Origin of the sequence: Alcanivorax sp. 24, from assembly GCF_004360225.1 — a bacterium.
In the GTDB taxonomy this organism is placed as follows: Bacteria; Pseudomonadota; Gammaproteobacteria; order Pseudomonadales; family Alcanivoracaceae; genus Alloalcanivorax; species Alloalcanivorax xiamenensis.
In genome coordinates this window covers 1-57671 of the sequence record NZ_SNUA01000002.1, presented here as the reverse complement: position 1 = coordinate 57671, position 57671 = coordinate 1, and the positions used below count along the sequence as shown (strand labels likewise).

Sequence of the window (57671 nt, the reverse complement as noted above, 5' to 3'; positions counted from 1 at the left end):
ACGTCATTGACGGTGACACGCTTGGCATCATCGAAGGCGCCATCGGCGTCAGCGACATGCAGGTCCGGGAGATCCTCATCCCGCGCACGCAGATGGTCAGCATCCGTGCCAGCAGCGATCCCCGCGATTTCCTGCCCACCATCATCGAATGCGCCCACAGCCGCTTCCCGGTTATTGGCGACGATCCGGACGAGGTCGTCGGCATCCTGCTCGCCAAGGACCTGCTGGCGCTGATTATGGAACCGGCCCGCATGGAGCGCTTCCAGATCAAGGATCATCTGCGCTCCGCCATGGTGGTCCCCGAGTCCAAGCGACTGGATTCGTTACTGCGGGAATTCCGCATCACCAAGAATCACATGGCCATCGTGGTCAACGAGTACGGCGGCATCGCCGGCCTGGTCACCATCGAGGATGTGCTGGAACAGATCGTCGGCGAGATCGAGGATGAGCACGACATCGAGGAAGACGATTACCTGATCAAGGATCTGGAGAACGGCGAACACACCGTCAAGGCCCTGACGCCGATCGAGGATTTCAACGAACACTTCCAGTGCGAGCTCAGCGACGACGAGTTCGACACCATCGGTGGTCTGGTGATGCACGCCTTCGGCCGCCTGCCCGGCCGCGATGAATCCATCGAGTTGGGGCCGTTTCAGTTCACCGTGTTAAGCGCCGACGGCCGCACCATCCGCTTGCTGCGGGTTACCCACCGGCAAGAGGACCCGACACTGGATGCCTCACCGGAATAATCCTTCGGAGCCTTGGAGACATAGATTCGGAGGCCACTCTACAGAGCCGTTGTGGGGAGCTTGCTTGCAAGCGAATCGTCAATCACTGGAAGGCGTATTCGCGGCCAAGGCCGCTTCCCACGGCAGGGGCTATCTTTCCCGGCGTTTTTTATGACCGCCGTCCATGGCGGTCACCCCGGAGGGGCCGTCACCAATGCTTGTAGGGCAGGAATTTTCCGTTCATGGTCACCACCACACGGTCTCCCTTGGGGTCTTCCTGTTTGTCCACTTCCATGGTGAAGTCGATGGCGCTCATGATGCCGTCGCCGAATTTTTCCTGGATCACCTCTTTCAGCGTGGTGCCATAAACCCCCGCGATTTCGTAGAACCGGTAGATCAACGGGTCCGTCGGCACGGTCTGGTCCCAGATTTTTGTGGGAAACGCTTCCAATGCCCTGGCCACGCCCTGGTCCAGCCCCAGGTACTCGGTGATCGCCATGGCTTTTTCCGGCGGCGCGCCATTCATGCCAAGGCAGGCGGACGCCAGCCATACCGGCGACATCCCCAGGTCCTCGCCCATCTTTTCCCAGGTCAGTCCCCGCTTTGCCTTGGCGGTGACAATAAGGTCGGTCATTTGCTGTTTATCCACGGTATCTCTCCTGTCACGGCACACTCTCCTGCTAACAAGCCTCGGAAAAACGTCATGCCGGACTCGATCCGGCATCTCCCGCTACGGAGTGATGCACCCTCCAGAGGGGGATCCCGGGTCAAGCCCGGGATGACGAGGTGTTTTTCAAAGGTTCCCCAAGCGTTGCAAGCTCCATACCAACTCAGAGACAGGGCCCCATGGCGCAAGGCGATTAATTTGCGTATAACGTGGCCTCACTATGCTGGGGCCAACCGTTACGCCCTGTTTCCGAGTTCATTTGGGGATCGCCGACAACCATGCCCAACCTGCTGCTCGCCCTGATCGCGGGGCTACTGTTTCCCCTCGCCTTTGCCCCCTACGATCTGTGGCCACTGGTGCTGGTCAGCGCCGCTCTCGGTTATACCGCCCTGGTGCGGTCGCCAACTCCGGGGCGGGCCTTTGCCGCGGGTTGGCTGTATGGCGTCGGCATGTTCGGCTTTGGAATCAGTTGGCTGCACGTTTCAATGACCGATTACGGCTTCATGCCGTTATGGATGTCGATTCCATTCACCGCCGTGTTCGCCATGGGATTGGCCCTGTTTTATGGGCTGGCTTTCTGGTTCACCAAGCGGCGCGGCACCCGCGCCATGGTGTTCGCCGGCACCTGGCTGGTGCTGGACTGGGTGCGTGGCTGGCTGTTGACCGGGTTCCCCTGGCTCTATGCCGGTTACGCCGCCATCGATACGCCACTGGCCGGGTTGGCGCCGCTGGGCGGCGTCTGGGCCCTCACTCTGACGCTGGTGCTGGCCTCCGCCACCGTGGTGGATCTGGCCCGGCCACGGGTCAGCGCCAGAGCGGCCGTGGCGGTGGTACTGATTCTGGTGACGGCGGCCCTGCTGGCCGGCCGCCATGCCTTCACCCACCCTTCCGGTCCGTCGCAACAGGTGGCTCTGGTGCAGGGCAACATCCCGCAGGACCTGAAGTGGCTGGCCACCATGCGCGACGAGACCCAGAAGATCTACCACTCGCTTAGCGCCGATCTGCCGGAGGACACCCTGGTGATCTGGCCGGAGTCGGCGATGATCGAGTTCTATCAGGATATTCGCGGCTTCGTGGATGGCGAGGGCGAACGGATCGCCGCCAGGGGCGGTGCCCTGGTCAGTGGTTTGCCCTGGCGCGATGCCAGCACCTACCCACCGCGATACCACAACAGCGTGGCGGTGGTGGGCACCGGCCACGATGGTGTTTATCACAAGCAGAAGCTGGTTCCGTTCGGCGAATACGTGCCGCTGGAGGGCCTGATCCGCGGCTGGATTCCCTTCTTTGATCTGCCCATGTCCAGCTTCACGCCGGGCCACCCCGCCCAGCCCAACCTGTTCGCCCTGGGCCAGGAAATCGCGCCGGCGATCTGCTACGAGATGCTCTATCCGGCCCAGGTGGCGGAGCGCACCGGCAATGCTGATGTGCTGCTGACCATCAGCAACGATGCCTGGTTCGGCCACTCCGCCGGACCCTTGCAGCATTTCCAGATGACCCGCATGCGCACCCTGGAAACCGGGCGCTGGCTGCTGCGCGGTACCAATAACGGTGTCACGGCGGTGGTCGACGCGCATGGCCGGGTACGTGACCGATTACCGCAATTCGAACGCGGCGTACTGATCAGCGAATATCGGCCGCGCCAGGGCCGCACTCCCTTCATGGTGGCCGGTGTCTGGCCCACGCTGCTGGTGGCCCTGGCCATGGCAGTGCTAGCTGGCGGGACGGGCCGCCGCAAAGGCACGTCCTGATCAGTACCGCGCAAACGGCCGTCATCTGTACCGTGACGGCCATTCCCGCCAGGCACCATACTCGGATTTCCCTGCTGATTACTGCCCGGAGGTTCCATGCCAGACCGTCTTACTCACGCTGATTTGCAATCACACGCCGACCACTGGATCGCCGCCTGGAACCGGGGGGATGTGGAAGCGGTCGTGTCCGCCTTCAGCGACGACGCGGTGTTCATCAGCGCGGTGGCCGAGCCCTACGTCGGCACCAGCCGTATTCAGGGCAAGGCGGCACTGCGCGATTACTGGGTAGCGGCATTGGCCGACCGGCCAGGTTTGCACTTCGAGCTGGTGGCCGCCATCTGTGACGAACCGGGCCAGCAATTGGTGGTGCATTACATCGCCAGCGCCAGCGCCAATGGCAAGCGGACGTTCGCCTGTGAAATCATGCGTTTTGAGAACGGACGTCAGATCCACGGCGAGGCCCTTTATGGCGCCCCGGCATTATAACCGGCCTGAACCAATTATTCCAAAATAGAATAAGCATATAACTTATTTGACTTTCGCTTCCGTGCCCCCTATAACGGTGCCATCCCGCAACGTTTTGGATGGATAGGGTCATGGCCGGTCCGCAAGTGCAAAGTTTCTTCGACACCAACACCAACACCGTCAGCTATGTGGTGACCGACCCGGATACCCGGCACTGCGCAGTGGTGGATTCAGTGCTTGACTACGACCCGGCCGCCGGGCGCACCCGTTACGACAGCGCCCAGCGGCTGGTGGATTACGTGCGCGAGCACGACCTCACCGTGGAATGGCTGCTGGAGACTCACGTCCACGCCGATCATCTGTCGGCGGCACCCTGGATTCAGGAACAGGTGGGCGGCAAGCTCGCCATCGGTTCTCATATCCGGACGGTGCAAGACACCTTCGGCAAGATCTTCAACGCCGGTTCCGAATTCGCCCGTGACGGCGGCCAGTTCGATCACCTGTTCGAGGATGGCGAGCATTATCGGGTTGGTAATCTGGAAGCCGTGGCCCTGCACACACCGGGCCATACTCCGGCCTGCATGAGTCACCGGATCGGCGACGCGGTATTCGTCGGCGACACTCTGTTCATGCCCGACTACGGCACCGCCCGTTGTGACTTCCCCGGCGGTGACGCCCGCACCCTGTACCAGTCGGTGCGCAAACTTTTGGAATTACCCGGCTCGACCCGCATGTTTTTGTGTCACGATTACCTGCCCGAGGGACGCGAGCAGTACCACTGGGAAACCACCGTGGAGGAGCAGCGGCGCGCCAACATCCATGTTCACGACGGGGTCAGTGAGGATCAGTTCGTCGCCATGCGCGAGAGCCGCGATGCCGGACTGGGTATGCCGCGCCTGATCCTGCCGTCGGTACAGGTCAACATGCGCGCCGGCCATCTGCCACCGGCGGAGGACAACGGCGTCCACTATCTGAAGATTCCACTGAATTCGATTTAAGAGACACGAGAGCGGAGCGCAATGAACGACTACAAGACTCTGACGCCGGCCATCTCGGTGGCCGGTCAGCTGCAGCCCGGGGATATGCAGGCCCTGGCCGAAGCCGGCTTTCACACCGTCATCAACAACCGCCCGGACGGTGAAGGCGAGGACCAGCCCGCCAGCGAGGCTCTGGCCGAAGCCGCCGCCGAAGCCGGCCTGCGATATTACTATTTGCCAATCACCCCGGGCGAAATCAGCGACGATCAGATCCAGCGCTTCGGACAACTGCTGGCGGACAATCGCGCGCCGGTCATGGCTTTCTGCCGCACCGGCAACCGCTCCAGCACACTGTGGGCACTATCGCAGTCCTCACGGCTGGACCCACAAACGGTGCTCGCCACCACCACCGCCGCCGGCTATGACCTGGAAAAACAGCGCTCCCGCCTGGAGCAACGCTGGCAGCAGGGGCAAGGCGCTGACGCCCCCCGCCGTTCACCGGCCAACGACTGGGATGTGCTGATCATCGGCGGTGGCGCCGGTGGACTGGCCGCCGCCGCCAGCCTGCTGAAGCGGCGTCCGTCCCTGAATGTCGCGGTGGTGGAACCGCGCGACACTCATTATTACCAGCCCGCCTGGACTTTGGTCGGCGCCGGCGCCTTCCGCCGCCGCGATACCGCCCGGCCGATGACCCAGGTGATGCCACGAGGCAGCAAATGGATCCGGGCCCGGGTCGCCGGTTTCGATCCGGAGCGCAACCAGGTGCTCCTGGATGATGGCGACCGCCTCGGCTATCGCGCGCTGGTCGTCGCCCCCGGCCTGGAACTGGATCTGGACGCGGTGGAAGGCCTGCGCGACAGCCTCGGCCACAACGGCGTGACCAGTAACTACCTGTTCGAGCATGCGCCCTATACCTGGGAATGCGTGCAGAACCTGAAACATGGCCGCGCCCTGTTCACGCAACCGCCGATGCCCATCAAATGCGCCGGCGCGCCGCAAAAAGCCATGTACCTGTCCTGCCATCACTGGGAGCAACGCGGCGCGCTGCCAAATATCGACGTGCACTTCCACAATGCCGGCGAGGCGCTGTTCGGCGTCGCCGACTTCGTGCCGCCGTTGATGGAATACGTACAGCGCTACAGCGCCACTCTGAACTTCCGCAGCACCCTGAAAGCGGTGGACGCGGGCCATCGCAAAGCCTGGTTCGTGGACAAGGATCAGGACGGTAACGCACGGGAGCGGGAAGAGAGCTTTGACCTGTTGCACGTGACACCGCCACAAAAAGCGCCGGCGTTCGTCGCTGACAGCCCACTGGCCAACGGCAACGGCTGGGTCGATCTGGATCCGGCCACCCTGCAACATCCGCGCTTCGCCAATGTCTTCGCCCTTGGCGACGCGGCCGGCACCAGCAACGCCAAGACCGCCGCGGCGGTACGCAAACAGGCGCCGGTACTGGCCGGAAACCTGCTGTCGGTGCTCGACGGCCGGTCCCCCGGCGCCGCCTATGACGGCTACGGCGCCTGCCCGCTGACCGTGGAAAAAGGCAAGGTGATCCTGGCGGAATTCGGCTACCAGGGCGTACTGCAGCCCACTTTTCCGCTGGCCCCCACCCAGGCCCGCTCGCTGTATTGGTGGCTCAAGGCCAAGGCCATGCCGCGCATCTATTTCGACCTGATGCTGAAAGGCCACGAATGGCTCACCGGTCCAACCAAATGACCCTGCTCCATTACCGGGCTCACCAACGGTGAGTCCGGCCTCCCCTCGCCGCCGCCCGTCACTGCCGTCCTGGCTGCCGGCGTCACGCTGGCTGGCCGGCTATCAGCGCCGGGATCTGAGCGCCGATGGCCTGGCGGCGGTGATCGTCACCCTGATGCTGATCCCGCAGAGCCTGGCTTACGCGCTACTCGCCGGTGTTCCGGCGCAGATGGGGCTCTATGCCAGCATTCTGCCGCTGGTGGCCTACGCCCTGTTCGGCTCCAGTCGCACCCTGGCGGTGGGGCCGGTGGCGGTGATCTCATTGATGACCGCCGCGGCCGCCGGTCAGGTGGCCGGCGGTGACAGCGCCACTTTCCTGCTCGCCACCACGGTACTGGCGTTGCTCTCCGGGCTGATGCTGGTCGGCATGGGCCTGCTGCGTCTCGGCTGGGTGGCGAACCTGCTCAGTCATTCAGTGATCGGCGGTTTTATTTCCGCTTCCGGTCTGCTGATCGCCGCCAGCCAGCTCAAACATCTGCTGGGTATTCCCTTGCACGGTGACACACTGTGGGCCCTGGGGGAGGGCCTGGTGGCGCAAATCGGCCGGATTCAATGGACCACGGTGGTCCTCGGCCTGCTCACTCTGGCGTTCTTGTTCTGGGCCCGCTCCGGCCTGAAATCCCTGCTCGCCCGCACCCGTCTTTCCGCGTCGGCGGCGGACCTTGTCAGCAAGGCGGCGCCGGTGCTGGCGGTGATCCTCACCACCCTGGCGGTGGAAGGCCTGAATCTGCATCAGGCAGGCGTGGCCACGGTGGGCGCCATTCCCGGCGGTCTGCCGGATCTGAGTCTGCCTGCGTTCGATGCGGAACTGTGGCGGGCACTGCTGCTGCCGGCTTTGCTGATCAGCCTGATCGGCTTCGTCGAATCGGTGTCGGTGGCCCAGACCCTGGCCGCCAAGCGCCGTCAACGCATCGACAGCAACGCGGAACTGACCGGCCTGGGCATGGCCAACCTGGCTTCGGCGGTGAGCGGCGGTTTTCCGGTTACCGGCGGCTTCTCCCGTTCGGTGGTGAATTTCGATGCCGGTGCCCGCAGCCCCCTGGCTGGCATCCTCACCGCCGTGGGGATCGCCCTGACTGCCCTGTTCTTCACGCCCTGGTTCCAGGCTCTGCCGAAGGCCACCCTGGCCGCCACCATCATCGTCGCCGTGCTCAGCCTGGTGGACCTTGGCGCCCTGGCCCGCACCTGGCGCTATTCCCGCGCGGACGGCCTGGCCATGGCCGTGACCATGGCTGGTGTGCTGCTGATGGGCGTGGAAGTGGGCGTGATCGCCGGGGTGCTGTCGTCGCTGCTGTTGTTTCTGTGGCGCACCGGCCAGCCCCATGTGGCGGAATTGGGCCAGGTGCCCGGCACCGAGCATTTCCGCAATGTGCAGCGGCATCAGGTGCAAGTGTCCCCCTCCGTGCTGTCGCTGCGGGTGGACGAGTCTCTTTACTTCGCCAATGCCCGCCATCTGGAGGATCAGATCTACGACGGCGTGATGCAGCGTCCCCAGGTCCGCCACGTGGTACTGCTGTGCTCGGCGGTCAACCAGATCGACGCCAGCGCGCTGGACAGCCTGGAAAGCCTCAATCAACGGCTGGGGGACGCCGGTGTCACGCTGCATTTGTCCGAGGTCAAAGGCCCGGTGATGGATCGTTTGCGCCGCTCCCCCTTCCCGGAACACCTGCATGGCCGAATCTTTCTGACCCATTTCGACGCCTTGCGCACTCTGGACCCGGCGAGCCTCTCCCCGCCGTCCTAGCGATAAGTCTAATTCCCAGCGTCCGGGCCTGAGCGCATACTGGTTTGTTTTTCGTTATGCGCCCCAGGAGTGGTCAATGACCGACGCTGCCCGGCATCAGGCCGAGATCAAGAAAGACACCGATATCGCCGCCTGGATCGGCCTGTTTCTCGGCCCCCTGCTGTTGTTGGCCTGCCTGCTCACCGATCCGCCCGGCACCTTGAGTGAAGCAGGCTGGCGTACCGTGGGCCTGACCTTGTTAATGGCCACCTGGTGGTCCACCGAGGCAATCCCGATTCCGGTCACCTCCCTGCTGCCGATTCTGATGGCGCCCGCCCTGGGCATCAGCACCGTGGACAAGGCGTCCGCGCCCTACGCCAACCCGGCGATCTTTCTGTTTCTCGGCGGTTTCATGCTGGGGCTGGCCATGGAACGCTGGAATCTGCACAAGCGCATCGCCCTGATGACCCTGCGCGCCGTCGGCAGCCAACCCGCCTACCAGGTGGCCGGTTTCATGCTCGCCACCGCCTTTCTCAGCATGTGGGTCAGCAACACCGCCACCTCCATCATGATGCTGCCCATCGGCATGTCGGTGATCACCTTGCTCGGCGAGGACAATCCGCACAGCGAACGTCTCTCCATCGGCCTGTTGCTGGGCATCGCCTACGCCGCCAGCATCGGCGGCATCGCCACCCTGATCGGCACGCCACCCAACGCGCTGCTGATTGCCTTTCTGAAGGACAATTACGATATTCACATTGGCTTCGGCCAGTGGATGCTGGTGGGGGTGCCGGTGTCGGTGGTGATGCTGGTCGTGACCTGGCTGTGGCTGACCCGGGGCGGCCTGCGCAAAGCGGAAAAACTGGCCGACAGCGACGCTCTGATCAACAACGAGCTCAAGGCGATGGGACCGTTGTCCCGGGGTGAAAAAGGGGTCGCGGTGGTGTTTTTGTGCGCCGCCTTCGCCTGGGTATTCCAGCCTTTGATCGCCAAAGTCGTGCCGGGAATCAACGACACCAGTATTGCCATGGCGGCGGCCATCGCCTTGTTCCTGGTGCCGGTGAGCCTCAAGAACCGGGATTTCCTGATGAGCTGGGGCCATGCCGGCAAGCTGCCCTGGGGCGTGCTGCTGCTGTTCGGCGGCGGCCTGTCCCTGGCCGCTCAGATCCGCGCCACCGGGCTCGCCGACTGGATCGCCCAGGGCATGGGAGCGCTTGGTTTCCTGCCGCTGGTGCTGTTGATCGGCATGGTGGTCATGGTGATCATCTTTCTGACCGAGGTCACCTCCAACACCGCCACCGCCGCCGCTTTTCTGCCGCTGCTTGGCGCCCTGGCGGTGTCGCAGGGCATGTCACCGGAACTGCTGGCGATTCCCGCCGCCATCGCCGCCAGTTGCGCCTTCATGATGCCGGTGGCGACGCCACCCAACGCCATTGTTTTCGGCACCGGCCATCTGCGCATCGGCGACATGATCCGCGCTGGCTTCCTCCTCAACCTGGTGGGCATCGTGGTGGTGACCCTGCTCAGCTATGTGCTGGTGAGGACCATCTGGTAAACGCTTACCCGCTAAACCCGCCAAGCTTTTGATGACGTTCATTCAGAGGTCGCCACGAAGCCGCTGTGGGAAGCTGGCTTGCCAGCGAATACAGTGTGAGTACTATCTCAGACCCATTCTCTGGCAAGCCAGCTTCCCACAGCGGCTTTGCAGTGCAGACCTTGGCAACCTGCCGGGTGGCACTCCGCCTGACAGCGAATCAGCGTGTTGCTTACCCGCGCCGTTTTTACCGCGATCGTCACAACGGGTATTTGCAGTGATACCAGATCAGCGCCAGCCATTCGCGCCAGATCACCGGCATCTGCGACAGCGCCCCGGCGGAGGGCATCCAGGGGCGGCGCGGCAACAAGGTAGCCGGGTGAGGCGTCACTTCCAGACCCTGGGCCTGAAAACAAAGCGTGGCACGGCACAGGTGAGCCTGATCGGTGACCAACATCAGGCTCTCGATACCGCGAAGGCGCAGAATCCGGGCCACCATCACCGCGTTTTGCCAGGTATTGCGGCTCTCTTGTTCCAGCATCAGGGGCGCGTCCGGCCAGCGCCGGCGCACCACCTCGGCCATCAGCGCGGCCTCGGATTGCTCCGGCAGCAAAGGTTGGCCGCCGGGAGCGCCACCGCAAAGCAGCAACGGCAATTGCCGCTCACGGGCCAGTTCCAGCGCCACCCGTAACCGCTTCAGACCCAGTGTGTTGAGGCGGTACCCTTCACCGTCACGGCGCCGCCCCGCCCCCAGTACCACCACCGCCCGCGGCGGCGAGGAAGCGCGCCGCCGCGGTACCGGCGGGTAAAACCGGGCGACCACCGCCGGCAGGGTAGCGCCGGCCATCACCAGCGCCACCATGCCCAGAATCATTACCTCGTCCATTCGCTGTCTGCCCGCGCCCCGCTCATGTATCCTATGTTCCCTTCATGTATCCGCATGTGCCCGGCTCGCGCACCGCCCGCCGGTCATGCGACATGACTTATTCGACGACACACTGCCAGACACCCATTGACCTAACGCTAAGAGAACCGATGGACGCACAGTATCGCCCCGACCAGGTAGAACGGGAAGCCCAGGAATACTGGGAGAATCAGGAGACCTTCAAAGTCACCGAGCAACCGGGCAAGGAAAAATTCTATTGCCTGAGCATGTTCCCTTATCCCTCCGGTCGACTACACATGGGCCATGTGCGCAACTACACCATCGGCGATGTAATCAGCCGGTATCAGCGCATGCAGGGCAAGAACGTGATGCAGCCAATGGGCTGGGACGCTTTCGGCCTGCCCGCGGAAAACGCGGCGGTGAAGAACCAGAGCGCGCCGGCGCACTGGACCTACGAGAACATCGACTACATGAAGCGCCAGCTCAGACAGCTCGGTTTCGGCTATGACTGGAGCCGCGAGCTGGCCACCTGCCGCCCGGAGTACTACCGCTGGGAGCAGTGGTTCTTCACCCGGCTTTACGAGAAGGGTCTGGTCTACAAGAAAATGTCCACCGTCAACTGGGATCCGGTGGACCAGACCGTGCTCGCCAACGAACAGGTGATCGACGGACGCGGCTGGCGCTCCGGCGCTCTGGTGGAGCGCAAGGACATTCCCCAGTGGTTCGTGAAAATCACCGCCTACGCGGATCAATTGCTGGAAGACCTGGATCAGCTGGACGGCTGGCCGGAACAGGTCAAGACCATGCAGCGCAACTGGATCGGCCGGTCCGAAGGCGTTCAGCTTGACTTCGCGTTGCGGGACAGCGACGACGCCCTGAGCGTCTACACCACCCGCCCGGACACCCTTATGGGGGTCAGCTATGTGGCGGTGGCGGCACAGCATCCGGTGGCGCGACTGGCCGCCCGGGACAACGCGGACATCGCCGCTTTCATTGACGAATGCACCCATACCAAAGTGGCCGAGGCGGATCTCGCCACCATGGAGAAAAAAGGCGTATTCACCGGCCGCTATGCTCTCCACCCGATCAGCGGCGAGGAAGTACCGGTGTGGATCGCCAACTTCGTGCTGATGGACTACGGCTCCGGGGCGGTGATGGCGGTGCCCGCCCACGACCAGCGCGATTTTGAGTTCGCGCGGAAATACGATCTGCCGATCCGCCAGGTGATCGAACCCGCCGGCGACGCAACCATCGATCTGACCAAGGAGGCCTTTACCGTCAAGGGTAAGCTGGTCAACAGCGGCGAATTCGACGGCCTCACCTCCGAGGCGGCTTTCGACGCCATTGCCGCTTGGCTCAGTGAGCGCGGCCTGGGCGAAAAGAAGGTCAACTACCGTCTGCGCGACTGGGGTGTATCCCGCCAGCGCTACTGGGGCGCACCGATCCCGATGCTGACTCTGGAAGACGGCAGCCAGGTGCCGGTGCCCGAGGACCAATTGCCGGTGGTGCTGCCCGAGGACGTGGAGATGGACGGCGTCACCTCGCCGATCAAGGCGGACCCGGAGTGGGCGAAAACCGAGTACAACGGCCAGCCCGCCCTGCGCGAAACCGACACCTTCGACACCTTCATGGAATCGAGCTGGTACTTCGCCCGCTTCGCCAGTCCGGACAGTGACCAGGCCATGCTGGACCCCGCCGCCGCCAATTACTGGCTGCCGGTGGACCAGTACGTGGGCGGCATCGAACACGCCATCCTTCACCTGCTCTACTCACGCTTCTTCCACAAGCTGATGCGTGACGCCGGCCTGCTCGACAGCGACGAACCGTTCAAGCGGCTGCTGTGCCAGGGCATGGTGCTCAAGGACGGGGCCAAGATGTCCAAGTCCAAGGGCAATACCGTGGACCCACAGCAGATGATCGAGCAATACGGTGCCGATACCGTGCGGCTGTTCATGATGTTCGCGGCGCCACCGGAACAGTCGCTGGAATGGAACGACGCCGGCGTCGAAGGCGCGCACCGCTTTATCAAGCGCTTGTGGCGGATGGTGGCCGAGCATGTCGAAGACGGCGCCGCCCCGGCACTGGATGCGAACACACTGAGTGCCGACGCCAAGGCCGTGCACCGCAAGACCCATGAGACCATTCAGAAGGTCAGCGACGACTTCAGCCGCCGTTACACCTTCAATACCGCCATCGCCGCGGTGATGGAGTTGATCAACGACACCGGCCGTCTTGCCGCCGATGATCCACAGGCAGGCGCGGTCCGTCAGGAAGCGCTGGAAGCCGCGGTGCTGTTGCTGTCACCCATTATTCCCCACGCCTCTCACCAGTTGTGGCGGGCACTGGGCCATGATGACGCGGTGATCGACGCCGTCTGGCCCGAAGTGGACGAAAGCGCTCTGGTCAAGGACAGTGTGGAACTGGTGGTGCAGGTAAATGGCAAGGTGCGCGCCAAACTGGAAGCACCGGCGGACGCCGACAACGCTGCCCTGGAAACGCTGGCCATGGCCGAAGAGAACGTGCGCAAGTTCATCGACGGCAAGACCGTGCGCAAGGTCATCGTGGTGCCCGGCAAACTGGTTAACCTTGTCGTCAACTAATGGTTGCCAACTAAAGCGTTTCTGAATACACCCCGTCATCCCGGGCCTGACCCGGGATCTCCCTCCGGAGAGCGCATGGCTCCGTGGATGGAGATGCCGGACAAGTCCGGCATGACGTTGTTCAGAGGCGGCGCCCTAACCGGCAAGACCGCCAACGCGAGGTCAACAGCCCACGGAGATCGTCATGACGCTCGTCCCACATCGCACACTGTTGCTTGTTCTCGCCACACTTCTTCTGACGGCGTGCAGCGGCTGGCAGTTGCGCGGCCAGACCCACACCCCGCAATTCGAGAGTGTCACCCTGGCTGGTGGCACCGCTCAATTGCGCTACACCCTGGAACGGGAGCTGACGCCGCTGGGCGTACTGCTGCATGGCGAGTCGCCCTACGTGATCCGGGTCATCGACGAACGTTGGGACCGGCGCACGGCGGCGGTGGACGAGCGCGGGCGGATCGCCGAACTGGAATTGCATTATGAACTGGTGTGGCAGTTGATCGACCGCGACACCCAGGCGCCACTCAACCCGCCCCGCCACATCCGGGCACTGCGTAACCTGGCCTACTACCCGGACAACATCACCGCCTCGTCCGACGAGGAAGAAATGATCCGCCAGGATCTGTACGACGACATCGTCTACCGCCTGATCAACCAGTTGGCGGACGCTTCCCGCAAAGTACAACGGAACTGACCGCCATGCGGCTGCGCGCGGACCAACTGGGCAAACACCTCAACGGCGAAGAGCTGCTGCCGGTCTATCTGGTGGCCGGCGACGAGCCGTTGCAACAAGACGAAACCCTGGACGCCCTGCGGGCCGCGGCCCGCCAGCGCGGCTTCGAGGAGCGACAGCGTTTCAGCGCCGACACCGGCATCGACTGGAACGCCCTGCTCAACGAAGCGCAAAGCCTGAGCCTGTTTGGCGGCCGCCGAATCCTTGAGGTCGTGCTCAACGACAAGCGCCCGGACAAAGCCGGCAGCCAGATCCTGCGGGACCTGATGGCCAGCCCCTCCCCCGACACCCTGCTGCTGATCCGCTGTTCACGGTTGGACCGTCGCAAGGACTGGGGTAGCGCCTGGGTCAAGGCGCTGGACGGTTGCGGCGCGGTCATCGAGATCTGGCCGGTGGAAGGGCGCCAGCTTTACCCCTGGTTGCGGGACCGTCTGGCCAGCCGCGGTCTCAACGCGGACGAAGACGCCCTGGAACTGCTGATCCAGCGCAGTGAAGGCAACCTGCTGGCCGCCGCCCAGGAGGTGGACAAACTGGCCCTGCTGGCCGAGGACGGCCACGTGACCCCGGAAACCGTGCAACAGTCGGTGGGCGATTCCAGCCGTTACACGCCTTTCGATCTCACCGACGCCACCGCCCAGGGCGATCCCGCCCGCGCCCTGCGGGTCCTGCGAACACTGCGGGCCGAGGGCGTGGAGCCGCCGGTGATCCTGTGGGCCCTGAGCCGCCACCTGCGCGGCCTGGACGCCCTGCTCACCGGCGGCAACCCGCCACGCATGCCACCCGCCCGCATGCGCGCCATGGAAACCCAGGCTTCGCGCCTGCGGCCGCGCCAGTTGCATCAGGCCCAGGCCCTGGCGATCCGCGCCGACCGCACCGTCAAGGGCATGGCTCCCGGCGATCCCTGGAAACATCTCAGCAGCCTGGTGCTGCGCCTCACCGGCCAGCCCCTGCCGCCGATTCTGGAAAGGTAAGACCGATCGCTGGCACGCTTACACGCGGCACGCCGGCACGCCAAAACCTGAAAACGCCATGCCGGACTTGATCCGGCCTCTCTCTGCTCCCTCTACAACCACTGGGCTCCGTTGAAGGCGGCACCGGGTCAGGCCCGGATTGGCCCGCTCGGAACCCGCCGTTCTGCTAGGGTCGGTTCACATTATTGTCATCGTCGCCAGGAACGACCTATGCCGCAGCGTCTGGACACCTCCTCGATCAGCTTTACCGCTCTTTATACCGGCCAGGTGTGGGTGCGTAACGGGCTTTCCTCGGCGGATTTCCAGACCCGCGCCGGGGCCTTGCTATACCATGCGATGACCCCCTTCGAGGCGGTGGGCAAGCAACTGCTGGGCGGCAATATCCGCACCTTCCTGCTGCAACGCCATTACCTCATCGACGCCCGCCTGCGGTCACTGATAGAGCACTACCCGGACCTGCAGATTCTGGAAATCGCCTGCGGTCTGAGCCCGCGCGGCTATCGTTTTCGCCAGCAGTACCCCCACATGACCTATGTGGAAGCGGATCTGCCGGACATGGCCCGGCGCAAACGACGGCTGCTGGCGCGGCTCGGTGCGCTTGGCGACCGGCACCGGGTGGAACCGGTCAACATTCTGTTGGAACAAGGCGAAGACAGCGTGCCCGCCCTGCTGGCCCGCTTCGCCCCGGACAAGCCGGTGGCGGTGGTCACCGAAGGCCTGATCAACTATTTCTCGCTGGCCTCGATCAGCCCGTTCTGGCAACGGCTGGCGACATCGCTGGCCGGCTTTCCCGACGGCCGTTATCTCACCGACAATTATCCGCTTTACGCCAACCGCCGTATTCAGCGGACCCTGAAAACCCTGGGTGGCGTGCTCGGTGTCCTGTCCCGCAGCCAGGTCAGCTTCCACTTCGACTCCAATGAGCAGAGCCGGGCCCATTTTCGCGCCCTCGGTTTCCACCATCTCGACATTCACGACCCGGCGGATTACTACCAGCGGCTGCCCATTCCGCGTACCCGCCGCACACCGATGGTGCGGGTCCTGGAGGCCCGCACCGGAGCAGCGTGACGGCGCCGGTTTCGCCGCTGTCGTCCTGCACCTATACTATGGGGCTTCCGATCGACACGGCATGACAGAACACATGGATATCCAGCAGTACATGGCCAACGTGGGCGAGCAGGCCCGCGACGCCGCCCGCGCCATGGCCCGGGCCAGCGCCGGTGACAAGAACAATGCCCTGATGGCCATCGCCGGGGCGTTGCGCGAGCACCGTGACACCATTCTCGCCGCCAACCAGGGCGACCTGGCGCGGGGCCGCGACAACGGCTTGGACGCGGCCTTGCTGGATCGCCTGGAACTGACCCCGGCACGCTTCGAAGGCATGGTGGAAGGGCTCGAGCAGGTCATCGCGCTGGCCGATCCGGTGGGGGAAATCACCGATTTGAACTATCGTCCGTCCGGCATCCAGGTGGGCCGCATGCGCGTGCCCCTGGGCGTGATCGGCATCATTTACGAATCCCGTCCCAACGTCACCATCGACGCGGCGGCACTGTGCCTGAAATCCGGCAACGCGGCGATTCTGCGTGGCGGTTCCGAAGCCATTGAGTCCAATCAGGCCATCGCCGCCTGCCTGCGCCAGGGCCTGGCCGCCGCCGGCCTGCCGGAAACCGCGGTACAGGTACTGGAAACCACCGACCGCGCCGCGGTGGGCGAGTTGATCACCCATCCCGAATACGTGGACGTGATCGTTCCCCGTGGCGGCAAGGGCCTGATCGAGCGCATCAGCCGGGAAGCACGGGTGCCGGTGATCAAACATCTGGACGGTAACTGCCACACCTACATCGATGTGGACGCCGATGCCGACAAGGCGATCAAGGTCGCCTACAACGCCAAAACCCAGCGCTATGGCACCTGTAACACCATGGAAACGCTGCTGGTGCACCGGGACATCGCCGCCACCGTGCTGCCAGAGCTGGCGCGGATGTACCGGGAAGAGGGTGTGGAGCTGCGGGGCTGCGAACGCACCCGGGCGCTGCTGAAGGACATCGCCGCCGCCACGGAAAGCGACTGGGAAGAAGAGTATCTGGCACCGATTCTGGCGATTCGCCTCGTCGATGGTCTGGATCAGGCCATGGATCACATCCATCGCTACAGTTCCCAGCACAGCGAAGCAATCATCACCGAGAACTACACCCGGGCACGGCGTTTTCTCGCCGAAGTGGATTCCAGCTCGGTGATGGTCAACGCTTCCACCCGCTTCGCCGACGGCTTCGAATACGGCCTGGGCGCGGAGATCGGTATTTCCACCGATAAGCTCCATGCCCGGGGCCCGGTGGGCCTGGAAGGGCTGACCAGTCAAAAATGGGCGGTGCTGGGCGACGGGCATGTGCGTCAGTAACGGGAGCGGATTCTGAATCTCCAGCCTCATCGCCAGACGCCAGACGCCAGACGCCAGACGCTAAAGCCGGGAGGTCTCCATGGTTAGCGTCCAGTATCCGGCGTCCGGCGTCCGGCCTCTTATCCTGTTCGGCGGCACCTTCGACCCGGTTCATGGCGCCCATGTGCGCGCCGCCCTGGCCGTGTCCCAGGTGCTCGGTGACGCACCGGTGCGGTTGCTGCCCAACGCGGTGCCGCCACATCGGCCCCAGCCCTTGGCGAACGCCAGCCAGCGCCTGGCCATGGTGCGCCTGGCCTGCGCCGGACATCCGGCCCTGCAGGCGGATGACTGGGAGTTGCGGCAGGCCGGCCCGTCCTACACTCACCTGACGTTGCAGCACTTTCGCCGCCTCATTGGCCGGCGGCGGCCACTGGTGTTCATGATCGGCGCCGACAGCTTCGCCAGCCTGCATCAATGGCACGGCTGGCGCCGCTTCGCCGCCCTGTGCCATCTGGCGGTGGTCCCCCGCCCCGGCGCGCCGGCACCGCTGCCGGCGGTGGAAAAGGCCTTTCCACGCGGCCAGGCGCGCCTGCTGCAGACCCTTCCGGCGGGGCGCCGGCTGATGCTGACGCATCCGCATATGGACATTTCCGCCACCGCCATCCGCGAGGCGCTGGAGCATCGGGGACAATGCCGTGCCCTGACCCCGGTGGTGGAAGCGCATATCCGCCGCCATGGTTTGTATAATGTGCGGACATCCGCTGCCCCGGCGGCGCCCGGAATCATAGAACCCGATACCGACGCCATTACCAACATCGACGTCACTACCAATACCGACGCCACTACCAATACCGGCGCCAATACAATGGAAACAACGAGGCCCCATGAGTTCTGACACCTCTCTGCTGGATCTGGTACTCGACGCTCTCGAAGAGCTGAAAGCACGGAACGTCACCCACCTGGATGTTCGCGAGCTCACCAGTGTGGCGGACGATATGGTCATCGCCAGCGGCACCTCCAACCGCCACGTCAAAGCCCTGGCGGACAACGTGGTGGAACGGGCCAAACAGGCCGGTTATCGCCCGCTGGGTACCGAAGGCGAAAAAGGCGCCGAGTGGATCCTGGTGGATCTCGGTGACGTCATTGTCCATCTGATGCTGCCCGCCACTCGCGAGTTCTATGATCTGGAACGTCTATGGCGCAATCCGGATCACCATCCCGAGCGGACCGGCACGCCGGCCAACAAGGATCCGGGCTGAACCCGCCAGCCGTTTCGCAGTCCCATTTGCCTGAGCCGGCATCACTCAGGGCCGGTTCAGGAGGGCGCCGCAGGAGAGTCTATGCGCATCCATCTGTTTGCCGTCGGCACTCGCATGCCGGCCTGGGTCGAGCAGGGCTTCCAGGAGTACCAGAAGCGGCTGCCCCCGGACATGCGCCTGCTGCTGGAGGAGATCCCACTGCCCAAGCGGGCCAAGGGCGACGTCGCCGCTTTGGTGCGGACCGAGGGTGAGGCCATCCGCAAGCGGCTGGAGAAACTGCCCGGCGCCCGCGTGGTGGCTCTGGAGGTCACCGGCAAAGCGGTGGATACGCCCATGCTGTCACAACGCCTCGGCGAATTGCGGGATCTCGGGCAGGATCTGGCGCTGCTGGTGGGAGGCCCGGATGGGTTGTGTGCCAGATTGTCCGCCGACGCCGACGAGCGCTGGTCGCTGTCGGCGTTGACGCTGCCGCACCCTCTGGTGCGGGTATTACTTGCCGAACAGCTGTATCGTGGCTGGACGCTGCTTGCCGGCCACCCCTATCATCGCTGAGCAAAACCACCCGGTAATCTGGCTGCCATGCGCGATCCACACTCACATTTCGTTCCGATCACCGTGCCATGGCGACCGGTCACGGAACCGATCACAGGGTCCACATGCGCCAACCGCTGACCCTCAAGGACCACCATCACGAGCACCGTCTGTTCAGCCTGCGTCTGCTGGTGGCGGTGGCGCTGGTGCTGGTGTTGTCACTGGTACTGGTCGGGCGCATGGCCTGGCTGCAGATTGCCCAGCACAGCCGGTTCACCACTCTTAGTGACAACAACCGGGTGCTGACCCAGGCGATGTCGCCTCCGCGCGGCCTGATCACCGATCGCAACGGGGAAATTCTGGCGGTGAACCGGCCGGACTTCACCCTGGAACTGGCGGTGGAACAAAGCGCGGACCTCAACGACACACTGGATCGTATCCGCCGCCTGATCCCGCTTACCGACGACGACCTGGAGCGGTTCGAGCGGCGCCGCACCAGCGCCCGCCGCCCGTGGGAACCGATCCCACTGCGTGGCCGGCTCACCGAGGAGGAGATTGCCCGCATCGCGGTGCATCAACACGAATTGCCCGGCGCCCGGGTAACGGCCTCACCGGTGCGCTTTTACCCTCACAGCCATCTGTTTTCCCACGTGCTCGGTTACGTCAACCGCCTCAGTGCCGAGGATCTGGACAACATGACCCTGGCCGAACAGCGTAACTACAGCGGCACCCATTATTACGGCCGCACCGGCGTGGAGCGCTATTACGAGCATCGGCTGCACGGGCAGGTTGGCTATCGTCAGGTGGAAACCAACGCCCGCGGCCGGATCCTGCGGGTTCTGGAAGAGCAGCCACCGATACCCGGTGGCGATCTGCGTCTGTCCCTGGATCTGAAAGTGCAGCAGGCCGCCTATGACGCCCTCGGCGAGCGGCGCGGCGCGGTGGTCGCCATTGATCCCCGCGACGGCAGCGTGCTCGCCTTCGTCAGCCGCCCGGGCTTCGATCCCAATCTGTTCGTTACCGGCATCTCCCATAAGGACTATGCCCGATATCAGCAGGATCACGACCACCCCCTGTTCAACCGCGCCTTGCAGGGCCGTTATCCGCCGGGTTCCACGGTGAAACCCATGCTCGGTCTGGCGGGCCTGGATGCCGGCGTCACCACCTGGGAGAGGACCATCCACGACCCCGGCTATTTCAGCCTGGAGGGCAACCCGCACCGCTACCGGGACTGGAAGCGCTGGGGGCATGGCCAAGTGGATATGGAAAAAGCGGTGGTGCAATCCTGTGACACTTATTTCTACGATATGGGGTTCCGGCTCGGCATCGACCGCATGCACGATTTCATGATCGGTTTCTCCATCGGCGAAGCCACCGGCATCGACCTGCTCAACGAATCCGAGGGGAACATGCCCTCCCGCCAATGGAAGCGGGCCGCTCGTAACGCGCCCTGGTTCCATGGCGACACCATCAACACCAGTATTGGACAAGGCTTCATGCTCACCACACCGCTGCAACTGGTGGTGGCCACGGCGATACTCGCCAACGACGGCCACCAGGTGGTGCCCACCCTGGCCGCCGATGAAACCCATCCGCCGCGCCGTCCGGATATCGTGCTCAAGGACCCTCAAAACTGGGAGCGCATGAAGCACGCCATGGAAGCCGTGGTTCACAGCAACCGCGGCACCGGCCGTGTCATGGCCAAGGACGCCCGCTATCATATGGGCGCCAAAAGCGGCACCGCTCAGGTGTTTTCGGTTGGCCAGGAAGAAACCTATAACGAGGAAGAATTGGCGGAACGCATGCTCGACCATGCTCTGATCGTATCCTTCGCGCCGGTTGAAAACCCGGCCATCGCCGTGGCGGTGATGGTGGAGAATGGCCGTCATGGCGGTTCCGTGGCCGGCCCGGTGGCCCGTCAGGTGATGGACGCCTGGCTGCTGGACGAGGACGGTAATCCGAGCGTTCCGAAACCGCTGGCGCGGCCACCCATACAGAATGCGCTGCCCGCACCGGTCAATACCACCGCCGCCGCCCACTCGACCAGGACGGCCGCCCAATGAGTCAAGTCGATCCGGTCAGAACCACCGACAACGGCGGCCATGCCATCTTCCGCACCCCGGTGGCCACGCGCCTGCATCTGGACCCACCGCTGCTGGCGGCCCTTCTGTTGACCATGCTGGGCGGCCTGGCGGTCCTCTACAGCGCCAGCGGCGGCAGCCTGGACACAGTGGTCCGCCAGGCCATCCGCTTCGGCGGCGGTTTGCTGGTGATGCTGGTGCTGGCGCAACTACCACCGAGGACATTCCGTTTCTGGGCCCCTCTGGTGTACGGCGTCGGCCTGGCCCTGTTGGCACTGGTTATTCTTGTGGGCACCGAGGCCAAGGGCGCACAGCGCTGGCTGAGTCTGCCCGGCATCGGCCGCTTTCAGCCCGCGGAATTGATGAAACTCGCGGTACCGGCGATGGTCGCCTGGTTCTTCAGCGACCGTACTCTGCCACCGTCAAAACGCAATGTGCTCGGCTCACTGGTGCTCATCTTCCTGCCGACGGTGTTGATCGCCATGCAGCCGGATCTGGGCACCGCGCTGCTGATTGCCGCCGCCGGCCTGGTGGTCTTGTTCATGGCCGGTCTGTCCTGGCGCCTGATCGGGCTGGCGGTGCTGGTGTTGGTGGTGGCCGCGCCGCTGATGTATTTCTTCGTTCTGCACGATTACCAGCGCACCCGGGTGGATACGTTCCTGAATCCGGAGGCGGACCCGCGCGGCGCGGGCTGGAACATCATCCAGTCAAAAACCGCCATCGGCTCCGGCGGCATCGGCGGCAAGGGGTGGCAGGACGGCACCCAGTCGCGGCTGGATTTCCTGCCGGAGTCCCACACCGATTTCATTCTCGCCGTGCTTGGGGAAGAGTTTGGTCTGATCGGGTTCCTGCTGTTACTGGCGGTCTATCTGGTGATCATCGGACGCGGCTTCTTCATCAGTTGGCAGGCCCAGGAAACCTTCAGCCGATTGCTGGCGGCGGCTCTGACCATGACCTTTTTCATCTACGTATTCGTCAACGTGGGCATGGTATCCGGCCTGCTGCCCGTGGTCGGGGTACCGCTGCCGCTGGTCAGCTACGGCGGCACCTCGATCGTCACCCTGCTGGCCAGTTTCGGCATGTTGATGTCGATCCACACCCACCGGCGCTTCATCAACTTCTGAACTGGCGGCGGATTCCATGGTCAGCAATTGGGGTCGGCCGCCGGCGCGGCGCGCGCCGCGATCATGGTTTAACCTCGCCGACCCCGATATTATGGCCCCAGCCCCATCCCCCCTGTTTTTATGGAGAAACTCATGGGTGTAAGACTGTCCGCCCTGCTCACCCCCTTTGCTTTCCTCGCCGCTGTTTTCCCCGCGGCCATGGCCTTTGCCGAAGAGCAAGGATATGCCCGTCATCCCCAGGCGGAAGCCCTGATCCAGGAAGTGGTGAAAAAAGGCGTGGACGAAAAACGGGCCCGGGAACTGCTGTCCCAGGCCCGACGTCAGGACAAGATTCTCGAGTCCATCGCGCGTCCCGCGGAACACACCATGACCTGGGCCCGCTATCAGAAAATCTTTTTACAGCAGGAACGGGTCGATGCCGGCGTCGCCTTCGCCAGGGAGAATCAACAGGACCTGGCCCGGGCCGAAGCCGAGTATGGCGTGCCCCGTGAAATCATCCTCGCCATCATCGGCGTGGAAACCTACTACGGCCGTCATAAGGGTACCTACCGGGTGCTCGACGCCCTGACCACCCTGGGCTTCGACTATCCCCCGCGGGCATCTTTCTTCCGCGGTCAGTTGGTGGCCCTGATGGAGATGGAAAATCAGGCCCATATCAACGCCAGTGAGATCACCGGCTCCTACGCCGGCGCCATGGGCCTGGCGCAGTTCATCCCCACCAGTTACCAGGCCTACGCGGTGGACTATGATCAGGATGGCGTCACCGATCTGGTCAACAGCCCCGCCGACGCCATCGGCAGTGTTGCAAATTATTTCCATCGTCATCATTGGCAACCGGGCTTTCCGGTGGCCGCCCGTGCCAGAATCGAAGGGCAGGGCTATCAGGCGTTGGCGAAAAAAGGCTACAAGCCCTCTTTCAGTCTCTCCACGGCCCGGAAAAACGGCGTAGTGGCAGTGAGCTGCCAGGATGATACCCTCGGCAGCGAATACTGTTTTGATCTGGCGGACGACACCCAGGTGGCGCTGCTGGACCTGACCGGTGAAAAAGGACACGAATTCTGGATGGTGACGCGCAACTTTTACGTGATCACTCGATACAACCACAGCGAACTCTACGCCATGGCAGTGCTGCAGCTGTCCCGGCAGCTGGCCCATGCTCTGGAAGAGGACAGGTCTTGATGCGTGCCCTTCTGATCAGTGCGCTGGCCCTGGCTCTGGGCGCCTGTAGCCTGGCGCCCCCGGCGACCACGCCGGCCTCCGTCGGCGCCACCGGTGATGCCCCGGCCCGCGACCCCGCCGGCGCACCGGGCTCGGACCGTTACGCCCATGACACCGACAGCCCGCCTCCGGCCCGGGAGCGGCACAGCGTCGAGCGGATGCCGGAACCGGTACCCAAGGCCGAACCTCCCAGCCGTTACGGCAACCCGACCACTTACTCCGTATGGGGGCAGACCTATCATGTGCTGCCCTCCTCCGAGGGTTACCAGGAAGAAGGACTGGCATCCTGGTATGGCCGCAAATTTCACGGCTATCGAACCTCCAGCGGCGAACCCTACGATATGTACCGGTTCACCGCCGCCCATCGCACCTTGCCACTACCCACTTACGTACGTGTCACCAATCTGGACAATAACAAGCAACTGGTGGTGCGGGTGAACGACCGCGGTCCCTTCCATTCCGATCGCATCATTGATCTGTCCTGGGCCGCCGCGGTTCGCCTCGGCATCGAGCAAAACGGTACCGGCCATGTCCGGGTGGAAGCGCTGATGCCAGAGAAACGCCCTGGAGGCCGTCGTCAGGGCACCGTACCCACCGCGGTACGTGCGGCACTGGACAGCCCGCCTCCGGAGGCCGGTAAAACCCAGGCCGAATCCGGGGACCTTTATCTCCAGGCCGGCGCTTTCCGGGCTCTGGACGGCGCCCGTGATCTGGAACGCCAGTTGCGCCACCGGCTGAAGCTGCCAGTGACCGTGCGCAAACCGGACGACAGCGCCTACTACAAGGTGTGGTTGGGCCCCTTCGCCAGCCTGGACGACCAGGAGCAAGCGCGCCAGGCATGCCAGCAGGCCGGTTTCGGCAATCCGATGCCGGTTCGCTAAGGCCCGGAAATTTCAGGCCCTGTGAATTCTTTCCAAGGTCCGCGCCTCGCGGCTGCGTCGACGCTGGAAACAGGCCATCACCGCATCCGGTCCCGAGCCGGAGTCGACAAGAAGTACTAACAGGCAGGAAACCATGACCCAGAGAATTGCCCTTCGCGATATCTTCTTTTTATTCGCCGCCGCCTGTCTGGCGCTGCTGCCGCTGATCGGACAGGCTCAGAGCAGCGTGCCGCGCGCGCCCTCGGTGGAAGCCCGCAGCTATATTCTGATGGACGCCCGCAGCGGCCATATCATCGTCGAGCACAACGCTGATCAGACCATGCCACCGGCCAGTCTGACCAAGATGATGACCGCCTACATCGCCGAGCGGGAGATTCAATCCGGCAATATTTCACTCCAGGACCAGGCGCCGGTCAGCGTCAAGGCCTGGCGCATGGGCGGCTCGCGTACCTTCCTGAAGGAAGGTACGCGAGCCGCCATCGACGATCTGCTGCGCGGTATCATCATTCAGTCCGGCAACGACGCCAGTGTCGCCATGGCCGAGTACATCGCCGGTTCCGAGGATGCCTTCGCCGATCTGATGAACCAGCAGGCGCGGGCCCTGAACATGAACGACACCCACTTCATGAACGCCACCGGCTGGCCGGCGGAAAACCACCACAGTACCGCCCACGATATGGCACGGCTGGCCCGGGCCATCATTAACGACTATCCGGAACACTACGATATCTATGCCGAAAAGGAATTCACCTACAACGGCATCACCCAGACCAACCGCAACCTGCTGTTGTGGCGGGATTCCACCGTCGATGGCTTGAAAACCGGCCACACCGACGAAGCCGGTTACTGCCTGGTGGCGTCCGCCAAACGCGACGACATGCGCCTGATCAGCGTGGTCATGGGCACCGCCTCCGAACAGGCCCGCGCTCAGGAAACCCAGAAGCTGCTGACCTACGGATTCCGCTTCTTCGAATCCTACAAGGCCTACAGCGCCAACGATGTCCTCGCCAACCCGGATGTCTGGCTGGGAGCCGCCGATACCGTGCGCCTGGGTCCGGAGAAGGACGTGCAGCTGACCGTGCCGCGGGACAGCGCCGACCGTCTGCAAGCGGACATGACGATTGATCCGCAACTGCGCGCCCCGATCGAGAAAGGCCAGCAATACGGCAAGGTCACCATCCGTCTGGACGACGAAGTGATCAGCGAAACGCCGCTGGTGGCGCTGGAAAGCGTGGAAGAAGGCGGCTTCTTCTCGCGTCTGTGGGACCACATCATACTGTTCTTCAAAGGCCTGTTCTGATGAGCACGGTCTACCTCAACGGCGCCTTCATGGCCATGGAGCAGGCTCGCATCTCGCCGATGGATCGCGGTTTCCTGTTCGCCGATGGGGTATACGAGGTGATCCCCGCCTTCAACGGGGTTCTGTTCCGCTTCGAGGAACATCTGCGCCGGCTGGAACGTTCCCTGTCGGCGCTCTATCTGATCAACCCGCATGACCGGGCCGGTTGGCGTCGCCGTTGCGAGGAACTGATCCAACGCAATGGCGGCGGCAATCTGTCGCTATACCTGCAAATCACCCGTGGCGCCGCCGACCAGCGCGATCACGCCTTTCCCGATCCGCCGGTGCCGCCCACGGTGTTCATGAGCACCTCGCCGCTGGCGGTGCCAACCGTGAACACACCGGACCGGATCACCGGCGTCGCCGCCATTACCCTGGATGATATCCGCTGGGCCCGATGCGATATCAAGTCCATATCGTTGCTGCCGAACATCCTGCTGCGGCAGCAGGCGATCGCCGTCGGCGCCCGCGAGGCGATTCTGATCCATGACGGCTTCGTCACCGAAGGCGCCGCCAGCAACGTCTTCATCGTCAAGGACGGCGAGATCGCCACCCCGCCGGCAAGTCACGCCATTCTCGGCGGCATTACCCGTGACCTGGTCATCGAGCTATGCCGTGAGCAAGACCTGCCCCTGCGCGAACGGGAAATCAGCGAGGCCGAACTGGGCGACGCCGATGAGGTCTGGATCTCCAGCTCCACCCGCGACGTGGTACCGGTGGTGACTCTGGACGACCGCCCGGTGGGCGACGGCCACCCCGGCGAGACTTGGAAAATCCTCGCCCGCCACTATATAGCGTTCAAGCGCCGCCTCTGCGGCGTATGACGTCACCGTAGCGAGAATCGACATGGCCATCCGTGAAGAGCTTTGGGAATTTCCCCACACCATGCATTTGAAAGTGATGGGCGCCGTGGACGCCCCCCTGGAAGATGCGGTGGTGGACATCATCGAGCGTGTACTGGAGCTGGATTTCGACCGCCCGCGCAATCTCAGCGCCCGCCCCAGCAGCCGCGGCAATTTCATTGCCCTCACCGCCCGCATCACGGTTCAGGACAAAGGACAGGTGGAAGCCCTGTATCGGGAACTGAACGCCTGCCCCCATGTGAAAATCACCCTGTAACACGAACCGGAGCGTGCCGATGAACCTGCTCGTCCGCTATCTGCCGCAGGCGGATTACGACACCTGCTGGCGGGCCATGCGGGATTTCACCGAACAACGGGATGACAGCACACCCGACGAACTGTGGGTGCTGGAGCATCCGCCGGTATATACCCTGGGCCAGGCCGGCAAACCCGAACACGTACTCAACCCCGGCGATATCCCGGTGGTGCGCAGCGACCGCGGCGGCCAGGTCACTTACCATGGTCCCGGCCAGACCGTGGTCTATCTGATGCTGGACGTGCGGCGCCTGGGAATGGGCAGCCGCGGGCTGGTTAACGCCATTGAACAAGCGGTGGTGGACTATCTGGCGACCCAGGGCATCGACGCCGTCAACCGCGAGGACGCCCCCGGGGTCTATGTGAACGGCGCCAAGATCGCCTCATTGGGCCTGCGCATTCGCCGCAAGGGCAGCTATCATGGCCTGGCGCTGAATCGGGACGCGGACGCCACGCCCTGGCAGCGCATCAACCCATGCGGCTACGCCGGCCAGCCCATGACCAGCCTGGCCGCCGAAGGCCTGACACTGACCCGGCAGCAGGTGGAAGAGGATCTGGTTACGATTCTCGCCCACCGCCTGGGGCTTGAGCCCCGGACAGCACCGCCACCGGACTGGTACACTTTACCCCAGCGGAAACCCGAGGCCTGACGGCTTCAGCGGTAACGCAGGCCTACCCGGCCCTGATGACATTGAGCAGGCGCCCAAAAGGCGCCTACACGCCAAGGCGAGAGAACAGATGAGCGAAGCACAGGCGAAACGTCCGGCAAAACAGAAAGTCCGTATCGGCGACAAGCTGCGTGGCGCCGACAAGGTCCGCACCATTCCCATGGTTAACGAGGAAGCGCCGGCACGCGAGCGCAAGCCGGACTGGATCCGGGTGCGAGTGCCCGCCAACGGCGAGATCCAGCGTATCAAGAGCATGCTGCGCCGGCAGAAACTGCACACCGTGTGTGAAGAGGCCTCTTGTCCCAACCTGCCGGAATGTTTTGGCGGCGGCACCGCCACTTTCATGATCATGGGCGATATCTGCACCCGCCGCTGTTCGTTCTGTGACGTGGGCTTCGGCCGTCCCAACGCGCTGGACCCGGAAGAGCCTCTCCACCTGGCCGAGTCAGTGGCTGATCTGGCTCTGAAGTACGTGGTTATCACCTCGGTGGACCGCGATGATCTGGCGGACGGCGGCGCTGGCCACTTCGCCGACTGTATCCGCGAGATCCGCGCCACCAGCCCGGACACCAAGATCGAGATTCTGACGCCGGATTTCCGCCCGTGCCTGGAGGATGCGCTCGATATCCTTGATGCGACGCCACCGGATGTGTTCAACCACAACATCGAAACCGTGCCGCACCTGTACAAGAAAGCCCGCCCCGGGGCCCGTTACGAGCATTCACTGAAGCTGCTGCGGGAATTTGGCGCCCGACGCCCGGATGTGCCCACCAAATCCGGCATCATGGTCGGCCTGGGTGAAACCAACGATCAGGTACTGGAAACCCTGCGTGATCTGCGCGACCACGACGTCGACATGATCACCATTGGCCAGTACCTGCAGCCGAGTCGCTTCCATGCTCCGGTGGAGCGCTACGTGCACCCGGACGATTTCAAGATGTTCGCCGAGGAAGGCCGCAAGATGGGCTTCACCTCCATCGCCTCCGGCCCGATGGTGCGCAGTTCCTACCACGCCGACCTGCAGCACAAGGGCGTCAACGTCGGTGATCCCGACGATCTGGCCCACGGCTAGGGATAGCCAGACGCTAACATTAAAACCTCGCCACCAAAGACATTGCAGCTACACAACCGGTCTTGACGTCAACTCAAATCGGTCTTTTGTTGGTATTCGCTGCCAAGGCAGTTCCCACAGCATGAATCACGGAGTCGCTGTGGGAAGCTGACTTCGCAGCGAATCCGCGCGCCAGCGTGCTGCGTATAAGCAGACTGTTTCACAACCGTGGGGCCCCAATGGTTCAGGAGCCACAATAACGGTACTGCCTAAAAGGTCAAAAACGGCAGCAGCGTGATCAGCAACAACGCGATCACCGCCAGCAGCATGGCCAGTGCCCGTACCGGCTGTTCCCGCAATCGGCGCCACAGGGTTGGCGCGGTGCCCAGACGACGGGCCTCCTCATAGGCGGCCCGCTGCCGCTGGCCCCGATCCTGCTGGTATTCAGCCATCAGCGCCTGTGCCCGCTGCCGATCCTCGGGGCGGGTCAACCAGATTCCACCAGCGGAAACGCCCCAAAGACTGGGCCTGGTTTCATAGAAAGGGATGTCATGCCGCTCCAGCAAAGCGCGGACTTCATCCGCTTCGTCGTCCGGTACCCGGCGCAGATTCAACAACAAAGTGGTCATGATACTCCAGAGACTGCTCGGGACCTTTACGCCACCGCGCCGGGCCCCAAACAGGTTCCAAGGTTTTACAAAGTGCGGCCCGGCTCGCCACTGACCGTGACCGGCAATTCGTTTAGTCTAATATTGCCTCAAATGGTGTGCGGCTCTGCTACCGGACCTACCCGGCATTGGCTCCGCATCCGCCATTCTCAGGCCAAGTTTATACCAATCCACATTTCGCGGTGGCGGCGTTCGCCCCTGCCGTCGCGCCAAGGAAGCCCCGATCCGCCGCCATGACGCCGGATCCGTATGCCGTACTCGAGGGAGCCCGCATTGATCATGACTTGCCGTCCGTTCTGGTTGTCGCTGTGTCTGATGTTCGTCGTCATGTCCCCGGCAAATGCCGAATCCTGGGCCGACAACATCTACGAGAGCCTGCAGGAACGGAAGTTACCGGAAGAATCCCTGTCACTGGCGGCAATTCCACTGGACGGTCCCGGCGAACCCCGTTTCGTCAACGCCGACGAGCAGATGAATCCGGGCTCCACCATGAAGCTGGTCACCACTTATGCCGCGCTGGAACTGCTCGGGCCCAACTTCCAGTGGCACACCCGACTGTATACCGACGGCGAACAAAAAGGCGATACGCTGAAAGGCAACCTGTACTATGTCGGCGTCGGCGACCCCAAACTGACTCTGGAGCGCATGTGGCTGCTGCTGCGCGATCTGCGCGCCATGGGCATCAAGCATATCCGGGGCGACCTGATACTCGACGGCAGCTACTTTCATCTGCCCAACGGCGTCCCCCATTTCAACGACGATGGCGACAACCCCTACGCGCCCTATCTGGTGGAACCCAACTCTCTGCTCACCAACCTGAACGTGTTCCGCATTCGTATGATGAGCCGGGACGGCAAGGTGCATGTCAGCACTGAACCGCCCGTCAGCAAGATCGTGATCGACAACCAGGTCACCGCGCCGGAGCGGGGCCGTTGTCCGGTACACAATTCCAAGGCGCTGCAATACGAGCCGGACTTTTCCGACCGTCGCAAGATCACCGTCACCATCACCGGCGCCTTGCCGGAGAATTGTCGTGCCGACCGTTACCTGTCCCTGATGTCCCAAGAGAACTACACCGCCAATCTGATTCGCGGCCTGTGGCGGGAAATGGGCGGCTCGATCTCCGGCCGCGACCGCACTGGCCGGCTGGCGCGGGGCACCAAGCTGCTGGTGACCACATCCTCGCCGGATCTGGTCACCATGGTCCGCGACATCAACAAGTGGAGCAGCAACATCATGGCCCGCCAGTTGTTCCTGACCATCGGCGCGGAAAACCGGCTGGCCGGCGACAAGGACGATCTTGCCGCGGCCGACCGGGCAATCCTCGAATGGATGCGGCTGAAAGGTATCGACGTCAGCCAGGTAGTGCTGGAGAACGGCTCGGGATTGTCCCGCGTGGAGCGCATCACCGCCCACCAGCAGGCACTGATGCTGCAACAGGCCTGGCGCAGCCCGTTCGCCGCCGAGTTGATCGCCTCGCTACCGCTGGTGGCGATGGACGGCACCATGCGTAACCGGCTGCGTAATACCGCGCTGGTGGGCGAAGGACACATCAAGACCGGCACACTGAGCAACGTGCGTTCCATCGCCGGCTTCACCCGCGATCAGAACAACACCACCTGGGCGGTGGCGGCGATGATCAATGATCGCAGCGCCTGGAAATCCCGGGCGGTACTGGACGAAGTACTGAAGGCGGTACACACCCTGGTGGAACCGGGCACCGACGCCAGTCGGGTCACCACGGCTTCCGCCGACGGCGACCGCCGGTAACACGATTATCTCTGCTATGCTCCGGACTTTGACGTTGTCACGCCACGGTCCGGAGCATTTCAATGATCACTGTCCACCATTTGGAAAATTCCCGTTCACTACGGGTTCTCTGGCTTCTGGAAGAACTCGGACTCCCCTACGAAATCGTTCATTACAAGCGCGATCCCAAAACCATGCTGGCGCCGGAAAGCCTGCGCGAAATTCATCCCCTGGGCAAAGCGCCGATACTGCAGGACGGTGACCGGGTGGTGGCCGAATCCGGCGCCATTCTTGAATACCTGCTGGACCACCATGGTCAGGGCCGCTTCCGCCCCGAACCCGGCGCTTCCGGCCGCGAAGCCTACCAATACTGGCTGCACTACGCCGAGGGGTCACTGATGCCGCTGCTGGTGATGAAGCTGGTGTTTTCCCGGGTGCCGGAATCACCGATGCCGTTCTTTATCCGCCCGGTGGCCAGAAAAATCAGTCAAGGGCTGAACCAGGGCTTCCTGGACCCTCGCCTCGGCGAGCACCTGGGCTTTGTCGAGCGCCATCTTGGCCAACAGACCTGGTTCGCCGGTGACGACTTCAGTGCCGCCGACATCCAGATGAGCTTCCCGTTGCAAGCGGCGCTGGCCCGGGCCCCCGGAAATCTGCCCAACATCCGGGCATTCATTGAACGGCTGGAAAGCCGCCCCGCCTACCGACAGGCGGAGGAACGCGGCGGGGCCCTGAAACCGCTGGGCTGATCCCGCCAGACCGAATGTGCTCCAGTGCCCATTCCCCACACTTTGCTATGGCCATTCAGGCATAAGACGTTATGCTTAGCCTGGAGCACACCCCAATATCCTACTCAGGCCGGATCCTGGCCGGGGGTGCTCCGGCCATAGCCATCAAGTGGGGATCCATGATTCTGCTGTATTTTTTCATTGCCCTGGCGGTGGCCATCGCGGTCATCGAAGTGGCCCAGAGAATTCATGCCCGCCGCCGCGATTAAGCGGCGTCGCCCTCCGTGCTTTTCCTCCCTGGTTAAAGACTGTTAAAAACGTGAACACGTTCACACCGACCGACTCCAATGGATTAGCATCTGACATTGCTTGGTCTATATGGAGATAGAAGCATGAAAAAGATTTTGCTTACCTTCGGTCTGGCCTCCGGTCTGGCACTGGCGGGCTGTTCTTCCACTCCCTCCAATCCCCAGGCGGACAAGGCCTTGTACAGCGGCATGTTGCCCTGCGCGGACTGCTCCGGGATCCGTACTTCCCTGACGCTGTACAGCGATGAGAAAGACCGCCCGACTCAATACGAGTTGCGCGAAGAGTACATGGACAGCTCCCGTGTTGGTCACACCGAAGTCGAGCGTGGTCAGTGGGCCTACGGCAATAAGGAGATGGACGGTACCGCTTATCGCACCGTGGTGCTGAATCCCGAGTCCGAGGACGTCGAAAGCCAGCTGCGCTATCTGGAAACCGCGCTGAACGCCCTGGAGATGCTGGACATCAACGGCGATCGCATCGAATCCGAACTCAACTACACCCTGATCAAACGGTAACTTCAGGCACAGGCGCCCAACGGGCGCCTCCCGCCTCCTCCCGCATCCGTCGCGCTCATTGAATCAGCCTATTCATCGTCACATTCCTGTAAATAGGAATGACTTGCATTCACTGCGCGAAATGCTAGACTCGCCCGCACACTGAGATATCGTCCCGTCGCGGCGCCCCAGGTGCCGTCATCCGCTTTAGTACGCCCCGGCCGACGGCGATATCCGCCTTTTCCACGATGGAGTTCGGCGATGACTTCTTCTCTGCAGTTTCACCTCCCCGAGTGGTTCGTTTCCGGTGGTATCACCATGTGGGTGCTTGGTCTGATGTCCGTGATCGGCCTGGCCACGCTGATTTCCAAGATACTGCAGTTCGCTCGTGTGCGCCCCAAGGCAAGCCGTCAGGCGGACGCGCTGCTGGCGAGCCTGGAGCGCGGAGAGGTTCCGGCCCAGCAAAAGCCGGGCCGCACGCCCATCGATCAGGTGGTGCTGACCTCCTGGAATCAGCGTGATATGGACGAGCAGAGCTGGGAAGAAGACAGCCTGCGTCGTGCCCGTGAGTCCCTTGACGAACTGCGCGGCGGACTGCGGATTCTCGAAGTAATCAGCGCCTTGGCGCCGCTGCTGGGGCTGCTCGGTACCGTCTTCGGCATGATCAGCGCCTTCCAGGCTCTGGAACAGGCCGGCTCCCAGGTGGATCCTGCGATTCTCTCCGGCGGTATCTGGGAAGCGCTGCTGACCACCGCCGCCGGTCTGACCGTGGCGATCCCGGCTCTGGCCGCCTTCCACTGGGCGGACCGCAACATTGAGGTGTGCCGGGAAAAACTGCAGGACCGGCTGTCCCAGTTGAAAGTGCAGCGCCGCCGCCTTGACCAGGACAGCGCGCCGACCCAGGACAGCGTTCCCAGCAGCGAGGCCCGCATCGCCCATGTATCTTGAGCCCGAACGTCACCGTTCGCCGGCTATCAGTCTCACACCACTCATCGATGTGGTTTTTATTCTGCTGGTGTTCTTCATGCTGGCCACCCGCTTCGGGGCCTGGAAGGACTTGCCGGTGAGCGTGGTGCCCAGCGAAGCCGTGGAACGGCAGGACGACAAAACCTGGCTGGAGTTGCACGTCAACGCGGAAGGCAAAGTGGACTGGAACGGCGAGGCCTTGTCCCTCGAACAACTGAAGGAACGCCTGGCCGGTCATGATGAAGCCGTCCTGATCACCGGCGACCCGGATGCGCCTTTGCAGGCCGCCCTTGCCGCCGTTGACGTGGCCCGGGCCGCCGGCCTCAAGGAAGTGCAGCTGGAGCTGCTGCCATGAACCTGGAAGACAACAGCCCGCGCCGGCCGCCGCTGGAACCGGTCCTGCCGCTGATCAACGTGGTGTTTCTGCTGCTGATCTTCTTCATGGTGGCTGGCCAGCTGGCACCGCGTCCCACCGTGGATGTGACCGCGCCGAACAGCGCCGAGGCCGCCACCGAGGAAGACCCCGGCCAGTTGATGTTGATCCTGGACAAACAGGGCGTGTTGTTCCATGACGGTGAGCCGGTGGCCGAGACGAGTCTCGCCACGCTGATCGCGGAACACCAGGCAAAACGGGAAAAGGAAGCGGCCGATAAAGCGGCCCAAAGCGACTCCGAAGAAAGCCCGGCGGCATCCGCCGCCGATGAGGATGGACAAGGGACCACGTTACCGCTGGTGCGGCTGCTCGCCGATGCCGGTGTGCCACTCAGCGTATTGCGTGAAAACCTGGGCAAACTGCGGGACCTGGGTGTGGAAGAAGTTCGTTTGGTAACCCAGAGCGAGAACACTCCGTGAGGCGAAGTATACGACTGATCATTAGTTGGGCCCTCGCGATCCTGGTTCACGGCAGCCTGCTGGTGACGGTGAATTCACTTACCCTGGCCGGCGGTCGCGTGGGCATTCAGGGCGGCCAGCAGGCCATGACATTGTCGCTGGCGCCCAACCCTGCGCCGCCGGCACCGGCACCGCAGGTGGCTCAGGCGGCCCCCAAACCGCAGCCGAAGCCCGAACCAAAACCTGAGCCCAAACCCGAACCCAAACCGAAGCCTAAACCAAAGCCCAAGCCGGAGCCCAAGCCGGAGCCTAAACCCGACCCCAAGCCGGAGCCCAAGCCCGAACCCAAACCCGAGCCGAAGCCCGCCCCCAAACCGGAGCCAAAACCCGAGCCGGAACCCGCCACTGAACCACGGGCCGAACCCGCCGGTTCCCCCGAAGCGGAACCGGACGCTGAGCCCACTGAACAGGTGGCGGGCGGCGCGCCCCAACCCAAGGGCCAGAAAGGCATCGCCGGGGAAATCGGCAAGGGCGTACACAGCAGCGGCGACAATGACAACGCGCTGAACCGTTATCTCGGCAAGGTGCGCGATACCATCGAGTACAACAAGGTCTACCCGGCCCGGGCACGCATGCGCCGACAGCAGGGTGAGGTGGAGGTCAGCTTCCGGGTCAACGCTCAGGGCCGCGCGGAAAATGTGGAGCTGGTTGGCAGTTCCAACAGCCGGATTCTCGATCAGCAGTCTCTGGAACTGGTGCGCCGGCTACGCTTCCCGCCGCCTCCGGCACAGTTGGGCAGTGATCCGGTGGCGGTGCGGATTCCGATCAACTATACGCTGTAAGGGCGGGGGACCACTGCTGTCCAACATTGTGGAACGGACCGTGTGCATGCACGCTCGATTCGCTGGCAAGCCAGCTTCCCACGGAGGGGCCACGAAGCCGCTGTGGGAAGCTGGCTTGACAGCGAATACTGCGCGACTTCAGGTCCCCAAGGCTCCACCGCCCTATTCCCCTTTCTCCCCCCAGCGCGCCACCAGTGTCTGCGACACCCCCAAGTGATCCAGCAGGCGCGCCACCACGAAATCCACCAGATCCTCCACCCGTTGCGGGCGATGGTAGAAGCCCGGCGCCGCCGGCAGGATGGTCACCCCCAGCCGCGCCAGCTTCAGCATGTTTTCCAAATGCAAAGCGGATAATGGCGCTTCCCGGGGCACCAGGATCAGGTGGCGGCGTTCCTTGATGGCCACGTCAGCGGCCCGTTCGATCAAATTATCGCTGGCGCCATTGGCAATGGCCGACAGCGTGCCGGTGGAACAGGGACACACCACCATGGCCGCCGGCGCGCCACTGCCGGAGGCCACTGGCGCGGTCCACTGCTCCAGGCCACAGACCACCAGACGGCCCTTGTCGGTACCGCTCCAGTCCCGCAACGCGGTCTCGGCGGCGCCGGTACCCGCGGGCAGCTTGAGATCGGTCTCGGTACCAATCACCACCCGCGCCGCCTTCGACAGCAAGACGTATACCTCGCAGTCCGCTTCCAGCAGACATTGCAGCAAGCGCAGCCCGTATGGGGCTCCGGAAGCACCGGTGAACGCCAGAGTGACCCGTTGTCGCATCGCGCTCTCTCCCATTCAGGCCCGTGCCGCGCCGAGGGCTTCCAGCAGCTTGCCGTGGATGCCGCCAAAACCACCGTTGCTCATCACCACCAGATGGCATGGGCCGCGTTCACCAGCGGCCACCGCCGCCACCAGCGCCTCAAGATCCTGCTCCACCCGCGCCGGCACCGGCGACCGCGCCACCACCTCATCCAGGGACCAATCCAGACCCGGCGGCTGATACCAGATCACCTGGTCGGCGGCGGCGGTGCTTTGCGCCAGGGTATCGCGATGGCGGCCCAGGCGCATGGTATTGGAACGCGGTTCGATGATCGCCACGATACGCTGCCTACCAACCTTGCGGCGGAGCCCGTCCAGGGTGGTGGCGATGGCCGTGGGATGATGAGCGAAATCGTCGTAAACGTGCACACCCGCTATCTCGCCACGCAGTTCCATGCGGCGCTTCACGCCCTGGAACGCGCTCAACGCTTCCGCTCCCTGGGCCAGGGTCACGCCCACATGCCGTGCCGCCAGCAGCGCCGCCATGCCGTTGTTGACGCTGTGGCGGCCAGTTTGCGACCAGTTCACCCGGCCCACCGTCTCACCCTTTTCCAGCACCTCGAAGGCGGAGCCGTCCTCCGCCAATAGACGATAGCCGGGATCGGCGCCCTCGCCGAAGCGCTCCAGTTCGCTCCAGCACCCTTTTTCCAGAGTCTCCTCCAGAGCGGGCTCTCCTTGCGGCAGAATAATCCTGCCCTGAGACGGAATGGTGCGGATCAGATGGTGGAACTGGGTCTGGATCGCGCCCAGATCAGCGAAGATATCGGCGTGGTCGAACTCCAGATTATTGAGAATGGCGGTGCGCGGCCGGTAATGAACGAACTTGCTGCGCTTGTCGAAAAACGCGGTGTCGTACTCGTCCGCCTCGACCACGAAGAACGGGCTCTCGCCCAGACGGGCGGAAACACCAAAGTTGGCCGGCACGCCGCCAATCAGGTAACCGGGATTCAGTCCCGCGTGTTCCAGAATCCAGGCCAGCATGCTGCTGGTGGTGGTCTTGCCGTGGGTGCCGGCCACCGCCAGTACCCAGCGGCCGGGCAACACCACTTCCGCCAGCATCTGCGCCCCGGAGGTGTACGGCAAACCACGATCCAGCACCGCCTCCACCGCAGGATTGCCACGGCTCAAGGCATTGCCGATCACCACCAGATCCGGGGCCGGCTCCAGTTGCGAAGGGTCATAGCCCTCGGTGAGGTCGATACCGGCGGCGGCTAACTGGTCGCTCATCGGTGGGTAGACGTTCTGATCGGCGCCGGTGACCCGGTGTCCCTGGGCCCGGGCCAGCTGCGCCAGCGACCCCATGAAAGTACCGCAAATACCCAGAATGTGAATGTGCATCGAGTTCCTCTCGCCGACTCCCCGACCATCGCGGGGCAAACCCCCGCACCATAGCGATAACCGGCGGTCAGGTGAAGAGCCGGGGTCCTGCTCAACGGGCGATGGCCGGTCACCGGCGGCTGCTACCAGGCATAGCTCACGCTCGCGATGACATTACGGCGATCACCATACCAGCAGTAGTAAGCGCTGGAGCAGGTGGCGATGTATTCCTTGTCGGCCAGATTCTTGGCCGCCACCTGGAATTTCCAGTCCTGCCACTGATAGCTCACCGTGGCATCCCAAAGCGTGAACGATGGCACACGATGCTCACGGGTATTATCGTTATCGCCATAGGTCTCTCCCACGTAACGCACGCCAGTGCCCACGGCGAGGCCTTTCATCGGCCCTTCCAGGAAACTGTACTTGGCCCAGGCCGAAGCCAACGTCCTGGCCACCTGCTCCGGGCGATTGCCCTCCTGGGCCTTATTGGCGTTCTCCTTGATTTCCGGATCCATGAAGGTGGCGTTGGCGATCACGCTGAGACTCGGCGTGATATTGGCAACCGCTTCCAGTTCCACCCCTTTGTTCTCGACCTCGCCAATTTGCTGCAAGGTCTGCGCGGCGCCCGTGGCCATATTTTCCTTGGTGGCCTGGAACAACGCCATGTTGAAATAACCATCAAAACCGCGCGGCTGATACTTGAGGCCCAATTCGACATTGTCACCGGATTCCGGTTTGGCCTCGTTAGTGCCCTCCCTGGCGATTTCAATCCGCACTGGCAGGAAATACCGGGAATAGTTAGCGTAGGCGGTTACTCCATGATCGAACAGGTACGCCAGGCCGGTACTGGTGGTCCACTCCTCATTCCGTGTACTCTGCCGCGCGGAAAGCGTTTTATTTTTGTACTCCTGTTTGGCGTGGTCATAACGGACGCCGAACAGGAAGACGAAGCGATCATTGAACTTCATCTGATCCTGCAGATAAGCACCGGCCTGATAGAAATCGATGTCTCTTTCTTGCCGCTCGGCTTCGGTCAGGGGGTCACACAACCCGGTCACGGGATCACAGTTTGTCACTGGTGTCAGTGAGCCGGCGCCTCGGTAGCTGGGATTGTAGGGATTGAGAGTCGCCGGAACGTAGCCTCCCAGAGCCGATTCATAATAGCCCATGACCGGGTCACCATAGGTTTTCCCATTGATGGACAAACTCTGGTAATCCAGTCCCACCAACAGCGTGTGGTCGATATCGTTGAAGCTCCATTTGTGGATCAAGCGGTTATCCACATTGAAACCATCGGCCTTCCCCTCTTCATCGGAAAGCCCGCGCAGCACCTGGCTGTCTGAAGTTGGAAGATAACCCAACGAATACATCTGCCGCAGATCCATCTTCATATGTTGATAGCGGGTATATTGCTGGAATTTGGTACTGTCGCTGAAACGATGCTCCAATTGGTAGCCGATGGAGGATTGTTCACGTTCAAACTTTTCATAGTCAGGGTTGCCGATGGCCACATCATCGCCAATCTCACCGTTCGGATTCGGCCTGATCACTCCGCTGGTGGGCAAGAATTGGAGATAGGGATCGGAATCGTCTTTTTGATAGGACGCCAACAGCGTCAGGTCGGTATTGTCTCCCAGTGCGGCGGTGAAAGATGGCGCGATGAGCGTGCGCTCAGCATCCACGTCGTCGACCCGGGTTTCACTGTCACGCCTTAGCGCTACCAGGCGGTAGGCATGCCCGTCTCCAACCGGCCCGGTGACATCCACGGACAGTTGCTTACGGTCGTAGCTACCGTACTCCAAACCCACGTAGCCACTAGAGTAGGAACGCGGACGCTTGCTGACGGTATTGACGGCACCGCCAGGAGGGTTCTGTCCGTACAAGGCGGACGGCGCGCCACGCAGAATTTCCACCCGTTCCAGGCCAAAGGGATCAATCTGCCAGCTGTAGAAGCCATACGAATAGACCCGGGTGCCATCGCGGTACAAACCGTTGTTGGCCTGATCAAACCCGCGAATAACAAACCAGTCCTGCTTGTTATCTTCACCGAAATAGTTCGCCTGAATGCTGGGCGTGTATTGCAAAGCGTCGGCGATGCTGATCGAGGCACGGTCTTCCATTTGCTCACGCGTGACGATAGAGATGGCACGCGGAGTCTCGCTCACCGGGGTATTGATTTTAGTCGCGGTGAGACTGCGTTGCCCCACATAACCAAAGTCCTCTTGCCCCAAGGCGCCGTCAGCCCGCGCCCCAACCTCCACCGTATCCAGTTGTCGGGTGGAGGAGCCGTCCTGAGCCCAGGCATGGCCAGTGAGCATGGCGGCGGCCACCGCCCAAGTCATTGGGTGGCGGGTGCCCCAGCCCCATCGTTGTTGTGTGTTACCGGATCGGCTAGCCATAAAATCTCCTGGCGGATAACTGGCAAGATAATAGGAATGATTCGCATTATACAAAGATTACATATTCCCGCCAGATCCCATTCCAATCCGCCTGACTATGGATCAGCACACCGACAATACTTTAAGCCGGTTAATGGATTACCATGGAACGTGGCCGCCCCTCTCTTCCTCGCGGAAGCGGTGGCCGCTTTCTTTCACTACGAATACGTTTTTCGTTATTGTCTTGGGAGACATCATGCTGACAATTAAAAGTCCCGAAGAACTGCAAACTTGGGAAGGCAAGGAACTCGGCGTTTCCGAGTGGGAAACCATCAGCCAGGAGCGCATCAACCAGTTCGCCGAAGCCACCGGTGACCATCAGTGGATCCACGTGGACGTGGAACGGGCCAACAAGGAATCCCCCATGGGCGGCCCCATAGCTCACGGTTACCTGACGCTGTCCTTGATCCCCATGTTCAAGGATCAGATCTACGCCATCGAAGGCGTCAAGGCCGGCATCAATTACGGCCTCAACGGCTGCCGCTTCCTCGCCCCGGTCCCCGCCGGCGCCCGCGTCCGCGCCCGCTTCGTGATGAAATCCGTCACTCAGAAAGGCGAAGGCCGCTACCTGCTCTGCAACGAAGTCACCATCGAACTGGAAGGCAGCGACAAACCGGCCTGCGTGGCGGAAAGCCTGGGGATGGTGCTTTTTTGAGTTGACAGTTGATAGTGGACAGTTGACAGCGAAAGGCTAAAACCGAGCATTGCGGTTATGCAAAGATGGATTGCCCATTAGCAATCTCGCTGTTGTTACTGATTGTCCTTCCTGGAGGTTTATAAAACCTATGAGGCCGCGCCCAAAGACCGGGCGCGGCCTCTTTGCTTCTACTCTGTTTTTTTCGCTGTCAACTGTCCACTATCAACTGTCAACTGCTCTTCTCAGTGGCTGATCATCCACGGCCGTGCGGAAGGGAACATTTTCTTGCCGTCGGCGGTGTAGAACACTTTCGGCGAGGGTTTGGCGTGATGGCAGCAGCCCTGTTCCTTTTCGCTGTGGTCGTTGCCGCGTCGGGGTTCGTGGGCGGCGCGTTCGTTGCGTTCCATGGCCTGACGACGGGCCGGTGCCATGTCGAGCACTTCCGGCGGCACCATGATCACCCGGGGAGCCAGTTCATCGCATTGTGGACAGGCGCGGGCGATGCCGGATTCCGTCACCGCCACCAGGGCATGAAACAGTCCATGGTTCGCGCATTTGTAATCGTATAACGGCATCACTGCCCTCCCCTATTTATCTTTCGCCAGCGGTACGTCCATGGAACCGGCCACGCTGTGTTGCGGGCCATCGACTCCCGGTTTGAGATCGAAATCGAAGATATCAGTGGGCAGCCATAAGGTGGCGCAGGCGTTGGGCACGTCCACCACGCCGCTGATGTGGCCCTGCACCGGCGCGCATCCCAACAGCGAATAGGCCTGGGCACCGGAATAACCGAATTTCTTCAGGTACTCGATGGCGTTGAGGCAAGCCTGGCGATACGCAATATGCACGTCCAGGTAGTGTTGCTTGCCCTCCTCGTCCACGGAAATACCTTCGAAGATCAGATAGTCATCGTACTTCGGCGCCATCGGGCTGGGTTTGAAGATCGGGTTCTTGATCGCGTATTTTTCCATGCCGCCTTTGATCAGATTCACACGCATGTGAATCCAGCCAGCCATTTCAATGGCGCCGCAGAAGGTGATCTCGCCATCCCCCTGGCTGAAGTGAAGATCCCCCACGGACAATCCCGCGTCCTTCACATACACCGGAAAATAAATTTGCGAGCCACGGGAAAGATCCTTGATATCGCAGTTACCGCCATGCTCCCTCGGCGGCACCGTCCGCGCGCCTTCCGCGGCGGCGGCATTGCGGGCGTCACCGTTCAGCTTGCCCATGTGCGCGGTATCCGCGAACGGCAGGTTCACCAGACCGGGCACCCGGTCCGGATCGGTATCATAAAGTTCTTTTTCCCGCTTGTTCCATTCGTCCAGCATGCTCTTGGACGGCAGGCAGCCAATCAATCCCGGGTGGATCAGACCGGCGAATTCCACGCCGGGAATGTGGCGGGATTTGGTGAACATGCCATTGAAGTCCCAGATGGTTTTCTGCGCTTCCGGAAAGTGCTCGGTCAGAAAGCCGCCACCATTTTGTTTGGAAAAGAAGCCGTTGAAACCCCACTGGCTTTCCTGGAAAGTGCCGATGTCGAGAATGTCCACCACCAGCAGATCTCCGGGCTCGGCGCCTTCCACACCCACCGGGCCGGACAGGAAATGCACCTGAGTCAGGTCCACGTCGCGAACGTCCTCGGCGTTGTCGTCGTTGTTGATTTGCCCGCCAGTCCAGTCGTGGCATTCCACGATGAAGTCATCACCGGGTTTCACCATGGCGGCCATGGGAATATCCGGATGCCACCGGTTATGTACTTTCTCGTTCTCGTACGGGGACTTGTTCAGATCAATTTTAATGATGGTCTCAGCCATGGTGTGCTTCCCTCCGCTCAACGTCGTCATCCCATGCCTCGGCAGGGATCATGAATCAGAGCCTGCCGGGCTGGCTCTGACACTATCGCGCCGGCCACCGGCCGGCGCCATTGGTGAAAACACCCCGGCGCCTACGTTGTATGACGTAGTCCGTCGCGGGGGTCGGTCTCCATTACCGGCACGATCTCCAAGGTACCACCGGTGGTTCGTACCAGGAATCGATGAATGCCGGGATGGCTGAACATAGCCGCGGCCACCTTCGGCTCCAGCTCATTGCGCAGGCGTCGCCGCAGGTCGCGGGCGCCATAGCGGATGTCCTGCCCCGCACGGAATCGGGTCCGCGCCGCCGGTTGCCAGGACAGAGAAACGTCTCTTCTTTGCAGTCGGTCCGCCAGACGATCCAGCTCCATTTCCAGTAACCCGTCGGCCCGTTGTGGGTCCAGCGGTTGAAAATAGTGAATACGGTCGATGCGATTGATGAACTCGGGATCGAAATACTCACGCACCGCCTGCTCCGGGATGCGCTCCGTCGCCGTCGGGCGCAACGCCAGCCAACGACGCCAGCCTCGGCGATAGCGCGCCAATCGGGTCTGCGCTTCACGGGCACCGAGATTGCTGGTCATGAAGATCAGGCTATTGCGGAAATCCAGCTCCCGGGTGCCGGCGGACAAAGCCAGCCGGCCATGATCCAGCACGTTCATCAAAGCCCGTATTACCCGGACGTCAGCCTTTTCAATTTCGTCAAACAGCACCACTCCCGGTTTGCGGAAAGTGCCGCGCAGCCGCTCCTCATCCAGCAGGGTATGTCCTTCCTTACTACCGACATATCCAGGTGGCGCACCGATGAGAGCGGCGGCATAGTGCTCTTGGGCCAGGGTGTTCATATCCACCCGGCACAGCGCGTCGGCGCGACCGTGCAACGCCTCGGCCAGCAGCCGTGCGGTTTCGGTCTTGCCAACACCGGTGGGCCCGACAAACAGGTGCACCGCCAAGGGCCGTTCCGGATCCGAAATATCCGCTTTGATCCGCGTCAGCATCGCTTCCAGATCCGCCAGCACCGGATCCTGACCGACGATGCGGGCACTCAGCCGCGCCATCACCTGATCCGGCTCGAACTGGAATCGGGAGGCGCGGGCCCCCGGTGTCACCGGCGGTGGCCGGGACTCCGCCTGCTCCATCAGGCGTTCGTTGATGAAAGGCACCGGCGTCTACTCCCCCGCCGCCCTTTCCTTTTCCGGCACCGGCGGATTCCCCACCGGACAGTCCGCCACGCCAACCGTATCGCGGGTCATGGCTTCCACCTGTTCCTGCGCTTTCCGCGCGTCCAGCACCCAGGTTCGATAAAAATCGAATGGACAATCGGCCACGCCCTTGTCACCGTCACCGGAGTTGTGCACACCGGTATAGCCGCGATGCAGCAACTTGAACAGATGGTTCTGGGACTGATCGTTGGCGCGGGCATCACGGATCTGGCTGACGGAAAGCTGAGCGTATTGCACGCCCATCTCCTCTTCACCGCATTCCCCCAGGGTACGGCCATCGAAACCGACCAGAGCGGAATGCCCGAAGTAGGAATAGACCCCGTCAAAGCCGGTGGCGTTGGCCACCGCCACGTAGCAGTTGTTGGCCCAGGCCATGGTCTTGGCCATCATGATCTGCTGTTCCTTGGCCGGATACATATAGCCCTGACAACGCACGATCAACTCCGCGCCCTTCATGGCACAATCCCGCCAGATCTCCGGATAGTTACCGTCGTCACAGATAATCAGACTGATCTTCAGCCCTTTCGGCCCTTCGGTAACGTAGGTGCTGTCACCGGGATACCAGCCCTCGATCGGGCACCAGGGGATGCACTTGCGGTATTTCTGCACAATGCGTCCCTGGTTATCGATCAGCACCAGCGTGTTATACGGCGCCTTGTGGGGATGGTCTTCATGGCGCTCACCAGTGAGCGAGAACACCCCCCAGGTGTTCGCCTCGCGGCAGGCGGCGGCGAAAATATCGGTTTCATCGCCCGGCACGGTGGCGGCGGTGGCCATCATTTCGCCGGGGTCGTACATGATCCCCATGGTGCTGTATTCGGGGAACACCACCAGGTCCATGCCCGGCAATCCGAGCTTCATACCCTTGATCATCCCGGCGATGTGACGCGCGTTGTCCAGCACTTCTTCACGGGAGTGCAGACGCGGCATTTTGTAGTTCACCACCGCCACGCCGACGGTGTCGGCACTACTGGAAATATCACCATGACGCATTGCTTGTCTCCTCGGATTCAGACCGCCAGATAGGCGGCGATTTTTTTCTGGTTCGCGCCTTCCCGGTCCTCTTCATGCACGAAGCGTCCTTTCTCGATCACCAGAATGCGATCCGACACGTCCATGACAAAGCTCAACACCTGTTCGGATACCAGAATGGAAAGCCCACGTGTATCGCGGATTTTTCGCAGCGTTCGCGCCAGCTCCTGGATGATGGAGGGCTGGATCCCCTCGGTGGGTTCATCGAGAATCAGCACCTTGGGATCGGTGGCCAGGGCACGCGCTATGGCCAGCTGTTGCTGCTGCCCGCCGGACAGGTTGCCGCCTTTGCGTGACGCCATATCCTTGAGCACCGGGAACAGCTCGTATAAATCCGAGGGAATGCCCTTGCGGCCGGAAGCGGCCAGGCCGGTCTCGATATTTTCCTTCACCGTCAAAGTGGGAAAGATCATCCTTCCTTGCGGCACGAAGCCGAGCCCGGCCTTGACTCTTTGATGGCTTTTCAGCGGCATCAGATCAACGCCCAGCATGGACAACACGCCCTCTCTGGCCGGCACCATGCCGACCATGGATTTCATCAACGTGGTCTTGCCCATGCCATTGCGGCCGACCACGGCGACAATCTCGTTCTCGCCCACGTCCAGTTGCAAGTCATGGATCACCTCACTCTGGCCGTAAGCCACGGAGTAGTTTTGCAATCTCAGCATGATCAGTGTCCCAGGTAGACTTCGACCACTTTCGGGTCGGCTTTGACGTGGGCCAGGGAACCTTCGGACAACACCTGCCCCTGGTGCATCACGGTGACACGATCGGCGATGTCACCGACGAACTGCATGTCGTGCTCGATCACCAACACGGTGTGATTGCGGGTTATCACTTTGAGCAACTCAGCGGTTTTCTTACGCTCCGCTACCGACATGCCCGCCACCGGCTCGTCCAACATCAACAGATCCGGTTCCTGGATCAGCAGCATGCCGATCTCCAGCCACTGTTTTTGTCCATGGCTGAGCAGATCGGCACGGCGGTCCAGTTGATCCGCCAGAAAAATGGTCTCCGCCACCTCGTGGACCGCGTCGATGACCTGCTGATCACGACGGAATGCCAGTGCCCCCATCACTGAACGCCCGCGCGGATAGGACACTTCCAGGTTCTCGAACACGGTGAGGTCGTCATAAATGGACGGATTCTGGAACTTGCGCCCCACCCCGGAGCGAACGATCTGGTGCTCCTTCATCCGCGTCAGATCCTGCCCTTTGAAACGGATGGCGCCATCGGTGGCCCGGGTCTTACCGCAAATCAGATCGAGCACCGTGGTCTTGCCAGCACCGTTGGGTCCGATGATGACGCGGATCTCGTTATGTTCCAGATACAGGGACAGGTCGTTGACCGCCTTGAAGCCATCGAAGGACACCGTCAGCCCTTCCACGGTGAGGATAAAATCCCGGGACGTGCTCATGGGGTTTCCTCCATCTGACGGGCCGGAGCCGTGGACGGTGTTCTGGCCGCTTTACCCAGGCCACCCAGGATTTTTTTCTCCAGCGGCATCAGATAACGCTGATACAAACCGGCAATACCGTTGGGGAACGCCAGCACCACGGCAATGAACAGCGCGCCCATGGCATACAACCAGAGTTCCGGAAAGGATTCGGAGAACCCGGTTTTCGCCGCGTTCACCAACAGCGCGCCATATACCGCGCCGAGCAATGAATGACGCCCGCCCACGGCGCAGAAGATCACCATTTCAATGGACGGCACGATGCCGACAAAGGACGGCGACATGAAGCCCACCTGCAAGGTGAACAGGGCGCCGCCGATGCCGGACAGCGCCGCCGCCAGACAGAACACGAACACCTTGAACGAGGCCACGTCGTAACCAGAGAAGCGAACCCGGTCTTCCTGGTCCCGCATCGCCACCAGGATGCGGCCGAGTTTGCTGCCCAGCACATGCCGGGCCAGCAACACGCAGGCCAACAGCAAACCGGCGGTCACGAAGTACAGCACTGTCTTGGCTTCATTGCCGCGAATATCCCAGCCCATCAGCGTGCGCAGGTCGGTGATGCCATTGGCGCCGCCGGTGAAGCCCTGCTGGCCGATGATGAGGATGGTGAGAATGGCGGCGATCGCTTGGGTAATGATGGCGAAATAAACGCCACCGACGCGCCGCTTGAACATGGCCACGCCGATGATCAAGGCGAGGATCACCGGCACCATCACCACCGCGATCAGAGTGAAGGAGAAGCTGTGGAACGGCTGCCAGAACCAGGGCAGCTCGGTGACCTGGTTCCAGTCCATGAAGTCGGGAATGCCCGGCGTGGACTGGCTGGCGGTAGCCTCGGGACTGGACGCTTCCAGCTTCAGAAACATGGCCATGCAATAGCCGCCCAGCCCGAAGAAAACACCCTGACCGAGACTGAGAATGCCACCCTTGCCCCAGCACAATACCAGCCCCACGGCGACGAAGGCGTAGGTCAGGTACTTGCCCACCAGGTTGAGACGGAAGGCGTCCAAAAGCACGGGAAACACCAGCAACAGCAGTGCCGCCAACACCAGGAAATAGAGATTCTCCCGGGACATCAATGACGATGCGGATGGAGTGGTTTTCATCACGGCCTCCTAACGGCGAACCTTGAGGGCGAACAAACCCTGAGGACGCAACATGAGAATGCCCACCACCACCAGCAACGTCAGTACCTTGGCCATGGAACCGCTGAGGAAGAATTCCATGGTGGACTGGGCCTGGGAAATGGTGAACGCGGATGCGATGGTGCCGAGCAGACTTTGCGCGCCGCCGAACACCACCACCAGGAAAGTGTCGACGATGTACAACTGCCCGGAAGTGGGACCGGTGGACCCGATCATGGTGAACGCCGCTCCGGCCACGCCGGCGATACCGCAGCCCAGGGCAAAGGTGATCCGGTCCACTTTGCCGGTATCAATCCCTACCGCTTCCGCCATGGGCCGGTTCTGCACCACCGCGCGCACCTGACGGCCCCAGCCGGAACGGAACATCAACAGATAGACCAGCGTGGCGATGACCAGCGTCACCACCATCACGATCAGGCCGTTGATGGGAATTTCCACCAGGTCGGTAACGGCGATGGAGCCCATCATCCAGTCCGGCAGGCTCACCCCCACTTCGCGGGCACCGAAGATCGAGCGATAAGCCTGCTGCAGGATCAGACTCAGCCCCCAGGTGGCCAACAGGGTATCCAGCGGCCGGTGGTACAGATGGCGTATCATCAACCATTCCACCAGCATTCCCAGCAGAGCGCTGGCAATGAACGCGAGGAACATGGCGACAAAGAAATAAATGCCGTACAGACCGGGCATCACATTTTCAAACAGACCGGCGGTCAGGTAGGTGGTGTAGGCCCCCAGAATCATGAACTCACCGTGGGCCATGTTGATGACGCCCATCTGGCCGAAAATAATCGCCAGCCCCAGAGCCATCAGCACGAAAATGGAAAACAACGACAAGCCGGCAAAGCCTTGCATGGCGAAAATCGACATCAGCTCCGGCATGGAATAATCAGCGAACATGGCGTTCTCCCGGGCAACCTTTCGCGTCGAATCGGGCCGGCACCCTCACGGGTGCCGGCGGTCTGGTTACTTGTAACCTTCGGGGAACGGATCCGGCTCCATCAGATCCTCGGTCTCGTACACCACTTTGTACTGGCCGTCTTTTTGCGCCTGGCCAATGCGTGCCTTGGACCACAGGTGGTGATTCTCATGGATGCGGACATAGCCTTCCGGTGCCGTTTTCAGTTCAATGCCCGGGAACACTTCACGGATCTTGTCGACGTCGAAAGAGCCGGCTTCCTCCACCGCCGCCTTCCACAGCCAGGGACCGAGATAAGCCGCCTGGGTCACATCGCCGATCACGATGTCATCACCCCAACGCTCCTTGAACGCTTTCACGAACGCTTCGTTGTTGGGGTTATTCAGGCTCTGGAAGTACTTCATGGAAGCGTAGGCGCCTTCCACGTTCTCGCCGCCGATGCCGAGGATTTCATCCTCGGTGACGGAGATGGTCAGCAGCAGCGGCTTTTCCTTGGTCAGATCGATGCCGGCGGCCTTGAGCTGCTTATAGAACGCCACGTTGGAGCCCCCCACCACGGAAGCAAAGATAACGTCCGGCTTGCGCAGCTTGATCTTGTTGATCACCGAGTTGAACTGAGTGTGGCCCAGCGGGTAGTACTCCTCACCCACCACTTTCAGACCTTTCTTCTCGATGTGCTTGCGAGCGATCTTGTTGGAGGTGCGCGGCCAGATGTAGTCGGAGCCGAGCAGGTAGAAGGTCTTGGCGCCTTTCTCCTTCACCACCCAGTCGATACTGGCGAGGATCTGTTGCGTCGCTTCCTGGCCGGTGTAGATCACGTTCGGTGATTGTTCCAATCCTTCATAGAAGGTCGGGTAATAAAGCATGCCGTTGTACTGCTCGAACACCGGCAGAACCGCCTTGCGGGACGCCGATGTCCAGCAGCCGAACACCGTCGCCACCTTGTCATTGACCAGCAGCTTGCGGGCTTTCTCGGCGAAGGTGGGCCAGTCACTGGCGCCGTCCTCCTGGATGTACTCGATCTTGCGACCCAGCACCCCGCCTTGGGCGTTGATCTGTTCGATAGCCAGTTTTTCCGCCTGCACCGAGCCGGTTTCACTGATCGCCATGGTGCCGGTGATGGAATGCAGGATCCCCACCTTGACGGTATCGTCGGTCACCGCCAGGCCGGTGCTGTTGACCTCATCGGCCCCACTTACCCCGGGCAACCCCAACGCGGCCCAGGCCAGCAGACCGGCCCACCCCAATCGCCGTTTCAAACCCGGCGCCGTTACCTTTGCTCTCGTCATGGTCTTCCCCTCGTCAGCGGTTCGGACCGACCGGCTCCAGGACCGGCGGTCATTGGCAACGAGTATGGGAAAGGGCCGGCGGGCGGCCCATTCGGTGATTGGGTCAGGCCTATACGTCATTTTCCCCATAGGCCGCCCGCCACCCGGGGGGGTACCGTCGGGCCCGGGAAATAAAGACAGCCCGTGACCAAAGATTGGGCACGAATCCTGCTTCTTTCTATTTGCAGAACCTTTAGTCGAAGAGACTTTGACACTGTGCACGGTGCCCAGGGACCGCGCACCACTTCCATTCGGGTGGGTGAACGACGCTGACATGCAGCAACGAATCTTTCCGGTCCGACGTAACTACAACCAATGGGTCGCCAATCAGACTCTGGAGGACTACGCCCTGCGGTTCACCGCCAAGTCCGCCCGGCGCTGGTCACCGGGGCGGGTGGCGCTGACCGCCCTGGGCGCGATCTCGTTTCTCGCCCTGGAGGCGATCGGCGCCGCCATTACCCTTAACCATGGTTTCACCAACGCGGCCTGGGCCATCGCCGTATTCAGCGTCACTATCTTCCTGCTCGGCGTCCCGGTCAGCTACTACGCCGCCCGCGACGGTGTCGACATTGATCTTCTCACCCGCGGCGCTGGTTTCGGCTACCTGGGTTCGACCATCGCGTCGCTGATCTACGCGTCCTTCACCTTCATCTTCTTCGCTCTGGAATCGGCGATCATGGCGATGGCCCTGGAAGTCCTGTTCGGCCTGCCGCTGACGTTGGGCTACGTAATCAGCTCCGTGGTGGTGATTCCACTGGTGACCCATGGCATCACCTATCTCACCCGGTTCCAGGCCTGGACCCAGCCATTCTGGGTTATCCTGCACTTACTGCCGTTCGTGTTCATTCTCTGGCAGGACCCGCAGTCCCTGGACCGCTGGTTCCAGTTCCCCGGAGGCAGCACCAGTCACGGCGGTTTCGATCTGCTACTGTTCGGCGCCGCCTCCACGGTGTTGTTCTCGCTGGTGGCGCAGATCGGTGAGCAAGTGGATTTTCTTCGTTTCATGCCGGAGAAGACCTCCGCCACCCGGGTTCGCTGGTGGGCGGCCATGCTTGCCGGCGGCCCCGGCTGGATCGTGGTCGGCGCCCTCAAGGCACTGGCCGGCTCCTTTCTGGTGGTATTGGCGATGCACCACGGTCTGCCGCAAAGCCAGGCCCAGGAGCCGATGCACATGTACCTGATGGCGTTTTCTCACGTCACCAGCCACCCGGCCGCCCTGCTGGCGCTGGCCGGTATTTTCGTGGTGTTGTCGCAGCTGAAGATCAACGTCACCAATGCCTACGCCGGCTCCATCGCCTGGTCCAATTTTTTTTCACGCCTGACCCACAGCCACCCCGGCCGGGTGGTGTGGCTGGTGTTCAACGTGATGATCGCGCTGTTGCTGATGGAGATCGGCATTTATCGGGCGTTCGAGTCAATTCTGAGCAGCTACGCCATGGTGGCGGTGGCCTGGATCGGCGCCCTGGTGGCGGACCTGGTGATCAACAAACCGCTCGGTTTGAGTCCCAAACACATCGAGTTCAAACGCGCCTATCTGTATGACCTCAATCCGGTGGGCTGCGGTGCCATGCTGCTGGCCACCCTGGTGGGCCTGGCCTGCAAGGCCGGCGCGCTGGGCGCCACCTGCGAGGCACTGGCCTCGTTCATCACCCTGTTCACCGCCTTCCTGTCCGCGCCGCTGATCGCCGTGGCCACCGGAGGGCGCTACTACATCGCCCGGCCACCGTCATGGCCGGAGTCGGTGGAGGGCAAACCCTGTTGTATCTGCGAACATGCCTTCGACCAGGAAGACATGGCATTCTGCCCCGCCTACAACGGACCGATCTGTTCGCTGTGCTGTTCGCTGGACGCCCGCTGCCACGACAGTTGCAAGCAGGATGCCCGCTTCCAGCAGCAACTGATGGGCTGGCTCGCGGGCATCCTGCCGGATCGTGCCCTCAACCACCTGCGCACCCGCATAGGGCATTTTCTCGGCCTGCTACTGGTGGTGACGTCACTGCTGGCCGCCTTTCTGACACTGGTTTATTACCAGGCCGCCGCCGGCGAACCGCCGGCACGGGCGGTGCTGGCCGCGACCCTGGCCAAGCTGTTCGTGATTCTGGTGATCATGAGCGGCGTGGTGGCGTGGCTGTTCGTGCTCGCCCACGAAAGCCGCCGGGTAGCAGAGGAAGAAACCCAGAAACAAACCCGCGCCCTGATGGCGGAGATCAGGGCCCACGAAAAAACCGATCGCGAACTGCAGAAAGCCAAGGAGCTGGCGGAGGCCGCCAATCAGGCCAAGAGCCGCTATCTCACCGGTCTCAGCCACGAGCTTCGTTCCCCGTTGAACGCCGCCTACGGTTATGCCCAATTGCTGGAGCACGATCCCGCCATTCCAGACAACCGCCGGGACGCCGTTGCCGCCATCCGTCGCAGTACTGGCCATCTCTCCGACCTGATCGAAGGGTTGCTGGAGATCTCCAAGATCGAGGCCGGCAGACTGGAGCTGTACCGTAACCGGGTGCGGGTACCGGCGCTGATCGACGAGCTGGTGACCATGTTCCGGCTGCAGGCGGAGGACAAGGGCATCGGCTTCGAGTTCAAGCCGCAAGGGCGCATCCCGGAATGGGTGGCCACCGACGAGAAGCGCTTACGCCAGATTCTGATCAATCTGTTATCCAACGCCATCAAATTCACCGACCGGGGCCAGGTCACTCTGCACTTCCGCTATCGTTCCCAGGTGGCGGAGTTCATCGTGCGCGACACTGGTGTCGGTATCGCCGAGGAGGACCAGGCGCGCATCTTCCGGCCGTTCGAGCGGGTACGCAAACCGGGCATGCCGGTGGTTCACGGCACCGGTCTGGGCCTGACCATCACCAAGCTGCTGGCCGATATCATGGGCGGCGACATCCAGGTCAACAGCATCGCGGGACAAGGCAGCGAGTTCCGGCTCTCGGTGATGCTTTCCAGCCTGGCGCACAACCGCGATCAGGACCGCGAACCGACCCGCCCGGTGCACGGTTACCGGGGCCCGCGCCGCACCCTGCTGGTGGTGGACGACGACCCGTCCCACCGTGGTCTGATCAGTGATCTGCTCACCCCATTGGGTTTTCAGGTGCTGGAGGCCCCGGACGGCCGCACCGCCCTGGCGATGCAGGCCCAGAGCCTTCCGGATCTGATTCTGATGGACGTGGCCATGCCCGGCCTGAACGGCTGGCAAACCACCCAGGCCCTGCGCCAGGCCGGCTGCCCGGCGCCGATCGTGATGCTGTCCGCCAACGCCCGCGAAGCCGCCCATGCCAACGCCTTCAGTGACAGCCCCCACGACGATTATCTGGTGAAACCGTTCAAACTGAGCGCGCTGCTGGAAACCCTGGCCCGACACCTCCGCCTGGACTGGGAACATCGCCCGCCGGCATCACCCGCCGGCGATGCCTCCATCCCGCCGTTGGACAAGGCACTGCGTGACGAGTTGGTGGCCCTGGCCGAAATCGGCCACTTGCGGGGCTTGCAGGAACGTCTGGAACGCGCCCTCCGGGACCGGCATCTGCCGGAACCGCTGGCCGCGACGCTGACCGCCTCCCTGCGCCGCTTCGATTTCCATCAGGTGATCCAAGTACTGGAGCGCGCGCCATGAGCCAACCCGATCGCAAGGACCTGATCCTGGTGGTGGACGATTCCCCGGACTCCCTGGGCATGATTCATCAAGCCCTGGAACAGGCGGATTTGACCGCCCTGCTCGCGCTGGACGGTCAGCAGGCACTCAATATTGCTGAAAAGATGGTGCCGGATCTGATTCTGCTGGACGCGATGATGCCGCATATGGACGGCTTCGAGACCTGCCGGCGATTGAAAAGCCAGCCAGCGCTGGCATTGATTCCGGTGATCTTCATGACCGGCCTCAGCGACGCCGAGGATGTGGTGCGCGGGTTGGAAGCCGGTGGCGTGGACTACGTCACCAAGCCGGTGCGTCCCTCGGAGTTGATCGCCCGCATTCGTGTGCACCTGACCAATGCCCGCCAGACCCAAAGCGCCCGCAGCGCCCTGGACCGCTTCGCCCAGGCCGCCTTCTCCACCGACCGCGACGGCCGCTGGCAATGGGCAACACCGCAGGCGGAGCAGTTGCTTGACGATGGCGCCGGCGGTCGCGACACCTGGCTGGCGCTGCTGGCGCGGCACATCGTGGACTGGCTCGGCCGGGCGCCGCAACCGTCGGATCTGCACACCGTCAGCGACGGTGGCGCCACCTTTCGCCTGCGTTTTCTCGGCGAGGTCACCGCCGGCGAATTTCTGTTCCGTATTCATCAGCACGACGAGGAGGAAGGCGCGGAGCGTTTGCGCGCCCAGTTGCGGCTGACGCCCCGGGAAGCTCAGGTGCTGCTGTGGATCGCCCAGGGCAAAACCAACCGGGAAATCGGCCAGATTCTGACTCTGAGTCCGCGTACCGTGAACAAGCACCTGGAGCAGGTGTTCCGCAAACTGGGAGTGGAAAACCGCACCTCGGCGGCGGCCATGGCGCTGGGGTGTCTCGGGGTATAGAGGTGACTACAAGGCCACTGTGGGAAGCTTGCTTGCAAGCGAATACTGGGCCCGAACCAAAACATTCGCTTGCAAGCAAGCTTCCCACGGCGGCTCCGTGGCTTTCTCCGCGGGCGGCGCAGCCGCGTCAGCGGTTCAGCACCTCCGGCATGAACGCCGCCAGCGTCATATAGGTGAGAATCAGCAGGGAGAACGCCAGCGCCAGGCCCAGCAGCGGGCTGACATCCAGGGAACGGTGATAGATAAAACTCTGCACCGCCAGTTGCCAGCTCACCAGCATGAAGTAGAGACCATCGATGATCGGGATCGGCTGTGCCGCGGCCATGTTGACGACCAGCAACGGCAACGCCACCAGGGACAGCAACAGGTCCAGCCCCAGCAGTGCCATCATGGTTTGCACCCAGCGTGTCAGCAAGCTCTTGAAGGCCAGCGCGGCGGTGGTGACGGCGGTGACCAGCGACAGCGAAATCCACTGCACGGCGATCAACTGCCCGGCGGGCAGGCTGGTCTGCAGATTGGCACTGAGCCCCTGCATGATCAGCCAGGCCACCAGCAGGATCACCAGCAACGGCGGCGCATAGGGCATATCCTCCGGCCCCTTGCGAAACAAACTCAGGCGCCAGAACAGACGAATCAAAGCGTTCATATCTCCTCCCGGAGCGCTATTGTTCCAGAGCCGGCAGCCGGACACCATCCCGGGGGACAGGCCGGTGCCTTTTCCGCTAGAATGCGCGCGATTTCAACGGTAGGCCGCCGCGCCGGCGCGGCCAGCTCAGGGAGTTTGCAATGGGGTCCAGAAACGCCTTTTACGCACAGTCCGGCGGGGTTACCGCCGTGATCAACGCCTCCGCGGCGGGAGTGATCGAAACCGCCCGCGCCCACAAGGGCGTGATCGGCAAGGTCTATGCCGGTCGTAACGGCATCATCGGTGCCCTCACCGAGGATCTGATCGACACCAGCAAGGAAAGCAAGAGCGCCATCGCCGCGCTCAAGCACACCCCCGGTGGCGCCTTCGGTTCCTGCCGCTACAAGCTGAAGGACCTGAAAACTTCCCAGCGCGAATACGAGCGTCTGATCGAAGTCTTCAAGGCCCACGACATCGGCTACTTCTTCTACAACGGCGGTGGCGACTCCGCCGATACCTGCCTGAAGATTTCGCAGTTGTCCAAGACCATGGGCTATCCGATCCAGGCGATCCACGTACCGAAAACCGTGGATAACGACCTGCCGATCACCGATGTCTGCCCGGGCTTCGGCTCCGTCGCCAAATACACCGCGGTGAGCTGCCGTGAGGCGGCCCTGGACGTGGCCAGCATGTGCGCCACCTCCACCAAGGTGTTCGTAATGGAAGTGATGGGCCGCCACGCCGGCTGGATCGCCGCCGCCGCCGGTCTCGCCAAGGAGCAGAACGAGGACGCCCCGCATTTGATCCTGTTCCCGGAAATCGCCTTCGACCAGCAGGCGTTCCTGAAGAAAGTGGACGAGACGGTGAAGAAGGTAGGCTACTGCGTCATCGTCGTCTCGGAGGGAGCCCGCACCGCCGACGGTACCTTCCTGGCGGACGCCGGCACCACCGATGCCTTCGGCCACAAACAACTGGGCGGCGTGGCGCCGGTGCTGGCACAGTTGGTGAAAAACGAGTTGGGCTATAAATACCACTGGGCGGTCAGTGACTATCTGCAGCGGGCGGCGCGCCATATCGCCTCCGCCACTGATGTGGAGCAGGCCTACGCGGTGGGCCGCGCGGCGGTGGAATTCGCCGTGGCCGGCAAGAATGCCGTGATGCCCACCATCGAGCGCAAGAAAACCAAGAAGTACGGCTGGACCATCGGTGAGGCACCGCTGAAGAAGGTGGCCAACGTGGAAAAGAAAATGCCGCGCAAGTTCATCACCAAGGACGGTTTCGGCATCACCCCGTCCGCCCGCGAGTACCTGGCACCGCTGATCGAGGGCGAGTCCTACCCGCCCTACAAAAACGGCCTGCCGCAGTTCGCCAAGCTGAAACTGGCCGCGGTGCCGAAAAAGCTGAACGACAAGTTCGAGGTATAAGCCGTCTCAAAGAGATCGTGGTCCACGGACCGCTTTGGCTCGCTTGACCTGAATTCACACAATATTCGCCGCCAAGGCAGCTCCCACAGCGGCTTCGTGGTTCCTCTGTGGGAAGCTGGCTTGCCAGCGAATTACGGGACACCCGTGCTCCAGCAACGGCGATATTGTTGGTGACCGGCTCGCCACCAAAGCAAACCATTCTCATTATTGCTACAATTCCCCTGCCCACCCGGGTAACCAACCATAACGGGGATCACCATGCGACCAATCACTTTGCGGCTTTCCTCTCTCTCATTATCCCTGCTTGCCATCGGCGCCTTCCCCACCGCACAGGCGCAAACCTCCGGGGAAGAAGATGACACCGAGCCGTATCAGCTGGCGCCGGTGGAGGTGCAATCCAGCGCCGACGCCTCCGCCGGTGGCCTGAGCAAAGCCTATGCCGGCGGCCAGGTGGCGGAAGGCGGCTCCGTCGGCATTCTCGGCAACCAGTCGGTTATGGAGACCCCATACAGCTTCACCAGCTACACCGAGCAGTTGATCGAGGACCAGCAGGCCGCCAGTGTCGGCGAGATACTGCTCAATGATCCGGCGGTGCGGGTGGCCCGGGGCTTCGGCAACTACCAGCAGCTGTATATGGTGCGCGGCCTGCCGGTGTATTCCGATGACATGACCTACAACGGCCTGTACGGGTTGCTGCCGCGACAATATCTGGCCTCGGAATTCGTCGAGCGGGTGCAGGTGTTCCGGGGCGCCAACACCTTCCTGAAAGGCGCCGCCCCCGGTGGCAGCGGTCTCGGCGGCGGTGTCAACGTGCTGCCCAAACGCGCGCCCAACGAACCGATCAACCAGCTCACTCTGGGCGCCCAGAGCGGTGGCCAGGCCATGATCGCCGCCGACGTCGCCAACCGCTCCGACGACGGCCGCTTCGGTATTCGCGTGAACGCCGCCCGCCGCGACGGCGACACCGCCGTGGATGGTGAGGAATCGGAGCTGTCCATGGCCCACATCGGCCTGGATTATCGCGGTGACGCCCTGCGCGTCTCCGCCGACCTGGGTTTCCAGAAGCACCGTATCGACGGTGGGCAACCGAATATCACCTTCGCCCCTGGTGTACCGATTCTGGATGCCCCGGACGCCGACGAATCCCTCGGCCAGTCCTGGACTTACTCGGATTCCAATGATCTGTTCGGCACCTTGCGCGCGGAGTATGACTTCACCGATAACATTACCGGCTGGGCGGCGTTTGGGGCTCGGGAAAGTAAAGAAGATTCCATATTCGCCAATCCAACCGTCAACGATGCCAGCGGCAACTACACCGCCAGCCGCTTCGATACGGCTCGGGAAGACAGTGTGATCACAGGTGAAACTGGAGTGCGCTTCACTTTCGATACCGGGCCGATCAAGCATGCCGTCAGCGTTTCGGGCTCCACTTATGAACTGGAAGCGGATAACGCCTACGCCATGTCATCGGCCAGCGTCACCGGCAATCTATACTCTCCTGAAGATGTCCCGCGCCCCCTTGCTAACGCGTACAGTGGCGGTAATCTCGACAGCCCTGGCCGCACCATCAAGACCCGTTTCCAAAGTATCGCCATCTCCGACCAGCTATCCATGCTGAACGACCGCCTGTTGGTGACCCTCGGCGGACGTTATCAAACACTGAAGGACTATAGCTACGACTACGACTCCGGCGATCGCCTCGGTGCCGCCAGCTACGATGACAATGCGTTTACCCCATCAGCGGGCCTGTTGTATAAGCTGTAGTTGCCCCCGCTAAACCGGACACCACCTCATTCGTTTGATGCCAGTTCCGCCCGGTACTCCCAGGGTGATTTCATTTTCAGCCCCTTGTGCGGGTGGCTGCGATTATAGTCTTCGATCCATTC

Annotated in this window: 52 protein-coding genes and 1 pseudogene (1 of these 53 running past the window's edge); 36 read left to right on the top strand and 17 right to left on the bottom strand. The window is 62.4% G+C overall.

Annotated elements, in window-relative coordinates:
* A protein-coding gene (locus E0L37_RS02780) for an HlyC/CorC family transporter (RefSeq protein WP_133490294.1) crosses the window boundary here: on the top strand, positions 1-749 show its 3' portion. Its footprint begins 127 nt before the window's first position; 749 of the gene's 876 nt are visible here — the last part of the coding sequence; the start codon falls outside the window, past its left edge; it ends in the stop codon at positions 747-749.
* A 187-nt stretch (positions 750-936) separates the two neighbouring features.
* Here E0L37_RS02780 and cynS read toward each other — a convergent pair whose 3' ends face one another.
* On the bottom strand, positions 937-1377 hold the full coding sequence (cynS, locus tag E0L37_RS02775) for a cyanase (RefSeq protein WP_133490293.1): 441 nt from the start codon (positions 1375-1377) through the stop codon (positions 937-939).
* Between the two features lie 296 nt (positions 1378-1673).
* Between cynS and lnt the strand changes: the two genes are divergently transcribed.
* The 6 genes from lnt to E0L37_RS02745 all read left to right on the top strand — a co-directional run bounded on the left by lnt (position 1674) and on the right by E0L37_RS02745 (position 9618).
* Positions 1674-3143 (top strand): apolipoprotein N-acyltransferase, encoded by a 1470-nt coding sequence (gene lnt / locus E0L37_RS02770; protein ID WP_133490292.1) that lies wholly within the window; start codon positions 1674-1676, stop codon positions 3141-3143.
* Between the two features lie 96 nt (positions 3144-3239).
* Positions 3240-3629 (top strand): nuclear transport factor 2 family protein, encoded by a 390-nt coding sequence (locus E0L37_RS02765; protein WP_133490291.1) that lies wholly within the window; start codon positions 3240-3242, stop codon positions 3627-3629.
* Between the two features lie 110 nt (positions 3630-3739).
* The gene (locus E0L37_RS02760; protein ID WP_133490290.1) at positions 3740-4606 is read left to right on the top strand and encodes an MBL fold metallo-hydrolase; all 867 of its coding nucleotides are present in this window, start codon (positions 3740-3742) and stop codon (positions 4604-4606) included.
* 21 nt (positions 4607-4627) lie between these two features.
* Positions 4628-6301 carry a bifunctional protein tyrosine phosphatase family protein/NAD(P)/FAD-dependent oxidoreductase gene (locus E0L37_RS02755; RefSeq protein ID WP_133490289.1) on the top strand — a complete coding sequence of 558 codons (1674 nt, stop codon included), beginning with the start codon at positions 4628-4630 and terminating at the stop codon, positions 6299-6301.
* Between the two features lie 28 nt (positions 6302-6329).
* Positions 6330-8084 carry a SulP family inorganic anion transporter gene (locus E0L37_RS02750; protein WP_133490288.1) on the top strand — a complete coding sequence of 585 codons (1755 nt, stop codon included), beginning with the start codon at positions 6330-6332 and terminating at the stop codon, positions 8082-8084.
* A gap of 76 nt (positions 8085-8160) precedes the next feature.
* Positions 8161-9618 (top strand): DASS family sodium-coupled anion symporter, encoded by a 1458-nt coding sequence (locus E0L37_RS02745; protein WP_133490287.1) that lies wholly within the window; start codon positions 8161-8163, stop codon positions 9616-9618.
* Positions 9619-9856: 238 nt separating this feature from the next.
* Here the strand turns inward: E0L37_RS02745 and E0L37_RS02740 are convergent, their stop codons facing one another.
* Positions 9857-10483, bottom strand: coding sequence for a YdcF family protein (locus E0L37_RS02740; RefSeq protein ID WP_133490286.1), 627 nt, complete (start codon positions 10481-10483; stop codon positions 9857-9859).
* A 149-nt stretch (positions 10484-10632) separates the two neighbouring features.
* Between E0L37_RS02740 and leuS the strand changes: the two genes are divergently transcribed.
* From leuS to lipA, 17 genes are all read left to right on the top strand, one after another.
* Complete coding sequence (leuS, locus tag E0L37_RS02735) at positions 10633-13083, top strand: leucine--tRNA ligase (protein WP_133490285.1); 2451 nt, start codon at positions 10633-10635, stop codon at positions 13081-13083.
* 184 nt (positions 13084-13267) lie between these two features.
* Positions 13268-13771: an LPS assembly lipoprotein LptE gene (gene lptE, locus E0L37_RS02730; protein WP_133490284.1), complete on the top strand. Its 504-nt coding sequence runs from the start codon at positions 13268-13270 to the stop codon at positions 13769-13771.
* A gap of 5 nt (positions 13772-13776) precedes the next feature.
* Entirely contained in the window at positions 13777-14781 is a 1005-nt protein-coding gene (holA, locus tag E0L37_RS02725) for a DNA polymerase III subunit delta (RefSeq protein ID WP_133490283.1), read from the top strand.
* A 210-nt stretch (positions 14782-14991) separates the two neighbouring features.
* Positions 14992-15849: a class I SAM-dependent methyltransferase gene (locus E0L37_RS02720; protein ID WP_133490282.1), complete on the top strand. Its 858-nt coding sequence runs from the start codon at positions 14992-14994 to the stop codon at positions 15847-15849.
* A gap of 73 nt (positions 15850-15922) precedes the next feature.
* Positions 15923-17179 carry a glutamate-5-semialdehyde dehydrogenase gene (locus E0L37_RS02715; protein ID WP_133490281.1) on the top strand — a complete coding sequence of 419 codons (1257 nt, stop codon included), beginning with the start codon at positions 15923-15925 and terminating at the stop codon, positions 17177-17179.
* 79 nt (positions 17180-17258) lie between these two features.
* Positions 17259-18053, top strand: a complete 795-nt coding sequence (gene nadD / locus E0L37_RS02710; RefSeq protein WP_133490280.1) for a nicotinate-nucleotide adenylyltransferase — start codon at positions 17259-17261, stop codon at positions 18051-18053.
* Positions 18043-18417, top strand: coding sequence for a ribosome silencing factor (gene rsfS, locus E0L37_RS02705; protein ID WP_022996036.1), 375 nt, complete (start codon positions 18043-18045; stop codon positions 18415-18417). The genes nadD and rsfS overlap by 11 nt, the downstream gene beginning before the upstream one ends.
* A gap of 81 nt (positions 18418-18498) precedes the next feature.
* Positions 18499-18969, top strand: a complete 471-nt coding sequence (rlmH, locus tag E0L37_RS02700; RefSeq protein ID WP_080530565.1) for a 23S rRNA (pseudouridine(1915)-N(3))-methyltransferase RlmH — start codon at positions 18499-18501, stop codon at positions 18967-18969.
* A gap of 104 nt (positions 18970-19073) precedes the next feature.
* Positions 19074-21011 carry a penicillin-binding protein 2 gene (gene mrdA / locus E0L37_RS02695; protein WP_133490279.1) on the top strand — a complete coding sequence of 646 codons (1938 nt, stop codon included), beginning with the start codon at positions 19074-19076 and terminating at the stop codon, positions 21009-21011.
* Positions 21008-22153, top strand: a complete 1146-nt coding sequence (rodA, locus tag E0L37_RS02690; protein ID WP_205655571.1) for a rod shape-determining protein RodA — start codon at positions 21008-21010, stop codon at positions 22151-22153. Before mrdA ends, rodA begins: the two co-directional genes overlap by 4 nt.
* Positions 22154-22285: 132 nt before the next feature.
* On the top strand, positions 22286-23332 hold the full coding sequence (gene mltB / locus E0L37_RS02685) for a lytic murein transglycosylase B (protein ID WP_133490278.1): 1047 nt from the start codon (positions 22286-22288) through the stop codon (positions 23330-23332).
* Positions 23332-24252 carry a septal ring lytic transglycosylase RlpA family protein gene (locus tag E0L37_RS02680; RefSeq protein WP_133490277.1) on the top strand — a complete coding sequence of 307 codons (921 nt, stop codon included), beginning with the start codon at positions 23332-23334 and terminating at the stop codon, positions 24250-24252. Before mltB ends, E0L37_RS02680 begins: the two co-directional genes overlap by 1 nt.
* A 133-nt stretch (positions 24253-24385) precedes the next feature.
* A complete protein-coding gene (locus tag E0L37_RS02675; RefSeq protein WP_133490276.1) occupies positions 24386-25552 on the top strand; it encodes a D-alanyl-D-alanine carboxypeptidase family protein in 1167 nt (388 codons plus the stop codon).
* Positions 25552-26415 carry a D-amino acid aminotransferase gene (locus E0L37_RS02670; RefSeq protein WP_133490275.1) on the top strand — a complete coding sequence of 288 codons (864 nt, stop codon included), beginning with the start codon at positions 25552-25554 and terminating at the stop codon, positions 26413-26415. Before E0L37_RS02675 ends, E0L37_RS02670 begins: the two co-directional genes overlap by 1 nt.
* A gap of 22 nt (positions 26416-26437) precedes the next feature.
* Positions 26438-26710, top strand: coding sequence for a DUF493 domain-containing protein (locus E0L37_RS02665; RefSeq protein WP_133490274.1), 273 nt, complete (start codon positions 26438-26440; stop codon positions 26708-26710).
* A gap of 19 nt (positions 26711-26729) precedes the next feature.
* Positions 26730-27398, top strand: a complete 669-nt coding sequence (gene lipB / locus E0L37_RS02660; protein ID WP_133490273.1) for a lipoyl(octanoyl) transferase LipB — start codon at positions 26730-26732, stop codon at positions 27396-27398.
* Positions 27399-27486: 88 nt separating this feature from the next.
* Positions 27487-28488 carry a lipoyl synthase gene (gene lipA / locus E0L37_RS02655; RefSeq protein WP_133490272.1) on the top strand — a complete coding sequence of 334 codons (1002 nt, stop codon included), beginning with the start codon at positions 27487-27489 and terminating at the stop codon, positions 28486-28488.
* A gap of 248 nt (positions 28489-28736) precedes the next feature.
* On the opposite strand, the gene E0L37_RS02650 is transcribed toward lipA, so the two are convergent.
* Positions 28737-29096 carry a DUF6164 family protein gene (locus tag E0L37_RS02650; protein ID WP_133490271.1) on the bottom strand — a complete coding sequence of 120 codons (360 nt, stop codon included), beginning with the start codon at positions 29094-29096 and terminating at the stop codon, positions 28737-28739.
* 318 nt (positions 29097-29414) lie between these two features.
* Here E0L37_RS02650 and dacB point away from each other — a divergent pair, with 318 nt between their 5' ends.
* From dacB to E0L37_RS02615, 7 genes are all read left to right on the top strand, one after another.
* Positions 29415-30905: a D-alanyl-D-alanine carboxypeptidase/D-alanyl-D-alanine-endopeptidase gene (gene dacB, locus E0L37_RS02645; protein ID WP_240687417.1), complete on the top strand. Its 1491-nt coding sequence runs from the start codon at positions 29415-29417 to the stop codon at positions 30903-30905.
* Positions 30906-30967: 62 nt separating this feature from the next.
* Positions 30968-31633: a glutathione S-transferase family protein gene (locus E0L37_RS02640; RefSeq protein WP_133490269.1), complete on the top strand. Its 666-nt coding sequence runs from the start codon at positions 30968-30970 to the stop codon at positions 31631-31633.
* 371 nt (positions 31634-32004) lie between these two features.
* Positions 32005-32436, top strand: a complete 432-nt coding sequence (locus E0L37_RS02635; RefSeq protein WP_133490268.1) for a copper resistance protein NlpE — start codon at positions 32005-32007, stop codon at positions 32434-32436.
* Between the two features lie 240 nt (positions 32437-32676).
* Positions 32677-33363, top strand: a complete 687-nt coding sequence (locus tag E0L37_RS02630; RefSeq protein WP_133490267.1) for a MotA/TolQ/ExbB proton channel family protein — start codon at positions 32677-32679, stop codon at positions 33361-33363.
* Positions 33353-33736 (top strand): biopolymer transporter ExbD, encoded by a 384-nt coding sequence (locus tag E0L37_RS02625; protein WP_133490266.1) that lies wholly within the window; start codon positions 33353-33355, stop codon positions 33734-33736. Before E0L37_RS02630 ends, E0L37_RS02625 begins: the two co-directional genes overlap by 11 nt.
* The gene (locus tag E0L37_RS02620) at positions 33733-34233 is read left to right on the top strand and encodes a biopolymer transporter ExbD (RefSeq protein WP_133490265.1); all 501 of its coding nucleotides are present in this window, start codon (positions 33733-33735) and stop codon (positions 34231-34233) included. The genes E0L37_RS02625 and E0L37_RS02620 overlap by 4 nt, the downstream gene beginning before the upstream one ends.
* Entirely contained in the window at positions 34230-35054 is an 825-nt protein-coding gene (locus tag E0L37_RS02615) for an energy transducer TonB (protein WP_133490264.1), read from the top strand. The genes E0L37_RS02620 and E0L37_RS02615 overlap by 4 nt, the downstream gene beginning before the upstream one ends.
* A gap of 162 nt (positions 35055-35216) precedes the next feature.
* On the opposite strand, the gene E0L37_RS02610 is transcribed toward E0L37_RS02615, so the two are convergent.
* From E0L37_RS02610 to E0L37_RS02600, 3 genes are all read right to left on the bottom strand, one after another.
* Positions 35217-35828: a flavin prenyltransferase UbiX gene (locus E0L37_RS02610; protein WP_133490263.1), complete on the bottom strand. Its 612-nt coding sequence runs from the start codon at positions 35826-35828 to the stop codon at positions 35217-35219.
* Positions 35829-35843: 15 nt separating this feature from the next.
* Positions 35844-37205 carry a UDP-N-acetylmuramate:L-alanyl-gamma-D-glutamyl-meso-diaminopimelate ligase gene (gene mpl, locus E0L37_RS02605; protein WP_133490262.1) on the bottom strand — a complete coding sequence of 454 codons (1362 nt, stop codon included), beginning with the start codon at positions 37203-37205 and terminating at the stop codon, positions 35844-35846.
* 122 nt (positions 37206-37327) lie between these two features.
* Positions 37328-39583, bottom strand: a complete 2256-nt coding sequence (locus tag E0L37_RS02600; RefSeq protein WP_133490261.1) for a TonB-dependent siderophore receptor — start codon at positions 39581-39583, stop codon at positions 37328-37330.
* Positions 39584-39818: 235 nt separating this feature from the next.
* Between E0L37_RS02600 and E0L37_RS02595 the strand changes: the two genes are divergently transcribed.
* Positions 39819-40277, top strand: coding sequence for a MaoC family dehydratase (locus tag E0L37_RS02595; protein WP_133490260.1), 459 nt, complete (start codon positions 39819-39821; stop codon positions 40275-40277).
* Between the two features lie 224 nt (positions 40278-40501).
* Here the strand turns inward: E0L37_RS02595 and E0L37_RS02590 are convergent, their stop codons facing one another.
* The 9 genes from E0L37_RS02590 to urtA all read right to left on the bottom strand — a co-directional run bounded on the left by E0L37_RS02590 (position 40502) and on the right by urtA (position 49179).
* Positions 40502-40834 (bottom strand): zinc ribbon domain-containing protein, encoded by a 333-nt coding sequence (locus E0L37_RS02590; protein WP_133490259.1) that lies wholly within the window; start codon positions 40832-40834, stop codon positions 40502-40504.
* Between the two features lie 12 nt (positions 40835-40846).
* On the bottom strand, positions 40847-42076 hold the full coding sequence (gene fmdA / locus E0L37_RS02585) for a formamidase (RefSeq protein ID WP_133490258.1): 1230 nt from the start codon (positions 42074-42076) through the stop codon (positions 40847-40849).
* A 131-nt stretch (positions 42077-42207) separates the two neighbouring features.
* The gene (locus tag E0L37_RS02580) at positions 42208-43278 is read right to left on the bottom strand and encodes an AAA family ATPase (protein ID WP_133490257.1); all 1071 of its coding nucleotides are present in this window, start codon (positions 43276-43278) and stop codon (positions 42208-42210) included.
* Between the two features lie 6 nt (positions 43279-43284).
* Positions 43285-44331, bottom strand: a complete 1047-nt coding sequence (locus E0L37_RS02575) for an aliphatic amidase (protein WP_133490256.1) — start codon at positions 44329-44331, stop codon at positions 43285-43287.
* A gap of 17 nt (positions 44332-44348) precedes the next feature.
* On the bottom strand, positions 44349-45038 hold the full coding sequence (gene urtE, locus E0L37_RS02570; RefSeq protein ID WP_133490255.1) for an urea ABC transporter ATP-binding subunit UrtE: 690 nt from the start codon (positions 45036-45038) through the stop codon (positions 44349-44351).
* Between the two features lie 2 nt (positions 45039-45040).
* A complete protein-coding gene (urtD, locus tag E0L37_RS02565; protein WP_133490254.1) occupies positions 45041-45787 on the bottom strand; it encodes an urea ABC transporter ATP-binding protein UrtD in 747 nt (248 codons plus the stop codon).
* Positions 45784-46935: an urea ABC transporter permease subunit UrtC gene (gene urtC, locus E0L37_RS02560; RefSeq protein WP_133490253.1), complete on the bottom strand. Its 1152-nt coding sequence runs from the start codon at positions 46933-46935 to the stop codon at positions 45784-45786. Before urtC ends, urtD begins: the two co-directional genes overlap by 4 nt.
* Positions 46936-46944: 9 nt before the next feature.
* Entirely contained in the window at positions 46945-47871 is a 927-nt protein-coding gene (urtB, locus tag E0L37_RS02555) for an urea ABC transporter permease subunit UrtB (RefSeq protein ID WP_133490252.1), read from the bottom strand.
* A gap of 66 nt (positions 47872-47937) precedes the next feature.
* On the bottom strand, positions 47938-49179 hold the full coding sequence (gene urtA / locus E0L37_RS02550) for an urea ABC transporter substrate-binding protein (RefSeq protein WP_133490251.1): 1242 nt from the start codon (positions 49177-49179) through the stop codon (positions 47938-47940).
* Between the two features lie 313 nt (positions 49180-49492).
* On the opposite strand from urtA, the gene E0L37_RS02545 reads away from it, so the two are divergent.
* Together E0L37_RS02545 and E0L37_RS02540 are read left to right on the top strand one after the other, a co-directional pair.
* Positions 49493-52834 (top strand): ATP-binding protein, encoded by a 3342-nt coding sequence (locus E0L37_RS02545; RefSeq protein WP_133490250.1) that lies wholly within the window; start codon positions 49493-49495, stop codon positions 52832-52834.
* The gene (locus tag E0L37_RS02540) at positions 52831-53736 is read left to right on the top strand and encodes a response regulator transcription factor (RefSeq protein ID WP_133490249.1); all 906 of its coding nucleotides are present in this window, start codon (positions 52831-52833) and stop codon (positions 53734-53736) included. Before E0L37_RS02545 ends, E0L37_RS02540 begins: the two co-directional genes overlap by 4 nt.
* A gap of 127 nt (positions 53737-53863) precedes the next feature.
* Here E0L37_RS02540 and E0L37_RS02535 read toward each other — a convergent pair whose 3' ends face one another.
* The gene (locus tag E0L37_RS02535; protein WP_133490248.1) at positions 53864-54382 is read right to left on the bottom strand and encodes a hypothetical protein; all 519 of its coding nucleotides are present in this window, start codon (positions 54380-54382) and stop codon (positions 53864-53866) included.
* Positions 54383-54522: 140 nt separating this feature from the next.
* Here E0L37_RS02535 and E0L37_RS02530 point away from each other — a divergent pair, with 140 nt between their 5' ends.
* Together E0L37_RS02530 and E0L37_RS02525 are read left to right on the top strand one after the other, a co-directional pair.
* Positions 54523-55785 carry a 6-phosphofructokinase gene (locus tag E0L37_RS02530; RefSeq protein WP_133490247.1) on the top strand — a complete coding sequence of 421 codons (1263 nt, stop codon included), beginning with the start codon at positions 54523-54525 and terminating at the stop codon, positions 55783-55785.
* Positions 55786-56043: 258 nt separating this feature from the next.
* Entirely contained in the window at positions 56044-57549 is a 1506-nt protein-coding gene (locus E0L37_RS02525; RefSeq protein WP_240687416.1) for a TonB-dependent siderophore receptor, read from the top strand.
* 26 nt (positions 57550-57575) lie between these two features.
* On the opposite strand, the pseudogene E0L37_RS21490 reads toward E0L37_RS02525, so the two are convergent.
* Positions 57576-57671: pseudogene (locus tag E0L37_RS21490) on the bottom strand (IS3 family transposase); the annotation flags it as partial.

Bases quoted from the DNA above. Each gene is read 5' to 3' on its own strand.
- mltB (WP_133490278.1), top strand. From the start codon at position 22,286: ATGGGTGTAAGACTGTCCGCCCTGCTCACCCCCTTTGCTTTCCTCGCC.
- E0L37_RS02740 (WP_133490286.1), bottom strand. From the start codon at position 10,483: ATGGACGAGGTAATGATTCTGGGCATGGTGGCGCTGGTGATGGCCGGC.
- urtA (WP_133490251.1), bottom strand. From the start codon at position 49,179: ATGACGAGAGCAAAGGTAACGGCGCCGGGTTTGAAACGGCGATTGGGG.
- leuS (WP_133490285.1), top strand. From the start codon at position 10,633: ATGGACGCACAGTATCGCCCCGACCAGGTAGAACGGGAAGCCCAGGAA.
- urtC (WP_133490253.1), bottom strand. From the start codon at position 46,935: ATGAAAACCACTCCATCCGCATCGTCATTGATGTCCCGGGAGAATCTC.
- E0L37_RS02635 (WP_133490268.1), top strand. From the start codon at position 32,005: ATGAAAAAGATTTTGCTTACCTTCGGTCTGGCCTCCGGTCTGGCACTG.
- E0L37_RS02755 (WP_133490289.1), top strand. From the start codon at position 4,628: ATGAACGACTACAAGACTCTGACGCCGGCCATCTCGGTGGCCGGTCAG.
- E0L37_RS02530 (WP_133490247.1), top strand. From the start codon at position 54,523: ATGGGGTCCAGAAACGCCTTTTACGCACAGTCCGGCGGGGTTACCGCC.
- rlmH (WP_080530565.1), top strand. From the start codon at position 18,499: ATGCGCATCCATCTGTTTGCCGTCGGCACTCGCATGCCGGCCTGGGTC.
- E0L37_RS02600 (WP_133490261.1), bottom strand. From the start codon at position 39,583: ATGGCTAGCCGATCCGGTAACACACAACAACGATGGGGCTGGGGCACC.
- lipA (WP_133490272.1), top strand. From the start codon at position 27,487: ATGAGCGAAGCACAGGCGAAACGTCCGGCAAAACAGAAAGTCCGTATC.
- urtE (WP_133490255.1), bottom strand. From the start codon at position 45,038: ATGCTGAGATTGCAAAACTACTCCGTGGCTTACGGCCAGAGTGAGGTG.
- rsfS (WP_022996036.1), top strand. From the start codon at position 18,043: ATGAGTTCTGACACCTCTCTGCTGGATCTGGTACTCGACGCTCTCGAA.
- E0L37_RS02595 (WP_133490260.1), top strand. From the start codon at position 39,819: ATGCTGACAATTAAAAGTCCCGAAGAACTGCAAACTTGGGAAGGCAAG.
- mrdA (WP_133490279.1), top strand. From the start codon at position 19,074: ATGCGCCAACCGCTGACCCTCAAGGACCACCATCACGAGCACCGTCTG.
- dacB (WP_240687417.1), top strand. From the start codon at position 29,415: ATGACTTGCCGTCCGTTCTGGTTGTCGCTGTGTCTGATGTTCGTCGTC.
- E0L37_RS02640 (WP_133490269.1), top strand. From the start codon at position 30,968: ATGATCACTGTCCACCATTTGGAAAATTCCCGTTCACTACGGGTTCTC.
- urtD (WP_133490254.1), bottom strand. From the start codon at position 45,787: ATGAGCACGTCCCGGGATTTTATCCTCACCGTGGAAGGGCTGACGGTG.
- holA (WP_133490283.1), top strand. From the start codon at position 13,777: ATGCGGCTGCGCGCGGACCAACTGGGCAAACACCTCAACGGCGAAGAG.
- E0L37_RS02670 (WP_133490275.1), top strand. From the start codon at position 25,552: ATGAGCACGGTCTACCTCAACGGCGCCTTCATGGCCATGGAGCAGGCT.
- lnt (WP_133490292.1), top strand. From the start codon at position 1,674: ATGCCCAACCTGCTGCTCGCCCTGATCGCGGGGCTACTGTTTCCCCTC.
- E0L37_RS02545 (WP_133490250.1), top strand. From the start codon at position 49,493: ATGCAGCAACGAATCTTTCCGGTCCGACGTAACTACAACCAATGGGTC.
- E0L37_RS02715 (WP_133490281.1), top strand. From the start codon at position 15,923: ATGGATATCCAGCAGTACATGGCCAACGTGGGCGAGCAGGCCCGCGAC.
- E0L37_RS02680 (WP_133490277.1), top strand. From the start codon at position 23,332: ATGCGTGCCCTTCTGATCAGTGCGCTGGCCCTGGCTCTGGGCGCCTGT.
- E0L37_RS02540 (WP_133490249.1), top strand. From the start codon at position 52,831: ATGAGCCAACCCGATCGCAAGGACCTGATCCTGGTGGTGGACGATTCC.
- E0L37_RS02745 (WP_133490287.1), top strand. From the start codon at position 8,161: ATGACCGACGCTGCCCGGCATCAGGCCGAGATCAAGAAAGACACCGAT.
- urtB (WP_133490252.1), bottom strand. From the start codon at position 47,871: ATGTTCGCTGATTATTCCATGCCGGAGCTGATGTCGATTTTCGCCATG.
- E0L37_RS02610 (WP_133490263.1), bottom strand. From the start codon at position 35,828: ATGCGACAACGGGTCACTCTGGCGTTCACCGGTGCTTCCGGAGCCCCA.
- E0L37_RS02590 (WP_133490259.1), bottom strand. From the start codon at position 40,834: ATGCCGTTATACGATTACAAATGCGCGAACCATGGACTGTTTCATGCC.
- E0L37_RS02650 (WP_133490271.1), bottom strand. From the start codon at position 29,096: ATGACCACTTTGTTGTTGAATCTGCGCCGGGTACCGGACGACGAAGCG.
- lipB (WP_133490273.1), top strand. From the start codon at position 26,730: ATGAACCTGCTCGTCCGCTATCTGCCGCAGGCGGATTACGACACCTGC.
- E0L37_RS02630 (WP_133490267.1), top strand. From the start codon at position 32,677: ATGACTTCTTCTCTGCAGTTTCACCTCCCCGAGTGGTTCGTTTCCGGT.
- E0L37_RS02620 (WP_133490265.1), top strand. From the start codon at position 33,733: ATGAACCTGGAAGACAACAGCCCGCGCCGGCCGCCGCTGGAACCGGTC.
- E0L37_RS02525 (WP_240687416.1), top strand. From the start codon at position 56,044: ATGCGACCAATCACTTTGCGGCTTTCCTCTCTCTCATTATCCCTGCTT.
- E0L37_RS02535 (WP_133490248.1), bottom strand. From the start codon at position 54,382: ATGAACGCTTTGATTCGTCTGTTCTGGCGCCTGAGTTTGTTTCGCAAG.
- E0L37_RS02665 (WP_133490274.1), top strand. From the start codon at position 26,438: ATGGCCATCCGTGAAGAGCTTTGGGAATTTCCCCACACCATGCATTTG.
- E0L37_RS02675 (WP_133490276.1), top strand. From the start codon at position 24,386: ATGACCCAGAGAATTGCCCTTCGCGATATCTTCTTTTTATTCGCCGCC.
- E0L37_RS02765 (WP_133490291.1), top strand. From the start codon at position 3,240: ATGCCAGACCGTCTTACTCACGCTGATTTGCAATCACACGCCGACCAC.
- lptE (WP_133490284.1), top strand. From the start codon at position 13,268: ATGACGCTCGTCCCACATCGCACACTGTTGCTTGTTCTCGCCACACTT.
- E0L37_RS02720 (WP_133490282.1), top strand. From the start codon at position 14,992: ATGCCGCAGCGTCTGGACACCTCCTCGATCAGCTTTACCGCTCTTTAT.
- E0L37_RS02625 (WP_133490266.1), top strand. From the start codon at position 33,353: ATGTATCTTGAGCCCGAACGTCACCGTTCGCCGGCTATCAGTCTCACA.
- fmdA (WP_133490258.1), bottom strand. From the start codon at position 42,076: ATGGCTGAGACCATCATTAAAATTGATCTGAACAAGTCCCCGTACGAG.
- nadD (WP_133490280.1), top strand. From the start codon at position 17,259: ATGGTTAGCGTCCAGTATCCGGCGTCCGGCGTCCGGCCTCTTATCCTG.
- E0L37_RS02760 (WP_133490290.1), top strand. From the start codon at position 3,740: ATGGCCGGTCCGCAAGTGCAAAGTTTCTTCGACACCAACACCAACACC.
- mpl (WP_133490262.1), bottom strand. From the start codon at position 37,205: ATGCACATTCACATTCTGGGTATTTGCGGTACTTTCATGGGGTCGCTG.
- rodA (WP_205655571.1), top strand. From the start codon at position 21,008: ATGAGTCAAGTCGATCCGGTCAGAACCACCGACAACGGCGGCCATGCC.
- E0L37_RS02575 (WP_133490256.1), bottom strand. From the start codon at position 44,331: ATGCGTCATGGTGATATTTCCAGTAGTGCCGACACCGTCGGCGTGGCG.